The sequence below is a fragment of the Dactylosporangium sp. NPDC048998 genome, from assembly GCF_043197855.1.
GTDB lineage: Bacteria > Actinomycetota > Actinomycetes > Mycobacteriales > Micromonosporaceae > Dactylosporangium.
Genome location: NZ_JBICTV010000003.1, coordinates 563,898 through 617,734, shown reverse-complemented (window position 1 = coordinate 617,734; position 53,837 = coordinate 563,898). Strand labels below are relative to the sequence as shown.

General features: G+C 71.7%; 64 protein-coding genes, 1 tRNA gene, 1 other RNA gene and 1 pseudogene (2 of these 67 cut by a window edge). 28 read left to right on the top strand and 39 right to left on the bottom strand.

Features of this window, described 5'->3' with window-relative positions; genetic code table 11:
* From ACGFI8_RS10350 to ACGFI8_RS10340, 3 genes are all read left to right on the top strand, one after another.
* Positions 1-944: the 3' portion of a LacI family DNA-binding transcriptional regulator gene (locus tag ACGFI8_RS10350; RefSeq protein WP_392802676.1), read on the top strand. 106 nt of this gene lie to the left of the window's left edge; 944 of the gene's 1,050 nt are visible here — the last part of the coding sequence; its start codon lies beyond the left edge, outside the window; its stop codon occupies positions 942-944.
* Between the two features lie 179 nt (positions 945-1,123).
* On the top strand, positions 1,124-1,963 hold the full coding sequence (locus ACGFI8_RS10345; protein WP_392802673.1) for an NADP-dependent oxidoreductase: 840 nt from the start codon (positions 1,124-1,126) through the stop codon (positions 1,961-1,963).
* 201 nt (positions 1,964-2,164) lie between these two features.
* Positions 2,165-2,959 (top strand): carbohydrate-binding domain-containing protein, encoded by a 795-nt coding sequence (locus ACGFI8_RS10340; protein WP_392802670.1) that lies wholly within the window; start codon positions 2,165-2,167, stop codon positions 2,957-2,959.
* A gap of 140 nt (positions 2,960-3,099) precedes the next feature.
* On the opposite strand, the gene ACGFI8_RS10335 is transcribed toward ACGFI8_RS10340, so the two are convergent.
* Both ACGFI8_RS10335 and ACGFI8_RS10330 read right to left on the bottom strand, forming a co-directional pair.
* Positions 3,100-3,306 (bottom strand): RNA-binding S4 domain-containing protein, encoded by a 207-nt coding sequence (locus ACGFI8_RS10335; RefSeq protein ID WP_366224575.1) that lies wholly within the window; start codon positions 3,304-3,306, stop codon positions 3,100-3,102.
* Positions 3,303-3,653 (bottom strand): ankyrin repeat domain-containing protein, encoded by a 351-nt coding sequence (locus ACGFI8_RS10330; RefSeq protein WP_392802903.1) that lies wholly within the window; start codon positions 3,651-3,653, stop codon positions 3,303-3,305. Before ACGFI8_RS10330 ends, ACGFI8_RS10335 begins: the two co-directional genes overlap by 4 nt.
* Positions 3,654-4,065: 412 nt before the next feature.
* Between ACGFI8_RS10330 and ACGFI8_RS10325 the strand changes: the two genes are divergently transcribed.
* The 5 genes from ACGFI8_RS10325 to ACGFI8_RS10305 all read left to right on the top strand — a co-directional run bounded on the left by ACGFI8_RS10325 (position 4,066) and on the right by ACGFI8_RS10305 (position 7,603).
* Complete coding sequence (locus ACGFI8_RS10325; protein WP_392802667.1) at positions 4,066-4,878, top strand: M20/M25/M40 family metallo-hydrolase; 813 nt, start codon at positions 4,066-4,068, stop codon at positions 4,876-4,878.
* Between the two features lie 37 nt (positions 4,879-4,915).
* The gene (locus tag ACGFI8_RS10320; RefSeq protein ID WP_392802664.1) at positions 4,916-5,524 is read left to right on the top strand and encodes a response regulator; all 609 of its coding nucleotides are present in this window, start codon (positions 4,916-4,918) and stop codon (positions 5,522-5,524) included.
* Between the two features lie 88 nt (positions 5,525-5,612).
* Complete coding sequence (locus ACGFI8_RS10315; RefSeq protein WP_392802662.1) at positions 5,613-6,278, top strand: phosphotransferase; 666 nt, start codon at positions 5,613-5,615, stop codon at positions 6,276-6,278.
* Positions 6,279-6,358: 80 nt separating this feature from the next.
* Complete coding sequence (locus ACGFI8_RS10310) at positions 6,359-6,586, top strand: hypothetical protein (RefSeq protein ID WP_392802659.1); 228 nt, start codon at positions 6,359-6,361, stop codon at positions 6,584-6,586.
* 153 nt (positions 6,587-6,739) lie between these two features.
* Positions 6,740-7,603, top strand: coding sequence for a dioxygenase (locus ACGFI8_RS10305; RefSeq protein ID WP_392802657.1), 864 nt, complete (start codon positions 6,740-6,742; stop codon positions 7,601-7,603).
* On the opposite strand, the gene ACGFI8_RS10300 is transcribed toward ACGFI8_RS10305, so the two are convergent.
* The 3 genes from ACGFI8_RS10300 to ACGFI8_RS10290 all read right to left on the bottom strand — a co-directional run bounded on the left by ACGFI8_RS10300 (position 7,586) and on the right by ACGFI8_RS10290 (position 9,517).
* Positions 7,586-8,236 carry an MOSC domain-containing protein gene (locus tag ACGFI8_RS10300; protein WP_392802654.1) on the bottom strand — a complete coding sequence of 217 codons (651 nt, stop codon included), beginning with the start codon at positions 8,234-8,236 and terminating at the stop codon, positions 7,586-7,588. The two genes, ACGFI8_RS10305 and ACGFI8_RS10300, sit on opposite strands and share 18 nt — an antisense overlap.
* 161 nt (positions 8,237-8,397) lie before the next feature.
* Entirely contained in the window at positions 8,398-9,156 is a 759-nt protein-coding gene (locus ACGFI8_RS10295; RefSeq protein WP_392802651.1) for a hypothetical protein, read from the bottom strand.
* Positions 9,157-9,202: 46 nt separating this feature from the next.
* Positions 9,203-9,517: a hypothetical protein gene (locus ACGFI8_RS10290; protein WP_392802649.1), complete on the bottom strand. Its 315-nt coding sequence runs from the start codon at positions 9,515-9,517 to the stop codon at positions 9,203-9,205.
* A gap of 56 nt (positions 9,518-9,573) precedes the next feature.
* Between ACGFI8_RS10290 and ACGFI8_RS10285 the strand changes: the two genes are divergently transcribed.
* A complete protein-coding gene (locus ACGFI8_RS10285) occupies positions 9,574-10,152 on the top strand; it encodes a thymidine kinase (RefSeq protein WP_392802647.1) in 579 nt (192 codons plus the stop codon).
* Here ACGFI8_RS10285 and ACGFI8_RS10280 read toward each other — a convergent pair.
* Positions 10,149-10,463 (bottom strand): annotated as a pseudogene (locus ACGFI8_RS10280) (EAL domain-containing protein); the annotation flags it as partial. The gene ACGFI8_RS10285 and the pseudogene ACGFI8_RS10280 overlap by 4 nt on opposite strands.
* A 147-nt stretch (positions 10,464-10,610) precedes the next feature.
* Between ACGFI8_RS10280 and ACGFI8_RS10275 the strand changes: the two are divergent.
* The 3 genes from ACGFI8_RS10275 to ACGFI8_RS10265 are packed head-to-tail and all read left to right on the top strand — an operon-like array spanning position 10,611 to position 11,918.
* On the top strand, positions 10,611-10,904 hold the full coding sequence (locus tag ACGFI8_RS10275) for a metal-sensitive transcriptional regulator (RefSeq protein ID WP_350544782.1): 294 nt from the start codon (positions 10,611-10,613) through the stop codon (positions 10,902-10,904).
* Complete coding sequence (locus ACGFI8_RS10270; RefSeq protein ID WP_392802645.1) at positions 10,897-11,397, top strand: hypothetical protein; 501 nt, start codon at positions 10,897-10,899, stop codon at positions 11,395-11,397. The genes ACGFI8_RS10275 and ACGFI8_RS10270 overlap by 8 nt, the downstream gene beginning before the upstream one ends.
* Positions 11,398-11,441: 44 nt before the next feature.
* The gene (locus ACGFI8_RS10265) at positions 11,442-11,918 is read left to right on the top strand and encodes a macro domain-containing protein (RefSeq protein WP_392802643.1); all 477 of its coding nucleotides are present in this window, start codon (positions 11,442-11,444) and stop codon (positions 11,916-11,918) included.
* A gap of 117 nt (positions 11,919-12,035) precedes the next feature.
* Here the strand turns inward: ACGFI8_RS10265 and ACGFI8_RS10260 are convergent, their stop codons facing one another.
* Positions 12,036-12,704, bottom strand: a complete 669-nt coding sequence (locus ACGFI8_RS10260) for a hypothetical protein (protein ID WP_392802640.1) — start codon at positions 12,702-12,704, stop codon at positions 12,036-12,038.
* 114 nt (positions 12,705-12,818) lie between these two features.
* On the opposite strand from ACGFI8_RS10260, the gene ACGFI8_RS10255 reads away from it, so the two are divergent.
* Both ACGFI8_RS10255 and ACGFI8_RS10250 read left to right on the top strand, forming a co-directional pair.
* Complete coding sequence (locus ACGFI8_RS10255; RefSeq protein WP_392802637.1) at positions 12,819-13,397, top strand: SigE family RNA polymerase sigma factor; 579 nt, start codon at positions 12,819-12,821, stop codon at positions 13,395-13,397.
* Positions 13,390-14,205, top strand: a complete 816-nt coding sequence (locus ACGFI8_RS10250) for a hypothetical protein (RefSeq protein WP_392802634.1) — start codon at positions 13,390-13,392, stop codon at positions 14,203-14,205. Before ACGFI8_RS10255 ends, ACGFI8_RS10250 begins: the two co-directional genes overlap by 8 nt.
* A 204-nt stretch (positions 14,206-14,409) precedes the next feature.
* Here the strand turns inward: ACGFI8_RS10250 and ACGFI8_RS10245 are convergent, their stop codons facing one another.
* The 4 genes from ACGFI8_RS10245 to ACGFI8_RS10230 all read right to left on the bottom strand — a co-directional run bounded on the left by ACGFI8_RS10245 (position 14,410) and on the right by ACGFI8_RS10230 (position 17,143).
* Positions 14,410-15,312: a hypothetical protein gene (locus ACGFI8_RS10245; protein ID WP_392802632.1), complete on the bottom strand. Its 903-nt coding sequence runs from the start codon at positions 15,310-15,312 to the stop codon at positions 14,410-14,412.
* Positions 15,299-15,814: a SigE family RNA polymerase sigma factor gene (locus ACGFI8_RS10240; RefSeq protein ID WP_392802629.1), complete on the bottom strand. Its 516-nt coding sequence runs from the start codon at positions 15,812-15,814 to the stop codon at positions 15,299-15,301. Before ACGFI8_RS10240 ends, ACGFI8_RS10245 begins: the two co-directional genes overlap by 14 nt.
* Positions 15,815-16,442: 628 nt before the next feature.
* Positions 16,443-16,515: transfer RNA gene (locus ACGFI8_RS10235), tRNA-Ala, on the bottom strand.
* A gap of 73 nt (positions 16,516-16,588) precedes the next feature.
* A complete protein-coding gene (locus tag ACGFI8_RS10230) occupies positions 16,589-17,143 on the bottom strand; it encodes a YqgE/AlgH family protein (RefSeq protein ID WP_392802626.1) in 555 nt (184 codons plus the stop codon).
* Between the two features lie 289 nt (positions 17,144-17,432).
* Between ACGFI8_RS10230 and ACGFI8_RS10225 the strand changes: the two genes are divergently transcribed.
* Entirely contained in the window at positions 17,433-18,191 is a 759-nt protein-coding gene (locus ACGFI8_RS10225; protein WP_392802901.1) for an S-methyl-5'-thioadenosine phosphorylase, read from the top strand.
* Here the strand turns inward: ACGFI8_RS10225 and ACGFI8_RS10220 are convergent.
* From ACGFI8_RS10220 to ACGFI8_RS10205, 4 genes are all read right to left on the bottom strand, one after another.
* Positions 18,127-19,200, bottom strand: coding sequence for a sensor histidine kinase (locus tag ACGFI8_RS10220; RefSeq protein ID WP_392802623.1), 1,074 nt, complete (start codon positions 19,198-19,200; stop codon positions 18,127-18,129). The genes ACGFI8_RS10225 and ACGFI8_RS10220 overlap by 65 nt on opposite strands.
* On the bottom strand, positions 19,193-19,876 hold the full coding sequence (locus ACGFI8_RS10215) for a response regulator transcription factor (protein WP_392802621.1): 684 nt from the start codon (positions 19,874-19,876) through the stop codon (positions 19,193-19,195). Before ACGFI8_RS10215 ends, ACGFI8_RS10220 begins: the two co-directional genes overlap by 8 nt.
* Positions 19,877-19,938: 62 nt before the next feature.
* Positions 19,939-20,331, bottom strand: a complete 393-nt coding sequence (locus tag ACGFI8_RS10210; RefSeq protein WP_392802618.1) for a hypothetical protein — start codon at positions 20,329-20,331, stop codon at positions 19,939-19,941.
* A gap of 54 nt (positions 20,332-20,385) precedes the next feature.
* Positions 20,386-20,838 carry a MarR family winged helix-turn-helix transcriptional regulator gene (locus ACGFI8_RS10205; protein ID WP_392802616.1) on the bottom strand — a complete coding sequence of 151 codons (453 nt, stop codon included), beginning with the start codon at positions 20,836-20,838 and terminating at the stop codon, positions 20,386-20,388.
* Positions 20,839-20,901: 63 nt separating this feature from the next.
* Here ACGFI8_RS10205 and ACGFI8_RS10200 point away from each other — a divergent pair, with 63 nt between their 5' ends.
* On the top strand, positions 20,902-22,473 hold the full coding sequence (locus ACGFI8_RS10200; protein ID WP_392802613.1) for an MFS transporter: 1,572 nt from the start codon (positions 20,902-20,904) through the stop codon (positions 22,471-22,473).
* A 52-nt stretch (positions 22,474-22,525) separates the two neighbouring features.
* Here ACGFI8_RS10200 and ACGFI8_RS10195 read toward each other — a convergent pair whose 3' ends face one another.
* Entirely contained in the window at positions 22,526-23,509 is a 984-nt protein-coding gene (locus ACGFI8_RS10195; protein WP_392802611.1) for an aldo/keto reductase, read from the bottom strand.
* 53 nt (positions 23,510-23,562) lie between these two features.
* Entirely contained in the window at positions 23,563-24,177 is a 615-nt protein-coding gene (locus ACGFI8_RS10190) for a YdcF family protein (protein WP_392802608.1), read from the bottom strand.
* Positions 24,178-24,308: 131 nt separating this feature from the next.
* On the opposite strand from ACGFI8_RS10190, the gene ACGFI8_RS10185 reads away from it, so the two are divergent.
* A complete protein-coding gene (locus tag ACGFI8_RS10185) occupies positions 24,309-24,707 on the top strand; it encodes a nuclear transport factor 2 family protein (protein ID WP_392802605.1) in 399 nt (132 codons plus the stop codon).
* A 10-nt stretch (positions 24,708-24,717) separates the two neighbouring features.
* Here the strand turns inward: ACGFI8_RS10185 and ACGFI8_RS10180 are convergent, their stop codons facing one another.
* The 4 genes from ACGFI8_RS10180 to ACGFI8_RS10165 all read right to left on the bottom strand — a co-directional run bounded on the left by ACGFI8_RS10180 (position 24,718) and on the right by ACGFI8_RS10165 (position 28,536).
* The gene (locus ACGFI8_RS10180; RefSeq protein WP_392802603.1) at positions 24,718-25,818 is read right to left on the bottom strand and encodes a hypothetical protein; all 1,101 of its coding nucleotides are present in this window, start codon (positions 25,816-25,818) and stop codon (positions 24,718-24,720) included.
* Between the two features lie 87 nt (positions 25,819-25,905).
* Positions 25,906-26,421, bottom strand: coding sequence for a SigE family RNA polymerase sigma factor (locus ACGFI8_RS10175; protein ID WP_392802600.1), 516 nt, complete (start codon positions 26,419-26,421; stop codon positions 25,906-25,908).
* Between the two features lie 160 nt (positions 26,422-26,581).
* Entirely contained in the window at positions 26,582-27,823 is a 1,242-nt protein-coding gene (locus ACGFI8_RS10170; RefSeq protein ID WP_392802598.1) for a cytochrome P450, read from the bottom strand.
* 128 nt (positions 27,824-27,951) lie between these two features.
* The gene (locus tag ACGFI8_RS10165; RefSeq protein ID WP_392802596.1) at positions 27,952-28,536 is read right to left on the bottom strand and encodes a Uma2 family endonuclease; all 585 of its coding nucleotides are present in this window, start codon (positions 28,534-28,536) and stop codon (positions 27,952-27,954) included.
* Positions 28,537-28,747: 211 nt separating this feature from the next.
* Here ACGFI8_RS10165 and ACGFI8_RS10160 point away from each other — a divergent pair, with 211 nt between their 5' ends.
* Complete coding sequence (locus ACGFI8_RS10160) at positions 28,748-29,455, top strand: SDR family NAD(P)-dependent oxidoreductase (RefSeq protein ID WP_392802593.1); 708 nt, start codon at positions 28,748-28,750, stop codon at positions 29,453-29,455.
* A gap of 158 nt (positions 29,456-29,613) precedes the next feature.
* Positions 29,614-30,141, top strand: coding sequence for a Uma2 family endonuclease (locus tag ACGFI8_RS10155; RefSeq protein WP_392802590.1), 528 nt, complete (start codon positions 29,614-29,616; stop codon positions 30,139-30,141).
* A gap of 16 nt (positions 30,142-30,157) precedes the next feature.
* Here the strand turns inward: ACGFI8_RS10155 and ACGFI8_RS10150 are convergent, their stop codons facing one another.
* Complete coding sequence (locus tag ACGFI8_RS10150) at positions 30,158-31,312, bottom strand: hypothetical protein (RefSeq protein WP_392802587.1); 1,155 nt, start codon at positions 31,310-31,312, stop codon at positions 30,158-30,160.
* A gap of 249 nt (positions 31,313-31,561) precedes the next feature.
* On the opposite strand from ACGFI8_RS10150, the gene ACGFI8_RS10145 reads away from it, so the two are divergent.
* Complete coding sequence (locus ACGFI8_RS10145; RefSeq protein WP_392802584.1) at positions 31,562-32,356, top strand: hypothetical protein; 795 nt, start codon at positions 31,562-31,564, stop codon at positions 32,354-32,356.
* A gap of 15 nt (positions 32,357-32,371) precedes the next feature.
* Here the strand turns inward: ACGFI8_RS10145 and ACGFI8_RS10140 are convergent, their stop codons facing one another.
* Together ACGFI8_RS10140 and ACGFI8_RS10135 are read right to left on the bottom strand one after the other, a co-directional pair.
* Complete coding sequence (locus ACGFI8_RS10140) at positions 32,372-32,830, bottom strand: iron chaperone (RefSeq protein ID WP_392802582.1); 459 nt, start codon at positions 32,828-32,830, stop codon at positions 32,372-32,374.
* Between the two features lie 88 nt (positions 32,831-32,918).
* Complete coding sequence (locus tag ACGFI8_RS10135) at positions 32,919-33,374, bottom strand: carboxymuconolactone decarboxylase family protein (RefSeq protein WP_392802580.1); 456 nt, start codon at positions 33,372-33,374, stop codon at positions 32,919-32,921.
* A 164-nt stretch (positions 33,375-33,538) separates the two neighbouring features.
* Here ACGFI8_RS10135 and ACGFI8_RS10130 point away from each other — a divergent pair, with 164 nt between their 5' ends.
* Genes ACGFI8_RS10130 through ACGFI8_RS10120 form a run of 3 tightly spaced genes read left to right on the top strand, consistent with a single transcriptional unit; the run spans position 33,539 to position 36,449 of the window.
* Entirely contained in the window at positions 33,539-35,803 is a 2,265-nt protein-coding gene (locus ACGFI8_RS10130) for an ATP-binding protein (RefSeq protein ID WP_392802577.1), read from the top strand.
* Positions 35,804-35,829: 26 nt separating this feature from the next.
* Positions 35,830-36,081, top strand: coding sequence for a type II toxin-antitoxin system Phd/YefM family antitoxin (locus ACGFI8_RS10125; RefSeq protein WP_392802575.1), 252 nt, complete (start codon positions 35,830-35,832; stop codon positions 36,079-36,081).
* A complete protein-coding gene (locus ACGFI8_RS10120) occupies positions 36,078-36,449 on the top strand; it encodes a type II toxin-antitoxin system VapC family toxin (protein WP_392802572.1) in 372 nt (123 codons plus the stop codon). Before ACGFI8_RS10125 ends, ACGFI8_RS10120 begins: the two co-directional genes overlap by 4 nt.
* 38 nt (positions 36,450-36,487) lie before the next feature.
* Here the strand turns inward: ACGFI8_RS10120 and ACGFI8_RS10115 are convergent, their stop codons facing one another.
* Positions 36,488-36,859 (bottom strand): nuclear transport factor 2 family protein, encoded by a 372-nt coding sequence (locus ACGFI8_RS10115; protein ID WP_392802570.1) that lies wholly within the window; start codon positions 36,857-36,859, stop codon positions 36,488-36,490.
* Positions 36,860-37,125: 266 nt separating this feature from the next.
* On the opposite strand from ACGFI8_RS10115, the gene ACGFI8_RS10110 reads away from it, so the two are divergent.
* A complete protein-coding gene (locus tag ACGFI8_RS10110) occupies positions 37,126-37,368 on the top strand; it encodes a restriction endonuclease (protein ID WP_392802567.1) in 243 nt (80 codons plus the stop codon).
* Between the two features lie 15 nt (positions 37,369-37,383).
* Here the strand turns inward: ACGFI8_RS10110 and ACGFI8_RS10105 are convergent, their stop codons facing one another.
* From ACGFI8_RS10105 to ACGFI8_RS10055, 11 genes are all read right to left on the bottom strand, one after another.
* The gene (locus ACGFI8_RS10105) at positions 37,384-37,638 is read right to left on the bottom strand and encodes a hypothetical protein (RefSeq protein WP_392802564.1); all 255 of its coding nucleotides are present in this window, start codon (positions 37,636-37,638) and stop codon (positions 37,384-37,386) included.
* A 253-nt stretch (positions 37,639-37,891) separates the two neighbouring features.
* Positions 37,892-38,265, bottom strand: a transfer-messenger RNA (tmRNA) gene (gene ssrA / locus ACGFI8_RS10100).
* A gap of 68 nt (positions 38,266-38,333) precedes the next feature.
* On the bottom strand, positions 38,334-38,465 hold the full coding sequence (locus ACGFI8_RS10095; protein WP_392802561.1) for a hypothetical protein: 132 nt from the start codon (positions 38,463-38,465) through the stop codon (positions 38,334-38,336).
* Between the two features lie 488 nt (positions 38,466-38,953).
* Positions 38,954-39,433 carry an SsrA-binding protein SmpB gene (gene smpB, locus ACGFI8_RS10090; RefSeq protein WP_366224541.1) on the bottom strand — a complete coding sequence of 160 codons (480 nt, stop codon included), beginning with the start codon at positions 39,431-39,433 and terminating at the stop codon, positions 38,954-38,956.
* Between the two features lie 112 nt (positions 39,434-39,545).
* A complete protein-coding gene (locus ACGFI8_RS10085; RefSeq protein ID WP_392802559.1) occupies positions 39,546-40,109 on the bottom strand; it encodes a M23 family metallopeptidase in 564 nt (187 codons plus the stop codon).
* The gene (locus tag ACGFI8_RS10080; protein WP_392802556.1) at positions 40,075-40,776 is read right to left on the bottom strand and encodes a hypothetical protein; all 702 of its coding nucleotides are present in this window, start codon (positions 40,774-40,776) and stop codon (positions 40,075-40,077) included. Before ACGFI8_RS10080 ends, ACGFI8_RS10085 begins: the two co-directional genes overlap by 35 nt.
* Before the next feature lie 84 nt (positions 40,777-40,860).
* Positions 40,861-41,736 carry a permease-like cell division protein FtsX gene (ftsX, locus tag ACGFI8_RS10075; protein WP_392802554.1) on the bottom strand — a complete coding sequence of 292 codons (876 nt, stop codon included), beginning with the start codon at positions 41,734-41,736 and terminating at the stop codon, positions 40,861-40,863.
* A 67-nt stretch (positions 41,737-41,803) separates the two neighbouring features.
* Positions 41,804-42,484 carry a cell division ATP-binding protein FtsE gene (gene ftsE, locus ACGFI8_RS10070; RefSeq protein ID WP_190251422.1) on the bottom strand — a complete coding sequence of 227 codons (681 nt, stop codon included), beginning with the start codon at positions 42,482-42,484 and terminating at the stop codon, positions 41,804-41,806.
* Positions 42,485-42,684: 200 nt separating this feature from the next.
* Positions 42,685-43,803: a peptide chain release factor 2 gene (gene prfB / locus ACGFI8_RS10065; RefSeq protein WP_392802550.1), complete on the bottom strand. Its 1,119-nt coding sequence runs from the start codon at positions 43,801-43,803 to the stop codon at positions 42,685-42,687.
* 29 nt (positions 43,804-43,832) lie between these two features.
* The gene (locus tag ACGFI8_RS10060) at positions 43,833-44,348 is read right to left on the bottom strand and encodes a PadR family transcriptional regulator (RefSeq protein WP_392802548.1); all 516 of its coding nucleotides are present in this window, start codon (positions 44,346-44,348) and stop codon (positions 43,833-43,835) included.
* A 104-nt stretch (positions 44,349-44,452) separates the two neighbouring features.
* Positions 44,453-46,288, bottom strand: coding sequence for a protein kinase (locus ACGFI8_RS10055; RefSeq protein ID WP_392802545.1), 1,836 nt, complete (start codon positions 46,286-46,288; stop codon positions 44,453-44,455).
* A 109-nt stretch (positions 46,289-46,397) separates the two neighbouring features.
* Between ACGFI8_RS10055 and ACGFI8_RS10050 the strand changes: the two genes are divergently transcribed.
* A complete protein-coding gene (locus ACGFI8_RS10050; protein ID WP_392802542.1) occupies positions 46,398-48,053 on the top strand; it encodes a hypothetical protein in 1,656 nt (551 codons plus the stop codon).
* A 2-nt stretch (positions 48,054-48,055) separates the two neighbouring features.
* On the opposite strand, the gene pruA is transcribed toward ACGFI8_RS10050, so the two are convergent.
* Complete coding sequence (pruA, locus tag ACGFI8_RS10045) at positions 48,056-49,675, bottom strand: L-glutamate gamma-semialdehyde dehydrogenase (protein ID WP_392802539.1); 1,620 nt, start codon at positions 49,673-49,675, stop codon at positions 48,056-48,058.
* Between the two features lie 98 nt (positions 49,676-49,773).
* On the opposite strand from pruA, the gene ACGFI8_RS10040 reads away from it, so the two are divergent.
* Positions 49,774-50,643, top strand: coding sequence for a hypothetical protein (locus ACGFI8_RS10040; RefSeq protein WP_392802537.1), 870 nt, complete (start codon positions 49,774-49,776; stop codon positions 50,641-50,643).
* On the opposite strand, the gene ACGFI8_RS10035 is transcribed toward ACGFI8_RS10040, so the two are convergent.
* Positions 50,636-51,142, bottom strand: coding sequence for a DUF6912 family protein (locus ACGFI8_RS10035; RefSeq protein ID WP_392802534.1), 507 nt, complete (start codon positions 51,140-51,142; stop codon positions 50,636-50,638). The two genes, ACGFI8_RS10040 and ACGFI8_RS10035, sit on opposite strands and share 8 nt — an antisense overlap.
* Before the next feature lie 118 nt (positions 51,143-51,260).
* Here ACGFI8_RS10035 and ACGFI8_RS10030 point away from each other — a divergent pair, with 118 nt between their 5' ends.
* A complete protein-coding gene (locus tag ACGFI8_RS10030; RefSeq protein WP_392802531.1) occupies positions 51,261-51,497 on the top strand; it encodes a helix-turn-helix domain-containing protein in 237 nt (78 codons plus the stop codon).
* A gap of 178 nt (positions 51,498-51,675) precedes the next feature.
* The gene (locus tag ACGFI8_RS10025) at positions 51,676-52,287 is read left to right on the top strand and encodes an Rv3235 family protein (protein ID WP_392802528.1); all 612 of its coding nucleotides are present in this window, start codon (positions 51,676-51,678) and stop codon (positions 52,285-52,287) included.
* Between the two features lie 1,170 nt (positions 52,288-53,457).
* Here ACGFI8_RS10025 and secA read toward each other — a convergent pair.
* Positions 53,458-53,837, bottom strand: partial view of a preprotein translocase subunit SecA gene (gene secA, locus ACGFI8_RS10020; protein WP_392802525.1) — the 3' end only. Its footprint extends 2,542 nt past the window's final position; 380 of the gene's 2,922 nt are visible here — the last part of the coding sequence; its start codon lies beyond the right edge, outside the window; the stop codon is at positions 53,458-53,460.

The window sequence follows — 53,837 nt, the reverse complement described above, 5'->3', positions numbered from 1 at the left end:
TTTCCTCCGCCACCGCCTCCCGCGTGCTCAACGGCTCCGCCCGCGTGTCGCCGACCGCCCGCCAGCAGGTCCGCGACGCCGTCGACCGGCTCGGATACGTCCGCCAGCGCGCCGCCCGCGCCGTCGACCGCCGCCCCCGCTCGGTCGCCGCCGTGGTGTGCGAGCCGAACGCACGCCTCTTCGCCGATCCGTTCTACTCCCGCGTCCTGGCGGGTGCCAGTGCCGCGTTCGCCGAGCGTGACATGCCCATGCTGCTGGCCGCGGGCGAGCGACCGGCGTCGCTGCAGCGGTACCTCAGCAGCGGCCACATCGACGGCGTACTGCTGATCTACTGCCGCAGCAGCCACCCCCTCGTCGTCACGCTCCCCGCGCTCGGCGTCCCCGTGACGCTGATCGGCCGGCCGCTGCAGGGCAGCTCCCTGTCGTACGTGGACGCCGACAACCGCGGCGGCGCCCGCCAGGCGGTGGAGTACCTGGCCCGCACCGGCCGCCGGCGCATCGTCACGATCGCCGGCCCGCCGGACGTGTCCGCGGGCGTCGACCGGCTCGCCGGGTTCCGCGAGGGCCTCGAGCGCGCCGGCCTGGAGCCCGGGCCGATCGCGTACGGCGACTTCACGCGCCCGGCCGGGGTACACGCGATGACCAGGCTCTTGGACCACCGCCCCAACCTGGACGCGGTCTTCTGCGCGTCGGACCTCATGGCCGTCGGCGCGCTCCACGCGCTGCGCCAGTCCGGCCGGCGCGTCCCGGAGGACGTGGCCCTCGTCGGCTTCGACGACCTGCCGCTCGCGGCGTTCACCCAGCCGCCGCTCACCACCATCAAGCAGCCGGTCGAGGAGATCGGCGCGGCCGCGGCCCGCAAGCTGCTCGCGCTCATGAGCGGCGAGCCGTCGGACGAGCCGCCGGTGCTCCCCACCACGCTCGTCAAGCGGCAGAGCGCATAGAAAGCGCATAGGAAGCGCATCGGAAGCGCATCGGAAGGAGCGCATACGACGGTCGGCCCCGGCTGGGCTGCGGCCGGGGTGGCGCCCTGGCTCACCATCGCCGGGGTAGACCATCTCACCTCCCTCTACCTGGCCATATCCGCCTGCACGCGGCTCTCGGAGCCGCTAGACATGGAGGCGTGAAGGCCATCACGCTGACCGCCCAGGACGACGCCGGCGCCCTGTCCCTCCAGGACGTGCCCGACCCGCACCCGGCCGCGGACGAGGTCCTGATCGAGGTCCGCGCCGCAGGCGTGAACCCGGCCGACCTGTCCCGCACGGCCTCGCCCGTCGCCGGCCACGAGCTCGCCGGCGTCGTGGTGAGCCGCGGCCCGGAGGTGACCTCCTTCGTGGTCGGCGACGAGGTGTACGCCTACGCCGAGGGCGCCTACGCCGAGCGCGTCGCCGTCGCCGAGCGCGACGCCGCGCACAAGCCGGCCGGCCTGACGTTCGTCGAGGCCGCCGCGGTGCCCCAGGGTGCGGCGACCGCCCTGCAGGCGCTGCGGGCGGCCGGCACCGGCGAGGGCGACGTGGTCCTGGTCCACGGCGCCGCGAGCGGCGCCGGCCACTTCGCGGTGCAGATCGCCCGCGCGCTGGGCGCCGAGCGCGTGCTGGGCACCGCCGACCCCGCCGACCACGAATTCCTGCGCGAGCTGGGCGCCGAGCCGGTCACCGAGCTCACCGAGCCGGTCGACGTGTCGCTGGACCTGACCGGCGGCGACACGACCGCGGCCGCCCTGCGCGAGGTGCGCGACCCGGCCCGGGCCGTCTCGACGGTCAACCCGGCCATCACCGCGGCCGGCGGCCGGTACGTCACCCCGGAGCCCGCCGCCGCGGACCTGCGCTGGCTGGCCGACCTGGCCGACCGCGGCCTGCTGCGGGTGGCCCTGCACCGCGAGCTGCCGCTGGCCGAGGCCGCGGACGCCCACCGCCTGCTCCGCGCCGGCCACGTCCGCGGGAAGCTGGTTTTGACCCCATAAAACCCGATATTTCCTGACTCGGACCGCGTCACCTGCGGACCGTTCCTCCCGCGAGAGACCGGTCGACGCTAGCGCGTCTTCCTGCCAGGTCCGCGGTGCCAAGATCCGACAAGCCGCTTTTCCACTCCGTGGACATGGAAACCCGGAGCTGCGGAACACGGCACTGCCCGAACGTCGGCAACAGGCGGTAGGTTCACCGGCATGATCGACGGCCCCGCCGACTACACCGGACGGCGCCGGACCGGCACCCGTCGACAGCCACGGATCGCGTTCGCCGCGGTGCTCATCGTCGTCGCCGCCGTCGTCCTGGCCCTGCGAGCCCTGCCGGCCCGCGCGCCCGGGCACACCGAGGTGGATCTCGTCGACGGGCCCGTCGTGCCCGCCTTGTCGGCCCCATCCGGACAGCCGACGCGGCCGTCCGGGTCGCCGCAGGCTTCCGGCGGCGCGTCGGGAAGCGCATCCGAGAGCGCCCGGCCCGCCGCGAGCGGCACCCCGTCCGCGCCCCCGTCGCCGGTCCCCACCACCGCCACCGCGACCCCGACGGGCGGGCCGGCGTCGCCGTCGGCCGGGGCCGGCGGTACGACATCCGGGGCTCTGACGATCGAGGCGGAGGCGGCAGGCAACGGCCGGCCCGGGCAGATGACGGTCCGCGAGGTCGCCGCGGCCTCCGGCGGCCGGGCGGTCACCGGCGTCGGCAACGGCCGCTACCTGAGCTTCGTGGGCGTCGACGTTGCGCAACCGGGCGACTACCGGGTGACGATCGCGTACCTGTCCGCCGACGACCGGCGCTGCTCCATCGGCACGGGGCGCCGCCGGACCCAGGTGTCGTTCCCGGCGAGCGGCGGATTGGGCTCGGTCGCGACGGTGACGGTGACGGTGCAGCTGCAGGCGGGTCGGAACACAGTCGAGGCCGGGAACACCCCCGGCAGGTGGTGCCCCGACCTCGACCGCATCACCGTTGCACCCGCTGACCACCCCAGCACGGCAACGTCGTGAGCAACGCTTGGCGTGACCGTGCGCCGGTGGACCATCCAGGGAGGCTTCCGGCTTTCCGGCGCCGGTCACACTCAAAGCATGGGCCGCCGACCTGGGCAGCGGCGCAAACGGCGCTGTGAAGTTGCTGAGTACGGTGATCTTCAGGCGACCCGCAGGGTCTCGCCGAGCACCCGCACGACGTCGCCCCGGTGCAGCTGGCGGCCGCGGCGCGTGTCGACCTCGCCGTTGACGGTGACCTCGCCGTCGAGGATCAGCTCCTTGCTCTCGCCGCCGGACTCCATGACGTCGGCGAGCTTGAGGAACTGACCCAGCCGGATCATGTCGCCGCGGATCTCGACGTCCCTCATCGCGCCTCCTCCAGCAGGCTCAGCATCTCGGGCAGGTCGAAGAAGCGGGCCGTGTCGAGCGCGGACGGGCCGCCGGCGTCCGGGTCGGCGCCGGCGTCGAGCAAGGCGCCGACGGTCCGCGGGTTCTGCCGGAAGACCGCGGCGGCCAGCGCCGTCTGGCCCCGGTCGTTGGCCCGATCGGCCTCGGCGCCGCGGGCGAGCAGCGCGGCGACGGTCGCCGGATGGTCGTGGTACGCCGCCAGGATCAGCAGCGAGTCGCCCTTGTCGTTGGTCAGGTTCACGGGCACGCCGGCGTCGACGTAGCCGGCCAGTTCCTCGGTCGCGCCCGAGCGGGCCAGGTCGAACATGCGGTGCGCGAGGTCCAGCACGTCCTGGCCGGGCTCCTCGCGGGTCGGTTCACTCACATCGCGCAGCGTAGCTGCCGGCGCACCCGCACCTTGCCGTGTCGCCCGTTCACCCCGGCGCGACCGGGTTGCTTCCGAAAAAGCGTTGCCGCCGATCCGCAGCGCTGGCTAGGTTGGGCGTACACGGGAAAGGAGGTGGTCCAAAATTGTGTAGCAATGGGACTCGTGAGGTGACTATCCGCTAGTCGCCGTCCTCTGGACTCGCACTTCGTGCGACCGCCCGGATGGCGGCCGGCGAATACGAGACAGTTACCCAGCCCCCGAGGCTTTCCGGTGTAGTCCGACCGGTCCATGCGCATCCAGCGCGGAAACCTCGGGGGCTGTTCCATGTCTGGATCACCCTTACGCTGTGACGGTGATCTCACCGGAACGCCTGCGCACGCACGTCGAGGCGCTCACCGCGCACGGGCCACGGTTCGAGGACCTGGCCGGGGTGCCGGCCTGCCTGCGATACGTCACCGACGAGCTCGGCGCCATGGGCCTGGCGGTGCGCGTCGAGCGCTACGGCGGCGAGCTGCACCAGGTCAACCTCATCGCCGAGATCCAGGGCGGCACCTCCGACGACGCCGTGGAGCTGTGCGCCCACTGGGACTCGGTCGAGGAGAGCCCCGGCGCGGACGACAACGCGAGCGGGGTGGCCGGCGTGCTCGAGGCGGCCCGCGCGCTGCGCGACGCCGACCTGCCGGCCCGCACGATCCGGTTCTGCCTCTTCGGCGGCGAGGAGGACGGCTTCCTCGGCAGCGAGGCACACATGGCGCACATCACGCCGCGCACCGAGGCGATCGTGTTCGAGATGATCGGCTTCACCTCGGCCCGGCAGCACTTCCCCGACGAGCTGGCCGGGTTCGTCGACCCGCCGGAGCGCGGCGATTTCGTCGCGCTGGTCGCGGACGAGGCCTCGCAGGGCCTGCTGGCCCGCTTCGCCGGGCACCTCGAGGTCCCCGGCTTCCCGCTGGTGCTGCCCGACCTCGCCCAAGAGGCCGCGATGCGCAGCGACCACGTGCCGTACTGGGCCACCGGCCGGCGCGCGCTGCTGGTCACCGACACCGCGGACTACCGCAACCCGCACTACCATCGCCCCGGCGACACCGCGGACACGCTGAACTACGCCTTCGCCGCCGACGTCGTCGCCGCGGCCGTGCGCACGATCGTCGATCTCGCGCAGTGATGCGGGCCTCGCCCCGGCGCCGTGTCACCATGCTGGGGTGTCCATCCGACTGCTGATCGCCGACGACCAGGCGCTCGTGCGCGGCGCGCTCGCCGCGCTGCTCGACCTCGAGGCCGACCTGACCGTCGTGGCGGAGGTCGGCCGCGGGGACGAGGTCGTCGCGGCCGCCCGCGAGCACCGCCCGGACGTGGCGCTGCTGGACGTGGAGATGCCGGGCCTGGACGGCATCTCGGCCGCCGCCGCGCTACGCAAGGCCCTGCCGTCCTGCAGGGTGCTGATGGTGACCACGTTCGGGCGGCCGGGGTACCTCCGCCGGGCGATGGCCGCGGGCGCCTCCGGCTTCGTGGTCAAGGACACGCCGGCCCGGCAGCTCGCCGACGCGGTACGCCGGATCGCCGCCGGCCTGCGCGTCGTCGACCCGACGCTGGCCGCGGAGACCCTGGCCAGCGGCGACAGCCCCCTGACACCGCGCGAGGCCGACGTGCTGCGCGCCGCCCGCGAGGGCGGCACGGCCGCCGACGTGGCCGGCCAGCTCGGCCTGTCCGAGGGCACCGTGCGCAACCACCTGTCCGCCGCGATCGGCAAGACCGGCGCGCGCACCCGCGCCGAGGCCGTCCGCCTCGCCGAGGAGAACGGGTGGCTCTGAGATACACACGGCTTTCGGACACTGACGAGAACGGCTGGCTGTGGTCCTAAGGGCTGAAGGATTCCGCCCGGGGACGTAGAGTCGCGGCATGACCGCACTTCTCGCCAGCGGCCGGGACGCTGATGTATATGCGCTCGACGAGCGGCGGGTTCTGCGGCGATACCGCCGGGGCGGTGACGTGACGGCCGAGGCGGCGATCATGCGGTACGTCTCGGACCACGGCTACCCGGTGCCGCGCGTCTACGCGGCCGACGGCGCCGACCTGGTCCTGGAGCGCCTCGACGGCCCGACCATGCTGCAGGCCCTCCGCGACGGCACCATCGACCTGCACTCCGGCGCCACCGTGCTGGCCGACCTGCTCGAGCGGCTGCACAAGGTCCGCGTCCGCGCGGCGACCGATCCGGGCACCCGCATCCTGCACCTGGACCTGCACCCGGAAAACGTCGTCATGACCGAGGGCGGCCCGGTGGTCATCGACTGGCGCAACAGCATGGAGGGCCCGCCGGAGCTCGACGTGGCGATGACGGCCCTGATCATCGCCGGCGTGGCGGTGCTGCCCGGCCCCGGCCCGTTCGCCGATCAGGCCGAGCCGTTCCTGGATACGCTGCTGAGCTGCACCCGCGACAACCCGCTGTCGCAGCTGGAGGCGGCCGTGCACCGCCGCACGGCCGACCCCAACGTGACCGCCGAAGAGAAGGCCCACCTGCAGGAGGCCAAGCTCCTGGTCACCACCGCCGCCCGCATCCACTTCTGACCCCGGCCAGGGCCCATGCGGGGTGAATAACCCGCGCGGGGCGGCGTGACCCGGGGGTGTGCGGCGCCACGCTTTTGCTCATGGAAGAACTCTTCGTCCGTCAGGTGGACATCGGCGTGGCCGACATGGACATCTCCGTAGACGACCAGCTCACCACCACACGCGTCGTCGTGGAGCGCGCGACCGCCACCGACCGCCGTGGCGGCCCCGACCGCGAGCTCGTCCTCGTGTACGGCGCCGCCGAGACCCACGCCGTCGCCGAGGCACTCCAGCGCGCCGCCGATCTCGCGATGACCGACCCCAACTGAGACGACGGCATCCTCCCCTTCCCGCTTATCCGATATGTCCGGCACTCCGTGCCGGACATATCGGTTTTTTCGCTTATTCCCGACCGTCCCGAGTTCGCGTTTGACACACCCGGCCCTTGTTGAGCGCTCAACTAAAGCGCTACCGTGGAGTTCATGAGCGCACTGCCCCTTCTCGATCGACACCTCGCCGCCGCCGTGCCGGCCAGCCGCGAGCAGCGTGCCTGGACGCCCGAGGACGGGGCGCTGCCCAGCCTGTACATCAGCCACGGCGCCCCGCCGCTGCTGGAGGACGGCGAGTGGATGCGGCAGCTGCTCGACTGGGCGCTGGACCTGCCCAAGCCGAAGGCGATCCTCATCGTCAGCGCGCACTGGGAGTCGGCGCCGCTCAGCGTGTCGGCCACGCCGGCGGGCACGCCCCTGGTGTACGACTTCGGCGGCTTCAAGCCCGTGTTCTACACGCTGCAGTACGCCACGCCGGACGCCTCCGAGCTCGCCCGGCGGGTCGCCGCCGCGATGCCCGACTCGGAGCCGCTGCACGAGCACCGCGGCCGCGGGCTCGACCACGGCGCGTGGGTGCCGCTCATGGTGATGTACCCGCTGGGCGACGTCCCGGTGCTCCAGCTGAGCCTGCCCACGCACGACCCGGACCGCCTGCTCGAGCTGGGCCGCCGGCTCCGCCCGCTGCGCGCCGAGGGCGTGCTCGTCATCGGGTCCGGGTTCATGACGCACGGGCTGCCGTTCCTCACCCACGAGCACTGGGCGGGCGCGGGCAAGCCGCCCGGCTGGTCCGCCGACTTCGATGCCTGGGCCGCCGACGCGCTGGCCCGCGGCGACGTCGACACGCTGAGCCGGTTCGCCAGCCAGGCGCCGGGCATGCCGTTCGCGCACCCGACGGTCGAGCACTACACGCCGCTGTTCGTCACCCTCGGCGCCGCCGACCGGCCCGACGCGCCGGTGCGCTCGGTGATCGACGGCTACTTCATGGGCCTGTCGAAGCGCTCACTGCAGACGGCTTAGGACCGTCTCCCGGGTGCGGCCGGGCAGCGCCTCGGCCGCCAGCAGGCTCGGCAGCAGGTCCGGCTCGCCGGTCAACGCGCGGAAGGCCAGCCCGACCGTGACGTCGTGCGCCGGCGTGAAGACCACGCGCACCTCGTCGCCGGCGCGCACCTGGCCGGGCTGCACGACCCGCAGGTACGCCCCGGGCTCGGCCCGGTCGGTGAACCGCTTGACCCAGCCGCGCTCCCCCAGCCAGCCGGCGAACGTGCGGCAGGGGATGCGCGGCGCGCACACCTCGAGCACGGCCTCGTCGCCGATCAGCCAGCGCTCGCCGATGCGCGCGCCGGTGACGTCGAGGCCGGCCGTGGTGAGGTTTTCGCCGAAGACGCCGCCGGGCAGCTCGCGGCCGAGCTCGGCGGCCCACCGGTCGAGGTCCTCGCGGGCGTACGCGTACACGGCCTGGTCCGGCCCGCCGTGGAACCGCGTGTCGCAGACCCGGTCGCCCTCGACGCCGGTCGGCTCGGTGCCGCGCGGCCCGGGCACGGTGATCGCCACCGGCCCTTCGACGGGCCGCTTCCCGATGCTGGTCACGCCCATGTCGGAGTGCTCGGTCGGCTCGGGACGGCCGGCGTTCACGGAGAGCAGATAGGCCACGCCTGACAACCTATCCGGTCGTACTCCGCTCAGGCGTGAATGAGCGCCAGGTCCTCGCCGGCCCGGATGCCCGGCCCGCCGACGGTGCTCACCTGTCCCCCGGGCCCGGCGTGCACGACGCGCGCCCCGGCGAGGTACCCCAGGAGCAGCCCAACCCGCGGTCAGGAACGCGCCGGCGCGGTCAGAAACGACGGTGACGAGCGCTCCGGGGCCACCGCCGTGGCCTTGCGCAGCCGCAGCGCCGCGTCGAAGGCCTCGTCGTCCAGGCTCCGCTTCGCGGCGGCCGCCATGTCCGCGGCGTTCGCGGTCCGGCGCTCGATCTCCGACGCCTCCTGGTAAGCGTGGAACTTCCGGTCCCGGACGACCCGCCGCAGCGTCAGCTCCTGGGCGAACGGGTGCGCCGCCGGATCCCAGCCGTTGCGATGCATGAGCGCGTCGGCGAGGTTGGCGGCCGAGATCTCGCCGCGGTCGTAGGCGGCGTTGGCGATGCGCACCAGGTGGCGGCGGCGGATCTCCGGGTCGTCCTCGGTCATCGGGAACGCGTTGGCGCGGCGCAGGCGGTCGACCGACTGCTCGGCCTCCTCGTACGCGCGCCAGGCCGCCTCCTGGGTGCGCTGGGCGGCCTCCCACTCCGCGCGCCGGCGGTCGGCCATGACCGTCGCGCGCTCGGCGGCGACGGCGATCTCCGCGCTGTACCGCTGCAGCTCCTGGATCTCCTTCGCGCTGCGCTCGATCTTGGCCTGCCGCTCGCGGGCGGCCTCGGGATCGCGGATCGCCTTGCGCAGGCGACTCCACCAGGACGGGCCGCCGGAGCCGCGGCGGGAGATGGTGGTCAGGACCAGGAACGTGATGATGACGGCGGCGAGCAGGGCCAGCCAGATCGCCAGCGCTTGTTGCATGTCGTGGGAGAAGTTCTGCATGGGAGGGGCACCTCGGAGGAGCGAGACCGGTCGGGGAGGGGTCGTCTCACGCCTGGTGTGCGGGTGGGGCCCGGCCGGCCACGGCCCCGACGTGCCGGCCTGCGGGCAGGGACCGCGCGCCGGAGATCGCGGGCGCGACGGCGGCGGCGACCGGCGGGGCCTGCTCAGCGGCCGGCTCGTCCACAGTGGACCGCTCGGCTGAGGGGCCGGAGGCGGTGAAGGACAAGGGCGCGGGCGGGACCGGCTCCACCGTGGAGGGCAGGGCGGGCGTGAAGCCGGCGCCGAGGATGAGCGCGCAGATGGTCAGCGCGAGTCGTCGCACGCCACGCCGCAGGCGGCTCGGTGGCGTAGCGAGGTCCATGACTCAAACATGCCCGCTCCGGCCGGCGCTCGCAAGCCGAGGTAGCCTTTTGCGCCGTGGATCTGACCGTCATCCTCGGGCCGATGAAAAGCGGGAAGTCGCTCGAGCTCGTGAGCCTGCTGTCGCCGCTGCAGTACACCGACGCGCGGCACCGCGTGTTCCAGAGCGCCCGGCACGTGCGCGACGCCGGCGTGGTGTCGCGCAGCGGGGCAGCGCTCGCCACCGTGAAGGCCACGTCGCTGGCCTCGGCCCTCGACGAGGACCTCGACGTCGTCGGCATCGACGAGGTGCACATGTTCGCGCTGTCGGACATCGCCGTGGTGCGGCGGCTGCTGAACCGTGGCACGCGGGTCGTGGCCGCCGGGATCGACCTCGACCACCGGGGCGAGCTGTTCGCGCCGGTGCGCGCGCTGCTGGAGCTCGGGCCGGCGAGCGTGACCTACCGGCGCGCAGTGTGCGACCGGTGCCGTTCCTTCTCCGCGGTGTACACCCAGGTGCTCGAGCACGGCGAGCCGATGATCCGCGAGCTCGCGCCCTCGACCGCGCTGCCCGACGACGGGACGTACACGTACGAGGCCCGCTGCCGCACCTGCGTCGTCCTGCCGCAGCCCGTGCCCACGCAGCCGATCGCCTAGGCGACGGCCGACTCGAGCGCGAACTGCGGGTCGGCCACCGGGCGGCCGAAGTGGTACCCCTGCGCGAAGCGGTACCCGAGCCGGTAGAGCTCCCGCGCCTGCTCGGCGGTCTCCACGCCCTCGGCGATCGCGTCGAGGTTGAGCCCGTCGCTGACGTTGATGAGCGCCGTCGCGATGACCGCGTGCCGGCCCGCCATGGTGACGTTGTCGACGAAGGACTTGTCGACCTTGAGGATGTCGACCGGGCACGTCTGCAGCAGGCCCAGCGACGAGCGCCCGGTGCCGAAGTCGTCCAGCGCGATGCGTACGCCCGACCCGGTGCATCGCGTCGAGGGCCTCGATCGCGCTCAGCCACACTCCCACGCGAGGGTTATCGGCAGCCCGCGGTGCGCGGTTGAGGGGTGTTCCCCAGAGTTTATACCCCCAGGGGGTTCCGCGAAACCGGTATGCTGGTCGGCATGACTACCGCGACGCCGCGCGGGTACACCGCGACCAAGGACCAGCTCCAGAGCCGCCTGCGCCGCATCGAGGGCCAGGTCCGCGGCGTGGAGAAGATGGTCGACGAGGACCGGTACTGCATCGACGTGCTGACCCAGATCAGCGCGATCCAGGCGGCCCTGGACAAGGTCGCGCTCGGCCTGCTCGACGACCATGCCCGCCACTGCATGCACCACGGCGCCGAAGAGGGCAGGGGCGAGGAGATGGCGACGGAGATGATGGCCGCGGTCGGCCGGCTCCTGCGCCGTGGCTGACTACCTGTTCGTCCGGCAGACCGATGGGTTCACCTGCGGCCCGACCGTGGCGCTGGTGGCGTCGGCGGCGCTGGACCCCGCGTACGGCGCGACGGTCACCGACGCGGCCGCGGAGCAGCACCGCCTCCACGCCGCCGCCAACCGACTCTGGCCGCGCAAGCTGGGCACGACCCCGTGGGGCGTGGCGGCCGTGATCTCCGCGCACACGGAGGCGCTCGGCGTGAAGTACACCTGGCGGCTCTTCCGCAAGGACCTGGGCGCCGTGCTGGCCGCGGTGGAGTCCGGCTGGCCGGTGGCGATGCTCATCGGCAGCACGATCCCGCGCCACTGGGTGCTCATCGTCGGCCACGAGGACGGCGCGCTGCGGTGCTTCAACCCCTCCCGCGGCGAGGCGACCACGTTCACGGTCGCCGACGCCCAGACCCGCCACCTGGACACCTTGGGCTTCCCGCGCGCCTTCGCCGTGGTCCTCCCCGGCCGCACGCTGAACTGAGGTCTCCAACCTCAGGTCAGGCCCGCGTCGGTTAGGTTTTCCAGGTGGTACCGCTGACGGTCCTCCAGGGCGACGCGACCAGCCCGCAGGCGGCCGGTCCGAAGGTGATCGCGCACGTCTGCAACGACCTGGGCGGCTGGGGCAAGGGTTTCGTGGTGGCCGTGTCCCGCCGCTGGCCCGAGCCGGAGCGCGACTACCGGGCCTGGCACCGCGACCGCGCCCACAACGACTTCGGCCTCGGCGCGGTCCGGCTGATCCAGGTCCGCGAGGACCTCTGGGTCGCCAACATGATCGGCCAGCACGGTATGCGGACGGGTTCGAAGGGCCCACCGATCCGGTACGACGCGGTCGACCGCTGCCTGGCCACCCTCGCCGACCACGCCGAGCGCCTCGCCGCCTCCGTGCACATGCCCCGCATCGGCACCGGCCTGGCCGGCGGCCGCTGGGAGCGCATCGAGCCGCTGATCACCGCCCGGCTGTCCGCCCGGGACATCCCCGTGACCGTGTACCACCTCGAGTGATCGCAGCGAACACGTCACCCGTCGGTTGTTGCCGTTGATCCTCGGGCGGCGCATCAAGGCGATGACGCACGCCGAGGCGCAAGCGCTCGCCGGACCGGTACGACGAGCCGCTCTGGCTCAGACCGAGTGCCGGACGCCGTTGTCGAACGCCACGTCCCGCTCCCCCGGCAGCGCAGCCCGGACCGCGTCGGCGAACGCGAGCGCCTCACGCTCGTCGTGCAGCCGGACCAGGAGCAGCTCGCAGCCCGGTGTGCCCGCCAGCACCCGGATCCCGCCGGCCGTAACCATGGCGACGGGCTCCCGCGCCCCGACCGCGCGAATGCCCGGCCGCGTCCCGATCCCCACGAGCCTCCCGTCCAGCGCCCGCCGACCACGCGACAGCACGACGCGGTCACCGAGCCGAGCACCGGCGTGGTCGGCCGTGGCCTCGTCCAGGAGTACCTCCTCGGGCCCGACCGGCATCCGCCCGGCCCGCAGTTCGAAGCTGCGCAGCTCCGGATCCTCGGCCGCGGTCACGACCGTCGCCTGCCGCAGCGGGTCGTGGTGCACATCGACGGTCACCCCGTACAGCGTGTCGTCACACTCCGCCGACGCGACCTGCCGCAGCGAGGCGACCACCGCCACCGCGCCGGCGTCGAACCCGCCACTGAGCCGCACGTGCGCCCCGCCCGCCAGGTCAGCGAAGTGCAGCCCGGCCTCTTGTACGACGTCGTGCGCCGCCATGAGCAGCGCCCCGGCCAGCACGAACACCGTGCCCGCCGCCGTGACCTTCCCTCGCGCGTCCACCGCAGGATGGTATGCCGAGGGGCGCGCGGGAAGTGCCCGAAAATTCCATGCAACCTTCCACCCGGCCCGGCGTGTTGAAGGTGTTTCCACCAACTGGGGCAAGGGATGGCTTCGATGGTCGCGGCGGCACGGGGCTCCGCGGCCAACGAAGTCGATCTAGGCTGCATGGGTCTCGTTCCTGACCGGAGTACCGCACCGTTGGTCGTAGCCCCCGAATTCGCCGACTTCTACGCGGCGACGTTCCCCCAACTCCTGACGCAGCTCCACGCGTTCGTCGGCGACCGGGCCGAGGCGCAGGACCTTGTCCAGGAGGCGTACACGCGCGCCTTCGCGCGGTGGTCGGCGATCTCACGCTTTGAGGATCCGGTCGGATGGGTGCGCCGGGTCGCCTGGAACCTCGCGATCAGCCGCTGGCGGCGCGCCCGGCGGCTGCTGCATTGGCGCCGCGACCTCGCGCCGCCCGACGTTGAGGGCCCGGACGGGCTGTCGCTGGACCTCACCCGCGCGCTATCCAAGCTCCCGCCGATCTACCGGCAGGCGGTCATCCTGCATTATGTTGCGGACCTGCCGGTGCGCGACATCGCGACCTTCACCGGTGCCGCGGAGGGCACCGTGAAGGCCCGCCTGCACCGCGCCCGGACGATGCTGAACGAGCTGCTCAGCCTGGACGACGGGCGGTCGGGCAATGGCTGAGCGGGACCCGCTGCGGGAGCGCTTCGAGGCGTTCCGGGACCAGTCCGTGCGCGTCGCGCGCCCGCCCGGCCCGGAGTCGATCCCGGGCGTCCTGCGCCGCCGCAAGCGTCGGAGGCTGACCGCCGCGGCCGCGGCCGTCGCCGCGGTGCTCGCCCTGGCCGTGCTGCCGACGCTCGGCGACGCCCCGCGCCCGCCCGACCCGTTCGTCTCCGGCACCCCGACGCCGACCCTGACCAGCGAGCCGGCCCCGACCTCGGCACCACCCACCACCACCGGCTCACCGGGCATGCAGGCCGGCGGACCGGCCGGCAGCGCCACCGCCAAGCCGTCGAAGTGCGCGACACCCCCGGACGGCGCCGCGTACGGCGATCCCTCCGTGTACGGCAACGAAGTACTCAACGGCGTCCCCTATTCGATCCGGCCGTCCGACTACTTCGACCAGTGCCCGGCCTACCGCCTGCGCTTCGTCGAGGCCCGCTACGTGTGGGACCGCAACCGCCAGCTCATCGTCCTGGCCTCCACCACCGAGCACTACCTGACCAAGGCGTCGCCGACCGTCCCGGCCCCCAAAATCAACGAGATATGGGGCCCGTGCGGCGAGGGCTACGTGGCCCTGCAAACCACGAAGCCGATCCCGGCCACCGTCCCCAACTCGGTCCAGGACACCCCGAGCGCCTACCTGAACCTGCTGCAAAAACACGCCTACGCAGCCTTCAGCTTCTGGCACTTCCCAACCTCAGCCGAGGAGCGCAACAACAGCAACTGCGGCCCACCCACCGCCACCCCGTCAACCTCCCCAACCCCGTAGCGCTCCGGCGGGCGGCGAAGCCCCCGCCTGGAGCGAGCGAAGACATCCCACGGCTCGCCCTCCGCCAAGCCCCGGCCACCATCGACCGGCACGTCGAGGACGCCCGCAGCCCCGGTCCGACGAGGACCGGGGCTGCCGCCTTCGTCTCAGGCGATCTGGCGGGGAGCGTTGCCGCACCGTTACGAAACGATGGGTGAGGCGACGTCAGCCGGTCGGGGAGCCGCCCGTGCGCTCGATCGGCCGGTCCCGGTGCGTGAAGCCGGTCGGCGGCCGGAGGTCCAGCGGCGCCAGGTTCTCCGGCGTGCGGGGCAGCCACTCGTAGTCGATCGTCGCCGAGCGCCCGCCCTTGGCGCTGGTCACGCGGTACGGCAGGTAGGTCTCCGCGTCGACCCAGAGGTCCTGCGAGGCGCGCAGTTCCGCCGGCAGGCCGGTGGCCTGGATGTGGTACGTGTCATGCCCGGCGACCCGCTCCCGCCCGACCAACCTGAGGCTGCTGGCGTCGAGCAGCGCGCGGATCTGCTGCGGGTCCTGGTACGGGTCACCCTTGAGCGCGTCGGCGGGCAGCCCCGTCGGCGGCGTCGACCTGTACGTCCACCATGCCTTCTCGCGGTAGTCGATGACGAGTACGTCCTGTGCCTGGGTAATCGGTCCGGAGGTGATGACCGAGCTCATCGGACCGGCCGGCCCGGTGCTGTCCGCGCGGCTGCGCTGCGTCGCGACGTCGATGCGGAACTCGTCCCTGACGTCGGTGCTCACGACGAACCGGCCGACCAGCACGTAGTCGCCAGCCCTGGCCAGCGCGGCGTCGGACTGTGCGGTCACGTACGCCACGTCGCGCAGCTGGACGTCACCCTGGCCGCCCGGCGTGCCCTGGACGTTCTGCGTGGGCGGGGCGTGCTGGCCGCTCTCGCCGCCGGTGCCGGTCAGCACGCCGACAACCGCGACGGCGGCGACGAGCGGCAGCGCGATCCCGGCGCGGGTGGCCAGCGCCTGGCGCGTATGCCTGCGGCGCACCGTGTCGGCCAGGTCGGGCGCGGCCTCGATCCCGGTCACCGCGTCGGACATGCGTCCGCGCAGCAGGCCGGTGAACTGGTCATCGGTGAGCATATGGTGCCTCCTCGGGTTGATCGGCCAGCAGCTCGCGCAGCCGGGCCAGGGCGCGGGACGCGTACGACTTGACGGTCCCGGTGGTACAGCCGAGCAGTTCTGCGGTCTGTTCGACGGAGAGATCCTCGAAGTACCGCAGGACGACGACCTGGCGCTGACGGACCGGCAGCTCGGCGAGCGCCCACACCACGGCGTCCCGGTCGGCGACCCGGTCGAGCCCGGCGTCGGCGCCGCACAGCAGGTCGGGATCGGGCGGCAGCGGAGCCTCGGACGGACGGCGGAACAGCGTCCGCCGCCGGTCGTGGGACAGGTTGACGAGGATCCTGCGTACGTAGGCGTCCGGTGCCCGCCGGGCGACTGCCCACCGCCGGGCGGCCCGCAGCAGCGCGGTCTGCAGCAGATCCTCGGCGTGGCCACGGTCGCCGGTCAGCAGGTAGGCGGTCCGTAGCAGCGCCGTCGACCTCGCGTTGACGAAGTCAGTGAAGCTGGCATCGACTCTCACACCGTTCAGAACTCCGCCGACGGCGATCCGGTTGGCATTTCGGCAGCAGCCGCCCGACCGCGCTGCCCGAACGGTACTTCGGAGCTGAGTCGGAAATCAGCCGCATCGAGAGCCGCCCCGACATGCTGCTGTCCACACTCGCCAGCTACCTCGCCGCGGCCGGTGACCGTCCACGCGTGGTCGTCACCGTCGCCGGCCACGACGTCGAGATCGACCTCACGCCGCTGATCAGGCACTGAGCACCGGACAGACGCGGACGCATCATCCGCCGCATTTCGCCGACCGGACGCACCAGTCCCACCCGCCGCGTTTCCCGGCCGGCAGGCCCCGCCGGAGGCAAAGACCGCAACTACCCGCGAAGAAGGCAGGGAGGCGCCCCAGCGCCGACCGGTGTCTGACGGGAGCAACGGCCGCAACCCCGACGAACCGGAGCAAAAAAATGGCCGAAGCCAACCGCCGAGCGAAGCGAAGGCACAACCGTAAGCGGCAGGCGAAGGGTAACCACCGACACGGGGGTGCGGGTGGCGAAGCCCCCGCCCGGAGCGAGCGAAGCGAGCGCGAGGAATCCACGAATCGCGAAAGCGAAAAAGGCGCTCCCGCCTTTGAGCAGGGAGCGCCGATCGATGAGTGGAGCCGAGGGGACTCGAACCCCTGACCCCCACACTGCCAGTGTGGTGCGCTACCAGCTGCGCCACGGCCCCATCTGGTTTGTGCCGCTCTCGCGGGCACTCACGGAATAGTACACACCTCGCGGAGTGGGGTCACATCGGGTGGCTAGTTCTGGGTGGGATCGGACGGGTAGTGGGCGACGGCGGCCATGAGGCCGCCCTGGCGGCGTAGGACCATCTGCCACAGGTCGTCGGGGCGGGGGGCGAAGGCGTCGCTCGGGAGGGCGTCGAAGACGAACCATGAGCCGCCCTCGATTTCGCGTTCCAGTTGGCCGGGGGACCAGCCGGCGTAGCCGGCGAAGACGCGGACGCCCAGGACGCCGGCTACCAGGAGGTCGGGGTCGCCGGAGAGGTCCACGGTGCCCACGGCGCCGGAGACGCGGTTGAAGCCCGCCAAATCGTCCACGCCGGGGCGGGTGCGGGCCAGGCAGATCGCCGCCTCGGGCTGCACCGGGCCGCCCTCGAACACTACCGGCGGCTCACCCGCGAGCGCGCCCCAGCCGCCGAGCACGTCGGCCACCTGGACCTCGGTCGCGCGGTTGAGCACGACGCCGAGCGCGCCGCCCTCCTCGTGCGCCACCACCAGGACCACGGTGCGCTCGAAGTTCGGGTCGCGGAGCGCGGGCGTCGCCACCAGCAGCCGCCCGGTCAACGACTCCATCGCCCTCCCTCGCCGCTTTCTGGACGCACCCCTGCCGTTGCCCGACGATCCGGGCCGCGGTGAGCCGCGGCCGGTTGGGGGCTGACCGGACGACTGTCCCCCCATCCCACCGAGATCCCCGTGCATGGACATCAGCCCCACCAGCAAACATCACCGACCGGGCGGCCGACGATCGGGCGCGCCGGATGGATCTTCGCGAAGCGGGGTGCGAGGGTCATGTCTCGCACCATAGCCTGACCCGCGCGTCCCGGTTAGGGTCTGTTCCGTGACCTCACTCGCGGACGTCGCCGTGATCGGCGGCTCGGGGCTTTACGCGCTGCTCGACGACGCCGAGGAACACGTGGTCGACACGCCGTATGGCCCACCGTCTGACCCGATCACGATCGCCTCGGTGCAGGGGCGGCGCACGGCGTTTCTGCCGCGGCACGGGCGCGACCATCGGCACCCGCCGCACCGGATTCCCTATCGGGCGAACCTGTGGGCGCTCAAGGAGCTGGGCGTGGCGCAGGTGCTGGCGCCGTGCGCGGTGGGCGGGCTGCGGCCGGAGCTCGGGCCGGGCACGTTCGTGGTGCCCGACCAGCTGATCGACCGGACGTCGGGGCGGGTCCAGACGTTTTACGACGACGGGGCCGTGCACGTGAACTTCGCCGACCCGTACTGCGCGACCGGGCGGGCGGTGGTGAAGAAGGTGGCCGCCGAGCACGGCATCGAGGCGGGCGACGGCACGATGGTGGTGGTCGAGGGGCCGCGCTTCTCCACGCGGGCGGAGTCGCGCTGGTACACCGCCATGGGCGGCGCGGTGGTGAACATGACCGGCCACCCGGAGGCGGTGCTCGCCCGTGAGCTGGCGCTCTGCTACACGTCGATCGCGCTGGTCACGGACCTCGACGCGGGGGTGGAGGGGGACCACGGCGTCACCCAGGAGGAGGTGTTCCGGGTCTTCGCCGAGAACACCGAATGGCTGCGGCGGGTGCTGCTCGACGTCATCCCGCGGTTGCCGGAACGACCTGATGACCCGTGCCGGCACGCCCTGGACGGTCTGCGGTAGGCAGCCGCACCACGAAGCGGCAGCCCTCGCCGACGTTGTCGACGGCCACGGCGCCCTGGTGGGCCTCGACGAGGCCGCGCACGATGGCGAGGCCGAGTCCTCCGCCCGCATCCTTCGCGGGTGTACGCGCGGGTGCCCCCCGAAACGCCACGTCGAACACCCGCGGAAGGTCGGCCTCCGGGATGCCGCCGCACGTGTCGCTGACGGCCAGCCAGCCGCCCCCGGCGTCCTGGCCGCCGGTGACCGTGACGGTGCCGTCGGGCGGGGTGTAGCGGATGGCGTTGCGGATGAGGTTGTTCACGACCCTGGACAGCTCGGGGACGGATCCGCGGACGACGGGCCAGCCGGCGGTACCCCCGGAAGGCTCCGCAACGATCCGGATGTTCCCGGCGGCGGCCAGCGGCGTCGCCGAGGCGATGGCGTCGGATATGACGTCGCCGAGCGGGACGTCGGACAGCGACAGCCGCAGCGCGCCGGCGTTGATCCGGGACAGCTCGAACAGGTCGTCGACGAGCGCGGCCATGCGGTCGGTCTCGGCGCTGATGCGGCGGTGGTAGTCGGCGACGGTCTCCGGGTCGGACACGACGCCGTCGTCGAGCGCCTCGGCCATGGCTCGCAGGCCGGCGAGCGGGGTACGCAGGTCGTGCGAGACCCAGGCGACGAGCTCGCGGCGGCGGGCCTCGGCCTCGCGCTCCCGCTCGCGCGCCTCGGCGGCCCACATGCTGGCCCGGGCGAGGCGCCGGCCGGACCAGAGCCCCACGGCGAGCGAGACGGTGGCCGCCGTGCCCACGACGATGAGCAGCACGTGCAGGTCGTGGTCGGAGATGAACATCTGCATCGCCGCGCCGAGGATGCCGGTCAGCACGCTCAGCACGGTGACGAGCAGGATCACCCCGATGTGCGCGGTGACGGAGCGGCCGCGCAGCGCCCGGAGCACGCCGAGGCCGGCGACGGCGACGGCGAGCGAGCCGCCGAGCGCCATCAGGAAGGTGTAAAGGACGTCACGCATACTCGTACCGGTATCCGACGCCCCAGACGGTGAGGATGCGCCGGGGTTCGGCGGGGTCGTCCTCGACCTTCTCCCGCAGCCGTCGCATGTGGACGGTGACGGTGGACTGGTCGCCGAACGTCCAGCCCCACACCTGCTCCAGCAGCTCGGCGCGGCGCAGCACCCGCCCGGGGTTGCGCATCAGGAACACGAGCAGGTCGAACTCGCGCACGGTGAGCGCCAGCTCCCGGCCGCGCAGGGTCACCACCCGCCGCGCGACGTCGACCCGCAGGTCGCCGTCGACCAGCTCGCCGGCCTGCGGCTGCGGGGGCGCGCTGCGGCGCAGGACGGACTGCACGCGCAGGACCAGCTCCCGGGGTGAGAAGGGCTTGGTGACGTAGTCGTCGGCGCCGATCTCCAGGCCCAGCACGCGGTCGGACTCCTCGCCGAGGGCGGTGAGCATGATGATCGGCAGGGCCGGGTCCTGGGTGCGCAGCCGCCGGCAGACCTCCAGCCCGTCGATGCCGGGCAGCATGAGGTCGAGCACCACCAGGTCGGGGCGTTCGAGGCGGTAGGCGTCCAGCGCCGCCTGGCCGTCGCCGGCGAGCCGGACGCTGAAGTCCTCCCGCTCCAGGTATCGCCGGACGACGTCACTGACGGTCGGATCGTCGTCCACGACGAGCACGCGCTGCCCCATCGTTCGAGCGTAGAGCGCGCACCGCGGCGGACCCCGCGCCGCGGGTGGCCGTAAGCGAACCGTCAGGTCTCGCCGCCGAGGTCGGTCCCGTAGGCCTCGTACAGCAGGTCGGCACCGCGCTGGCGGTGCTGCCACACCTCGCGGATGAGCAGGTCGGCGTGCTGGCGGACCCACTCGTGCGAGTGCGGTTCTGCCAGCCGGCCCTCCAGCTCGTCCAGCGCGGTCGAGACCGAGCGGTGGTCGCCGACGAGATCGTCGAGGTACGGCGCCAGGCGCGGCGCGTCGTGGATCACGCCCGCGTAGAGGCCCGACGGGCCCTCCGTCACCTCGACGTGTTCGGCGAAAGCCGCCTTGAGCTGTGCCACCGCGCGGCTCACCTCGGGCCGCCACGCCGGGTCGCCGACCGGCGTCTGGATGGCGTGTTGCATGCGTTGAATACCGCCGAGCAGTTCCATGCCGCACCTCCTGCCCCCATCCATGATGTGACGTGGGACACATCCGTGTCCAGCTCAGAGCGTGGGGATCTCCTCCCCGTCCGCGGCGGCGGCCTCGGTCATCCGGACCAGCCAGGCGTTGACGACGGCGAGCTCCTCGGGGGTGAACCCGGCCGCGAGGCGGGCCTCGACGGCCCGGACGGTCGGCATCGCCTCGCCGAGCCGGGCGCGGCCGGCCCCGGTCAGGAAGATCTGCTGCGAGCGCCGGTCGGTGGGGTGCGGGCGGCGCTCCACCAGGCCGGCCCGCTCGAGCCCACCGAGCATCTCGTTGGCCGACTGGCGGGCGGTGGAGACCTTGCGCGCCACGTCCGCCACGGAGAGCCCGGGCACCTCGTCCAGCATCAGCAGCGACGCGAACTGCGCGACCGACAGATCGTGCTGGACCAGCGCCTCGGCCACGACCCCGCGCAGGGCGAGCCAGGCGTGCCGGACGAGGAAGGTCGAGCAGGCGTCCGAAGCGGCGTTCACCCGACCATTGTGCGCCGGTGGCACTATTGACAGGTACCTGACATTCCTGCCAGTGTGGCGAGCATGACCGTCAGGGACCTGTCAATCAGCGTATCCCGGCAGCGCCGAGTGCTGTCGGTCCTCGTGTTCGCCGCGGTACTCATCTGGATCGACACCACCATCCTGGGCATCGCCCTGGAGCGCATCGCGGACCCGCGCACCGGCCTCGGCGCGACGCCGGGCGAGCTGCAATGGGCCGTCGGCTCGTACGCTCTGCTCTTCGCCACCGCGCTCTTCGCCGCCGGCGCGCTCGGCGACCGCTACGGCCACCGCACGATCCTCGTGCTCGGCCTGCTCTGCTTCGGCGCCGCGTCGGTCTGGGCCGCCGAAAGCCAACATCTGACGGGCAACGCCACGGGCCTGATCCTGGCCCGCGGCCTGATGGGCCTGGGCGGCGCGATGATGATGCCGACCTCGATGGCGATCATCGGCGCGACCTTCCCGCCCGAGCGCCGGGCCGGGGCGATCGCCGCGTGGTCGGCCTCCAGCGGCGTCGGCGTGGCGCTCGGCCCCCTGCTCGGCGGCGTGCTCGTGGACCACTTCTGGTGGGGCTCGGTCTTCCTGGTGAACCTGCCCGTCGTCGCGCTGGCGCTGATCGGGATCGCGGTCGCGGTACCGAATCCGAAGCTGGCGCAGCGGCGGCGCCCGGACCCGGTCGGGCTGGTGCTGTCCACGGCCGGGCTCGCGCTCCTCGCGTACGGGCTCATCGAGGCCGGCCAGGATACCGACTGGGCCCGCTGGCGGGTGTGGGGCCCGATCGCGCTCGGCCTCGTGCTGCTCGCGCTGTTCACCGTCTTCGAGTGGCGCTCCCCCGAGCCGTCGTTCGACCCGCGACTGTTCCGCAACGGCCGGTTCAGCGCCGGCAACCTCGCCCTGGCCGCGCTCTTCTTCGGCATCACCGGCCAGATGTTCTACGGCAACTTCTACCTGCAGGGCGCCCGCGGCATGAGCGCGCTGGACACCGGCCTGGCCTTCCTGCCCGGCGCGCTCGGCGTCGCCGCCGGCTCCCCACTGGGCGCCCGGCTGGCCCGGCGCTTCGGCGTCGGCCTGGTCAGCGGCGTGGGCCTGCTCGTCGTCGCGGCCGCGTTCCTTACCAACCTGGCCTTCGACATCGACACGCCGCTGGTCTTCTTCTGCACCGTCGGGTTCGTCAGCGGTACCGCGATGGGCCTCGCGATCGCGCCCACCGTGGCCGCCGTCATCGCGGTCCTGCCACTGGACCGGATGGGCGCCGGATCGGCGGTGAACAACACCGTCCGGCAGGTCGGCAGCGTGCTCGGCATCGCGCTGCTCGGCACGGTCCTCACCACCACCTACCGGGACCGCATCGAGCCGTCGCTGGCGAACCTGCCGGCCGCGGCCCGCGACGCCGCCTCGCCGTCCGCGGAACACACCCGCGCGGTCGCCGACGCGCTGCACCGCCCGGACCTCGCCGACGCGGCCAACCGCGCGTTCATCGCGGCCATGCACGTGACCGCGGCGTCCGCGGCGGTCGTCGCCTTCCTGGGTGCGGTACTGCTGATGCTCGCCTTCCGCACCCGGCGCGCCCGGGCGGCCACCCAGCGCCCCGAACCGGCGCTCGCCGGCCGCCCCTGACCCGCCCGCCATGCAACCGCGGATCATGAACGGCCGGCGAGTCAGGCAGGCCTCACCCCCGGCCCATCAACCTCTCGACCTCGGCCAGCTCGGCCGGCGTCAGCGGGCCGTGGGCCAGCGCGCCGGCGTTCTCCTCGACCTGGGCGACCGTGCGGCAGCCCGGGATCGGAACGGTCCGCGCGTCGTACGCCCACAGCCACGTCAGCGCGCCCTGCGCCAGCGTGCGCCCGCCCGAGGTCAGCACGTCGCGGATGCCCTCGACGCGGGCCAGGAACTCGGGCGAGGGGCGGCCGTCGGTGAAGTACGTCAGCCACTCCGGGCTCAGCCCGCGCACGTCGTCGCGGGGCAGCTCCGAGGTCGCCGTGTAGCGCCCGCCGAGCAGCCCCATCGCGAGCGGCCCGCGCACGATCACGCCGAGGTCGTGGTGCTCGGCGACGGGCAGCACCCCGAACGAGCCCCGCAGTACCGAGAGGTCGGCCTGGATCGTGGCGCAGTGCGGGCCCGCGGCCGCGAACGCGTCGGCGCGCTCGGGATGGTCGGTGCTCCAGCCGTACGCCCGGATGAGCCCCTGTGCGACCAGGTCCTCCAGCACCGGCACGAGCTCGAGCGCGGCCGGGATCGGCAGGTCGTTGATGTGCAACTGGTAGAGGTCGATGTGGTCGGTGCCCAGCCGGCGCAGCGACTCGCGCACCGCCCGGCCGACGCCGGCCGGCGAGCCGTCGTCCGGGCCGACCTGGCGGGTGCGCTCGTCGAAGGTCCCGCCGAACTTCGTGGCGATCACGGCCTCGTCCCGGCGGCCGGCCAGCGCGCGGGCGAGGACCTGCTCGCTGCGGCCGGCGCCGTAGACGTTGGCGGTGTCGAAGAACGTGACGCCGAGGTCGAGCGCGCGGCGCACGGCCCGGATCGACTCCTCGTCGTCGACCTCGCCCCAGCCGAGCGGCTGCTCGCCGGCCCAGAACGGGCCGCCGATCGCCCAGCAACCCATGCCGAGCCCGCTGACCTCGATGCCACTGCGCCCCAGGAATCGCGTTTTCATGCGGTCGACACTGCCACCTGGAGCGCGCTCCAGGTCAACAGGTCAACCACGGGTCAACAGTTCGTCTGCACGAACTCCGCTTTTCCGGATGCGGCCCATTGATACGGAATTTGCCGAAACCAGTAGAGCGGCGGTAGATGCGAGGTGGCCACGTACACCTGACCGGGGAAACAGCGGGTGACGCGCAACCGCGCGCGCCATGCGTGGTCGGCGGTCGTCACGAGAACGACCGAATGCCAGCCGTACTGCCGCGCGAGCCGCCCGATCGCCCGCGCCTCGCCGCGGGTCGTGTTCGGGTCGGGGTGGAAACACAGCACGGTGACGCCGGGCTCGGCCGGCAGGCAGCGGCCCGAGTCGGCGTCGGACTGCACCGTGGACTGCACGAGATAGTCGGCGCGGTGCGCCTTGGCCAGCTCGATCGCGAGCCGGTCCCGGTCGTCGTCGCCCGGCCCGCCCAGCTCGACGATCGCGTCGACGTGCGCCGGGACGACGGGCAGGCGCGGCCACACGAAGTAGCGCGCCGTCAATCCAAGAAACCCGATGAGCGTGATCGCCACGGCGATCAAAATGCGATTCCGCCACCTCCGGCTCATGCGCCGCAGCATTTCAGCCGCAGTTGAAGAAAGCGTGGACGCCGAATCGGGAAGTCGCCCGATTTCTGCGGACATGAGGTACGTGCGACAATGCGCTGGCAGCCATTTACCAGCGCATTCTCGGCGTTTTCTCAGGCGTGATCTGCGTCACTCGCGGTGCAGCACCTCACGCAGCCACGGCGCGAAACCGGGCGGGTCCAGCACAAATGCGATGTGCCCACCGGGAAACGGCACCGGCTCGCGAGATCGTCACCTCCTACGCCGCCGCCCTGGAGAACGGCGACGCGGCGGCACTCGTCGCGCTCCTCACCGAGGACGTCACCTGGTCGATGCCTCCACTTCCGCACTGGTACCGCGGGCTGCCGGCCGTCACCGACTTCGCGCTCCGGCTGCCGCTGAGCGTTTGCGGCAGCTGGCGTCATCTGGTCGCGGCGGCGAACGCGCAGCCCGCCGTGGCCAGCTACCTGCGCGCCGGCGAGACCGGCGCGCACGAGGCGTGGTCGCTCGACGTGCTGACGTTGCGCGACGGCCGGATCGCGGAGATCACCTCGTTCATCGATCCGGCCGTCTTCGCGCGCTTCGGCCTCCCGCCGCGCCTGCCGTGAACGCCCGCGCCTACCGCGAACAGGTCCATACGACCGGGACCGCGTCCGGGCCGGGCACGTAGCCCGCGACCGTGACGCCGTCGTCGCTGATCGCCGACACGACGACGCCATGGCCCCCGCCGGGCGGCCGCTTCACCGTCTCCCCGCCGGGCGGCAGCAGCTTCACCGTCTCTCCGCCGGCCACGAGCCTGCCGTCGCCGGCCGTCCAGCCCTGCCGGTTGACCGCCTCGATGACGGCGTCGCCCGTGATCGCGCCGGTCGCGGCGTTCAGCAGCAGCCCGCCGCCGGCGATCCAGATGGTCACCCAGCCGCCGCGGATCGACATCGCCCTGGAGCCGCCGTTGGTGGGGTTCTGGGTGACGTCGCCGCCGGTGACGGCGGCCTTTACCAGCTCAAGCGTGCCGTCCGGCCGCCACAGCGCCGCGGTGCCGCTGCCGCCCGTCTCGCTCACGCTGCCCACGATCGTGCCGTCCTCGTCGATGCCCATGGCCCGGCCCTGCCACCCGGCTCCGGGCAGCGCCAGCATCGTCGGCTTGTCGTTGGGCGAGCGCCACATCGCCGGCCGGTTGCCCACCACGCCGGCGATCATGCCGCGCTCGTTGACGGCGTTCGCCTCCGCGACGCCGCCGCTGAGCCGGGTCACCTTGCCGCCGGCGTACACCCAGGCGGCGGGCTTGTCGTCGCCGCTCGGGAAGCTCGTGCCGACCGCGAGGCCGGTCGACGTGGCGTCACGCAGCTCCTGGTCATCGCCGGACATGGGCACCGGGACGGGCCGGCGATCGATCCAGATCACGGCCTGCGGCTTACCGTTGGGATAGGTGCGCCCGAGGATGTACTTCCCGGTGGGGTCCGCGCCGGTGACGACCCCCTTGGGCGACCCTGACGCCGTCGTCAACTGCTGTGCGGTACAAGCGAGGGATTTCGGCTTTTCGGTTTTTTCCGATGCGGCCAGCTGGGCCGGCGTGACCGTGTTGTCCGCGCCGACCCGCGGGCCGAGGCCCGCGAACGCCCATCCGGCGGCCAGGACCACGATCACGGCCGCTCCCGCGCCGGCCACTCCCATCGCCCGCACCCGGCGGCCGTGCCGCTCCCCGTCGGCGACCGCTCGCATTACATCCACTGTGGACCTCCCTGGTTCCCCGTTGTCAAGGGCGCGGAACACCGCCGCGCCGAACCGCTCTTCGGCGTCCATTGCGGATCAGCCCTCCAATCTGACGTTGACCGTGTCCCCGAGCAGGCGCCGCAGCGTCGCCAGCCCTCGGGCGGATTGACTCTTGACGGTGCCGGCCGAGCAGTCGAGCGCCGCGGCGACGTCCTCGACCGACATGTCGCACAGGAAGCGGAGGATCAGCACGGCCCGCTGCCGCGGCGGCACCCGCTCGAGCGCCGCCCGCACCGTCACCGCGTCGGTGACCCGCTCGTCGAGGCGGACCCCGGGGTCGCCCCGGTCCGGCAGGTCGGCCACGAGCGCGGTCCGTGCCCAGGGCCGGCGCTTCTCGTCGACGTACGCCCGCACGAGCATGGTCCGCACGTACTGGTCGAGGTGCTCGACCTCGCTGATCCGCCGCCACCGCACGTAGAGCCGGGTGATCGTCTGCTGGACGAGGTCATCGGCCCGATGCCCGTCCCCGCACAGCACGTAGGCCAGCTTGTGAAGCCCGGGCAGGCGCCCGTTCACATACTCGACGTATTGCCGCTGTCTCTCGGTACGCACCGGTTGGCATCCCTTCCGCCCTGCGTCCCGACTTCAACGGCTCGCCACCCGCTCCAGGTTGCATGCACCTCGAACGGCAGCACGAGTCCGTGCGCCAGGTCCTTGCCGCGGGGCGGTCCCGTCCGCGACAGCGGGGTCTGATGCCAGCCGACAGCGGCCGCTAGGAGATCGTGACCGGGATCTCCTGGTAGCCGTGAAAGGTCATCAGGTCGAGGGTCCGCGGCGGACCGGCCAGCGACAGCCGCGGGAATCGGCGCAGCACCATCGGCAACGCGAGCTGGATCTCCAGGCGGCTGAGCGCGGCGCCCAGGCAGTAGTGCGGTCCGACCGAGAACGACATCGGATGGTTGTCCGGCCGGCTGGGGTCGAAGACATCCGGATCCGCGAACCGCCGCGGATCCCGATTCGCCGCCCCGAGCAGGACGAGCGCCTCGCCGCCGGCCGGCACCGGTACCCCCATGATCTCGGTGTCCGCCGCCGCCCACCGGACCCCGAACTGGACCGGCGTCTTGAACCGGAGAATCTCCTCCACGTATGCGGGCGCCAGCTCCGGCCGGTTCGTCAGCTCGGCGTGGGCCTCGGGCCGATCGAGCAGCAGGATGAGCCCGTTGCCGATCGAATGGACGCTGGTGAGGAACCCGGCGTTGTATAGCCCGATCAGGTTGGAAACCAGTTCGGCGTCGCTGAATTCGGCCTCCCCGGACGCCTGGGCCTGGAGGAGTGCACTGGTGAGGTCGTCCCGCGGCGCGGCTCGGCGCGCCGCGATGAGGTCGGCGAAGTACGCGGTCAGCTCGCCCGCCGCCGCGTCGCCCGCCTGCAGGTATCGCCAGTTCTGCGGGCCAGGCTCCAGGACCAGGGAGAACGGTTCCGACCGGGCCGGGAACCACGCCCGGTCCTCCTCCGGTACGCCGACCAGCTCGCCGATGACGTCGCTCGGGAGCGGATAGGCGAACAGCGCCATGAAGTCGACCGGCCTTCCGCCGGCCCCCATTTCCTCGAGGTGGTCGAGGCGGCGATCGATGAGCCGGACGATCGCGGGCTCCAGCCTCGCCATCCGCCGCGCCGTGAATGCCTGCGCCAACGGCCGGCGCAACCGGGCGTGCTCCGGCGGGTTGAGAAAGAAGACCGTCTGCTGCAGCACCTGCAACGACGGCCGGCGCCGCCACAGCGGCTCCGGGCGGCGGTCCAGCTGATCCAGGTACGCGGCGTCCAACATGCGGAATGTCGAGTCGCGCATCAGCCGTTCGATCGCCTCGTACCCGTGCACGACGACCGAGTACCGGTCAACGGCGGGGTCGAGCGGGCTGGCCTGGCCGAGGCGGTGCAGATCGGCGTAGAAGGGATACGGGTCTCGCCGGCCTTCGGCCGAGAACAGATCCTTCAGGGCGATAACGGTCTGCATCGGGCCACGCCTCCCTAAGGCGTCCGGAAACACACCAAGCGTCCGGCCGATGATAGTCCAGCAAGTGAGAGACGTCGATGATTCCTCGCGATCCGCTTTGATGATCGCCTATCTATAGATCAGCTCGGCTAAGCCGTCCGCGACACCCGGCGCAGCAAAGAACTGGTGTCGAGGGCAACCACGAACGGCTCCCGCACGGTCATCACCGCACCCGCTTCGGCTACCGCATGCTCGACGTACTGGGAGCCGTCGAGTCGCAACATTCGCAACGTCACCGAAGCCGGCGGCTCCTGCTCGACGAGCAGGTACCAACCGATGCCGGCGGCGGCGTACAACTGCGGCTTGACCAGGCGGTCCGCGCCCGCATTGCCCGGCGAGACGACCTCGACGACCAGCAAAACGTCGGACGCATCGATCACGAGACCGTCGTCATCGGTGTCCGCCACGACAATGTCGGGAATCAGGATGCGGTCGGTCTGCAGACGAACGTTCACGGCTTCGAGCACAAGCAGGCCGGCCGCCGAGGCCGCGTCATCGAGCACCCTCGCCAACTGCAGGGACAGGCGCTGGTGTCGCTTGCTCGGCGCCGGGCTCACCAACAAGCTCCCATCCAGCAGCTCGATCCGATCCGCCGTCTCACCGAGCGCAAGGTACCCATCCTCGTCCCACGGCCCCTCATGCTCAAACACGGCAACGGCTATCAGCTCACTCACCTCCCGACGGCTGCGCCACAAGCCTGCCATGCTGACCGGCCACCGGCGACGCGCACGCCTGAAGACTCACCGTGGGAGTGTAGAGCATAAGGCCATGTGGCCAAATCCCTCGATGGAGGGTACGACACCATGCCCGCGATTGGTACATGACCGCGATACGGGGCAGACGACGCAGGTTGCGCACGCCCTCATCCACGCGAAGGAAGGCACCATGACTCCCCACAAAGTCGCCGTCATCACCGGTGCGTCCCAGGGCATCGGCGCGGCGCTCGTGAGCGCGTACCGCAAGCTCGGCTACGCGGTCGTCGCGAACTCTCGCTCCATCACGCCATCCGATGACCCCATGCTCCTGACCGTCGCGGGCGACATCGCCGACCCGGCCGTCGGCGCCCGCATCATCGAGCAGGGCCTGGCCGCGTTCGGCCGCATCGACACGCTGATCAACAACGCCGGCGTTTTCCTGGCCAAGCCGTTCACCGACTACACCGAGGCGGACTACGACCTCATGACCGGCGTGAACCTGCGCGGGTTCTTCGAGATCTCGAAGCGGGCCGTCGCCGCGATGCTCACCCAGGGCGGCGGGCACATCGTCAACATCTCGACCAGCCTGGTCGACCACGCCCGTTCGAGCGAGCCGTCCGCACTGACATCGCTGACCAAGGGCGGCCTCAACGCGGTCACCAAGTCCCTGGCGATCGAGTACGCCGCTCGTGGCATCAGGGTCAACGCCGTCTCGCCCGGCGTCATCCGTACGCCGATGCACCCGCCCGAGACCTACGAGGCCCTCGCCCGCCTGCACCCGCTGGGCCGGATGGGCGAGATCAGCGACATCGTCGACGCGATCACCTACCTGGAGAACGCCCCCTTCGTCACCGGCGAAATCCTGCACGTCGACGGCGGCCAGAGCGCCGGCCACTGAGTCCGTCCGCCCCCAGGCTCACAAGCCACGAGCTGATAGTGGCCATGTGGCCCTATTATGGATGCATGCTTGCGCGCCGGACCAGGGCTCAACACGCCAACGATGACCTGGCCGCCGGTACCATGAGGCGATCGAGACTGCAGGAGGGCAGGCACGACATGACAGTCGCATCGAACCTGCCCGACCGGCCGCTGACCCTGGACGACGTCACTCGCCTCGCCGAAGCCGACAGCAACCACCGGTTCGAGTTGAGTGAGGGGAATCTGGTCGTCATGCCGCCGGGCACCTGGCGCCACCAGGAAATCAGCATGCTTATGAGCGCCTGGTTGCTGACTCATGGCTACCGCGGTCGCGTCAACGTCGCACCGGGTGTGCGCACCGCGACCGACAACCTGAACGGCCGCATCCCGGACCTGGTCGTCACCAATGGGCCGGTCGCGGACGACACCGTCTGGCTGGACCCGGCAAGGGTCGCCTTGGCGGTCGAGATCGTGTCAAAAGGCTCCGAGCGGATGGACCGCTGGCTCAAGCCCGTCGAATACGCCGCGGCCGGCATCGCGCTATTCTGGCGCGTAGAGCCCGACGACACCGTGAACCAGTTCCGCCTCGACGGCGATCGGTACGTCGAATACGGCTCGGTTTCCCTGGACGATCTTCTCGCCGGAGACGTGCCCAGCCTGGCCTGATCCCACCAGTCGCAGATCAGCCGATTGCTGCGTGCAGCACCCGGGCCTGCGTGCCGTCGTCGACACCGGCCAGCAGTTCACTGTCGCGCAGCGCGACCGCGAGATGGTGCTGCCGGCCGCAGGACAGTTCGGCCGGCGCGGGTACCGGCCGCCAGTCGATCCCGTCGGTGGTCAGCCAGAGGCGATAGCTGGTGCCGTCGCAGACCACCGCGACCGCGCGGCCGTCGCCGACCGCCAGGCCGGCAACCCGGGCCACCTCGGTGCCGCTCGTCGAGCCGAACGGTCGCGCCGGCTGCCAGCCGCCAGAGCGGCCGCGGAGCCAGGAGGCGAAGCGCCCTTGGCGTACCCCCACCGCGAGCGCCCCGTCCGGCCAGCCCGCGATCCGCTCGACCGCCGTGTCCCCCGCCGCATCCGGGAGCACCTCACGCTGCCAGGCCACGCCGTCCGTCGACCGCCACACCAGGGGTTCGCGGGCGGCGCCGGGCGAGTTGTGGCGCTGCAGTGCGCCGGCGAGCAGCCACGTGCCGTCGGCCAGCGCGGCAGCCGCGCTCGCCTCGGTCATCGCGTCGGCGTCCGAGGAGAGCGCCGGGTCGCCGTCGACAAGAGCGAACTGGCCGCCGTCCGACGACTGCCACACCACCGCGCCGGCCCGGCCGTTCGCGCCGATGCGGTTGCCGGCCAGCACGAAGCCGCGCGTACCGGCGGCAACGGCGTTGACCCCGATCGCGGCGTTGCCGCCGAACAGCTCGAACCGAGCGGGCACCTCCCGCAGCGGGCCGTCCGGCAGCATCGCCACCCAACTGCTCGTGCGCGGGTTGGCGTGCACCCCGCCGGCGGTGGCGCCGAGCGCGACGAGCCGGCCACCGGCGCACCCGGCGGAGTACAGCAGATTCTGCGGCCCGTACACCGACACAGGCTCCACCCGCAGCGCCTGCCACGACCTGCCGTCCGCACTGCGGAACAATCCCGGGGCGGTCACGTCCGGTCCGGTGCGGGTGCCGCCCACCGCGTACCAGGAGTCGCCGCAGCTCACCACGTCGGTCACGGCGAGGCCCGGTGCGATGTCCGGCGCGGCCTGCCAGCGCACGGAGACCGCCGACGGCGACGGCCGAGGGGCCGGCCCGTCACAGCCGGACAGGGTCAGCGCCAGCGCCAGCCCCCCGGCGGTCATGGCGGCCGCTTCCGTACCAGTACGCCACGAGCCCATCGGATCCACCTCCCGGTCCATTCTCAACGTCAAGGATCTGAAGCCGGCCATCCCCCGCTTCTGGCGCGTAGAGCCCGACGACACCGTGATCCAGTTCCGCCTCGACGGCGATCGGTACGCATACGCAGCGCGAGGAGCCACACAAGGCCGACGCGGGCCACGAGGCCCGTTGCATCCCAGTCTCTGATGATGTATCGGCCGCGGTGTACGGTGATGCACGCCGATGGCAGTCGCGTTCACGAGGAGGCCGAGCACGCTGTGGACCACCGCGTCTGGTTCGTCCTCGGAGTACTCCTCGGCAATGGTGTCGGGTGTCTGCTGGCCGTCTTCTGCCTGGTCCGGATGACCGACCAGCGACGGACGGTGCGCAATCGCCTTCTGCTGGTCCTGATCGGGTCGTGGGCGCTGGTCGAGACCGCGCGCGACGACATGCTCTTCGTGGCCGCCACCGCCATCCACATGAGTGATTATCAGGTCCATTTCTTCCTGGCCCCGAGCATGGCACTGACCGCGGTCGCCGTCCTGTTCACGATGGCCGTCTTCTGGTTGGCCGCCGCGCGCCCTCGACCGCTGTGGACGGTCGGGGGCGGGACGGCGGTCGGTCTGTTGTTGGCCGCGACAAGCCTGCAGGCGGCATTTTCCGGCCGCACCGGATCGGCCATGTCGATCGATATTGTCAATGCCGCAGTGATTGCCGCTGGACTCGGCGCGATGACCGGGATCGCGGTGCGGCTGGGAACCGGGGCCACCAGCCGACCGGCAATCGCGACTGCCGTCACGCTGCTGGCGATCTGTCTGACGATTGCGCAGTACCTGATTGCCGGAGAGGTGACGACCGATCCGTCCATCGCGGTCGACAGCGACGCAGGGATCGATCCGATCCAGTTGGCCGTGTTCACCGCAGTGGCCTTCGGAGTCCGGGCCATCGTGCTCACCTTCATGAGCATGATCGACGAGAGCCGCCCAGAGCCCTTGGTGGACCACGTCGACGCCCGCAGCAGCCGGTAGCCGGCCGCCCGGTCCTCAGCTCACCGCCTGCTTCACGAGCGCGCCGATCCTCGCCTCGTCCTCGGCGGTCAGCGCGGTCAGCGCGAACGAGGTCGGCCACATGGCACCCCCGTCGAGGTTCGCCTCGTCACTGAAGCCGAGTGTCGCGTACCGCGTCTTGAACTTCGCCGCGCTCTGGAAGAAGCAGACCACCTTGCCATCACGGGCGTACGCGGGCATCCCGTACCACAGCTTCGACGTCAGGACCGGCGCGTTGGCCTTGATCACGGCGTGCAGCCGCTCGGCGATCACGCGGTCGGACTCCGACATTTCGGCGATCTTCGCGAGCACGTCGCTCTCCGTGTCGGCCTTGGCGCCCCGCCGAGGGCTGGTCTTCAGCTCCTTGGCGCGCTCCTTCATCGCGCTGCGCTCCTCGTCGGTGAAACCGTCGTACTTCTCGCCGTTCGTGGTGGTGGTCTTCGTCCTGGTCGACATGACAACGTTCCGTTCTGTGACGTGTGGTTTCGGGGAACTGGCTTGCTTCAGCGTGGATCGATCTCGTTGGCCTTGATCAGAACCAAGGTCACCACTTGCCCGCCTGCTGGCGGGTCGGCGCGTTGAGCCGGTTGAAGGCGTTGGCGACCGCGATATTGAGCAGCAGCGCGGCCAGCTCCTTCTGGTCGAAGTGCTTCGCGGCCACGTCCCACACCTGATCCGGCACCGGATCGGGCCGGTCGGCGAGCCGGGTCACGGCCTCGGTCAGGGCCAGCGCGGCGCGCTCCTCATCGCTGAACCAGGGCGTCTCCCGCCAAGCGGCGACGGCGTGCAATTGGTCGGCGGTCGCGCCGTGCTGGCGGGCCTGGTGGGCGCCCCCAGCCACACACGGCCCGCAGCCGTTGATCTGGCTGGTCCGCAGGTGGGTCAGCGCCAGCAGCTTGCCGTCCACCCCGGCGCCCGCGATGGCTCTGGTGACGGCCATCAGGGCCTCCATCGCCTCGGGGATCAGAACCGCCGGATTCGGCATGCGCTCGGTCGACATCGATTCTCCTTCGTCGTCGGTGTTGCTGACAGGAGTCATCCGACCATCGGCGCGCCGTGGCCCGCGCGGTCCGTGGGACACCGTGGGACACGGAGAACCCGGCTCAACAGCGCAAACGCATCGCCGATCCGTTTGCGTGAAGCGGGACGGGTACGGTGTCGCACGTGTCCAGCCCCCAGGAACGACTGGTGGCTCAGCTCGCCCAGATCAAGGAGCTGAGCGGGCTCAGCCTGCGCGCCCTCGCCCGCCAAGCGGGTCTGAGCAGTTCGTCGCTGTCCCGGTACCTGACCGGTCGGCTCGTGCCGCCGTGGGAGGCGGTCGTGGCGCTGTGCCGGGCCGTGGGCCGCGACCCCCGGCCACTGCGCGCGGTGTGGGCCGAGGCGACCAAGGCCGGCGCGGCGCCCGCCCCGCGCCGCAACGACCTGCCGGCCGACCTGTTCGACTTCACCGGCCGGGAGGCGGAGTCCGCGCTGGTCGAAGAGCTGCTGCGCACCACCGGCGCGGTCGCGATCGACGGCATGGCGGGCGTGGGCAAGACCAGCCTGGCCGTGCACGTGGCCCATAGGGTCGGCCCGACGTATCCGGACGGCGGGCTCTACCTCGACCTGCACGGCTTCACTCCCGGCCAGGAGCCGCTGGAGCCGCAGGCCGCGCTGGGCCGGCTGCTGGGCGCGTTGGACGTCACGCACCCCCCGGACAACGCCGCCGAACGCGCGGCGCTCTGGCGGTCGGAGCTGTCTCGCCGGCGGGCACTCGTCGTGCTCGACAACGCGGTCGACGCGGAGCAGGTGCGCCCGCTGCTCCCCGGCGCGGGGAAGTCTGCGGTCCTGGTCACTAGCCGCCAACGGCTGGTCAGCCTGGACGGGGTGCCGCCGGTGTCCCTGGAGCCACTGGCCAACAACGACGCGGCACACCTGTTCGGCCGGGCGGCCGGGCTTGCGCTCACCGAAGAGGAAGCGGTCAGCCAGGTGCTGCGGCAGTGCGGCGGGCTCCCGCTGGCGCTCCGGATGGCGGGCGCGCGGCTTCGCCACCGCCCAGGCTGGACGGTGGCGGTGCTGGCCGAGCGGCTGCGCGACACTGCCGGCCGCTTCGACTCCGTGTTCGGCATGTCGCTGCAGCAACTCGACGCTGTTCAGCGCCGCGTGTTCCGGCTGCTGGGCGTGCTGCCGGGCGCCGACTTCGACGCGGCAGCGGCGGGCGCGCTCGCCGACATGCCGTCCGACCGGTTGGGAGCGGTACTGGAGGAACTGGTCGACGCCCACCTGCTCCAGGAGATCTCGCCCGGGCGGTACCGGATGCACGACCTGATCCGGCAGTACGCGGCGGACATCGCCGCCGACGAGGAACCGCAGGCCGAAGCCGCCCTGCGCCGAGTCCTGAGCCACTATCTGGCGCAGGCGGTTGCCCACGATCGGACGCTGCCCTCGCCGCACCGCAGGGAACCCTCGCCGGGCGATCCAGCGAAGGCCATGGCCTGGTTCGATCTTGAGTACGTCAACCTGGTCGCCTGTTTCGACGCCGCCGTGCGGCTCGGCATGGACGAGGTGGTGGCCGAACTGCCGCAGGCCATGCGGGTCTGGTTCTTCCGGCACCGCGGAACCGACGACCAGGCACGCCTCCTCGAAGCCGCCGCGGCCGCCGCTGGACGTCTCGGCCACGACCAGCAGCGGGCTTCGCTGCTGGCAGACCTCGGCTTCGCCCGTGCCGCCGCCGGACGCCTCGCCGAGGCGCTCTCCGCCTACGAACTGGCCGAGCGGTCCGGGCCCGACGACAACGACCTCGCCGCCGGTCTGGCGCTGCGCATCGGCTTCGTGCACCGGGATCTCGGCGACCTCCAAGCGGCACAGGCACACTTCCGGCGTGCACGCGAGCTGTTCGAGAAGATCGGACACCGCGCCGGGCAGTCCCAGGCGCTGGCCTTCGACGGATGGGTGACCCTTCATCTCGGGCGACACAGCGAAGCCGTCGAACTCGCCCGGTCTGCCGTCGCCCTGGCCGACGGCCCGGCCCAGATCACCGGGCTCGTCACCCTCGGTGTCGCACTGGCATCGGACGACCCGACGGAGTCTCTGCGAACACTGCACGACGCATTGCGGCTGTCCGAGCAAAACAACCTTCAACACAACCTGGCGCTGTGCCACAACTATCTCGGTGTCGCGCTGCGGATCATGGGTTCACCCGAGCAAGCGCTCGAACACCACCGGCGCGCCTTCGAGCTGCTGGAACCCCTGGCCGAGGTACAGCTGGAGATCGACTTTCTGCACACCTACGCCGAGACATGCCGCGCGGCGGGTCGCAATGACGACGCGCTGGCGCTGCTCGACCGGACCATCGAGTTCGCGCGGAAGCTGGGCCGGCCGCACGACGAGAACCTCGCCCGTACGGCGCGGGAAGCCATCGTGGAGAGCGCGCAGCCGCCCACCTATTAGCTAAGCTGTTAGCTAAGGAGGTCGCAGTGTCCGAAGCAGCCGCATTCAACATCCACGACGCCAAGACCAACCTTTCGCGGATCATCGACCGCGTGGAGCACGGCGAGGAGATCATCATCAGCCGGGCCGGCACACCGGTAGCAAAGGTCATCCCCTTGAACCGCCGAGTCAACCGCGCGGGCCGCGGCTCGCTCGCCGGCCGTCTGGCCATGGCCGACGACTGGGACTCGTCCGACGTCAACGACGCGATTGCCCGTGACTTCGGCCTGACGTCGTGAGCCTTCTCCTCGATACGCACGTCGTCCTGTGGTGGCTCGCCGACGATCCAACCCTGCCCGACGCCATCAAGGACCAGCTCGACCACGAGCCGGACGTCTACCTGAGCTCGGCAACCGTCTGGGAAGTGGCAATCAAACAAGCCCTCGGCAAGCTCCAGCCGGCCGACCTACCCGAGCGCGTCCGCGACGCCGGCTTTCGACCCTTGCCGATCACCGCCGAACACGCCATCGTCGCAGGCCGTCTGCCTCTCCTGCACCGCGATCCCTTCGACCGGATGCTCGTCGCCCAGGCCCAGGTCGAAGGCCTGACACTGGCCACCCGCGATCCCGAAATCCAGAAGTACGATGTCAGCATCCTTCCGCTCTAAGGTCTGTTTCATACCTCGGTGGGTGCAACGGTCGCCTACTAGAGCGGAGTCTCCTGATAGGTCGCCTCGCGCCAGTGAGCGTCCTGGCGCAGCCAGACCTCGCCGACGAGCACATCGCGGGGCACGGGCTTGCCTGCGTAGGTGCCATCGAGCGTGCTGTGGAAGCTGACGAGCGCTTCGTCCGGGCCGAGCGGCGTCGTGGTCAGGTCGTCCGTCAGGTAGCCCCGGAAAGCGTAGTCGTTCAAGTGGTCGAGCAGCTGTGCGCGCCCGTCGAAGCGGGCATAGGACATGATCGAGACATGGTTGTCGGTGACGAGAGCTGCGACCTTGTCCCGGTTTTGTTCGATGAACGCGGTTCGCAGCTCGGCCACGGCAGCGGCCAACTCGCGATGCAAACGGTCCCCCTGCACGTTCGTACCCCCTTACTGCGGCCGGGCAAGCCCGCGTCTCCTGGCATCCCGAAGTCGCGACCATCGGGACATAACGGGAATGGTTCTACCCACCAGGGCGCCGGGTAACACGGTCAAACATGTTGACCACAGCTGGGGAGCGAACGAAGCGAGCGCGAAGGATCCTCCACCGCCAACGGCGAACGCCCGGGGCGTTTCAACAGTGGAGGTAGTGACGGCCTACTTGAACCGGCCGAGAACTTGAACACACGCTGGCCGCGTCTCCCGTGGTCACACAGCTTCATGGCGTAATGACGACACATGGAGCTGATCAAGGCCTCCTCGTCGCGTGGGGCGGGCCAACAAAGCCCGCCCGCAGCGCCCTCAAGAACCAGCACCTGCGTGTCCGAGTGCGGGAGGCGCCCGATGTAGTGGATGCCACGCTGCGCACCTACGACCGACTGCCGGAGGCCGTAAGGGCTCGGCCGCCTCTGCGTCGCGCATGGATGCCCGGGGACGCCGGCCTCTGACAGGCAGCGACGAACTCAAAACACTCCGGCGGCCACATCGATCTCGATGGGGCCGCCGGAGTCGATCTCCACTGGAGGTAACGGTGGCTTACTTGAACCTTCCATCGACGCAACGCCCGGTGCCGCTGAGGCGCAAGTGATCTCCTCGCAGACCGGACCCGTTACTGTCGCATATCGAAAGGCAAACCATCGCGGATCGGAACCGTCGTCGAGAGCGGCCCAGTCGGTTCCGTCAAGGATTCTGCGCAGGTCGGAGATCTCCTCAGCCACTCCGACATCATGCCCCCGACCGACACGTTTCCGGCTCTGCGGATCGACTTCCGGAGTCCCTACGAGACGAGCGGCGTCAGACCGGCAGGTGCCCACCTTGGGCGAGACATCTTCAACACGCTGGACCACCTGACAGAACACCGTGTGTGAACGGTGGAGCGAAGCTCCCCACTGGGGAGCACGGCGGAGACGGGCGCGGGGAATACGACGCCGCCAACGGCGAACGCCCCCTGCGTGAGCAGGGGGCGTTCAACAGTGGAGGTGCCGGGAATCGAACCCGGGTCCTTCGTCGCTTTGTTAGGGCTTCTCCGAGCGCAGCTCGCTGTGCCTCTACTCGGCCCTACCAATCACGCGAGCGAGTTGGTATGACGGGCCCAGTCACGATTGATCTCGCCGCACGAGCCCCGTGACAGGACTCGGTTGGCCAGCCTTCTAGCTGATGCCGGTTACTGGGCCGAAGGCACTCCCAGACCGACAGAACTTCACCCTGGCTTAGGCAGCGAGAGCGAGTTCGGAGCGCTTGTAGTTGGCGCTTATAACTTTCCGACGACTGATTCACGAGACAACGTCGGCTTCCTCGGCTCGCTTCCCCTATCGCCACAAACAAAGTCGAAACCAGTCACCCCCGCGCGGGTGGTGTTGGCTGCCGCACCCCTCGTGCGACCGATCAAGCGTAACGCCTCCCCGCCACAGTTTCATCCCGGTATCCCGGAACACTTCTGGCCGTCGATCGTGCAGGTGAAGGGCTCGTTGCGGACGCCGAGGCCCTCGACCTCGAAGCGCAGGGTCGCCGAGCCACCCGGCTTGACGGTTCGGGTCGCGTCCACCGGGGTGAAGTTCAGGCGTACGCCGGTGCGGGTCGGAGGCGGGATCGACCGGCGGGCGCGGGGCCACCTTCGCCACGCCGGTCGCGTGGGCGTTCAGGACGGCGGCGGCGAAGCCGGGCACCGGCGTGGTCGGGCGTGGGCCGGCGGTGGAGCGGATGTGCGAGCTCAGGCCGGGGGCCGAGCGGCTCGGCGCGTTGGGCTGGCGGGGCAGGCGGTTGAACGGCCCGCCGTCGTTGCGCCGCGGCGTGGCCGGCGGCTCCGGCGGCGGTGTGGCGGCCTCCGGCTGCTCGGCCGCTCGCGCGGCGACCTTCGCCAGGGTGGCCGCCAGCGGGCCTTCAAACAGGGAGGTGTGCGTCATGAGCAGTACCCTCCGCCGCATGGTCCCCTGCCGGCCCAGGAAACCGCTCTGCGTAAGCGTGAGGCGGCTACCCTCGCCGCGCTCGGCGAGGGTCACCGCGACGACCGTGTGCAGACGCGTGAGAGCGCGTCTACTCAGCGTTGCCCTTGCCGCGGCGGCCCATAACGCGAGCGATCTCCCGGTCGGCGTCGCGTTTCGCCAGGGTCTGGCGCTTGTCGTACGCCTTCTTGCCCCGCGCCAGCGCCAGCTCGACCTTCGCCCACCCGTCCGCGAAGTACACCGACAGCGGCACCAGGGTCAGGCCGCTCTCGCGCACCTTCACCCCGATACGCTCGATTTCCTGCCGCTTCAGCAGCAGTTTCCGGATCCGCCGGGGTGGGTGGTTGGTCCAGGTGCCCATCGTGTACTCGGGGATGTGCATCGCGTGGAGGAAGACCTCGCCGTCGGAGATCTGCCCGAACGCGTCCACGAGCGAGCACCGCCCGGCCCGCAGGGACTTGACCTCGGTCCCGGTCAGCGCGATGCCGGCCTCGAACGTGTCAAGAATCTCGTAGTCGTGGCGCGCCTTCCGGTTGGACGCGACCAGCTTGCGTCCCTTTTCGCGCGGCATCGACCCCTCCTGAGTTTCTCGACCGGACTGAAGAGTATCGCGCCGGGCAAGACCATTTACAGCACCGCCGAACGACGCACCTGGGCAGGCGCCGAGCGAGCCGACGGCGGGATCAGCAGAGGCAGGCGGGGAGCCAATCCAGGGGCTGGACCGGGGTGCCGTTGAGGCGGACCTCGAAGTGCGGGTGGTACCCGGTCGAGGCGCCCGTGGTGCCCACGCGGCCGATCAGTTCGCCGCGCCGCACCCGCTCGCCGACGCGCACCAGGATCGCGGACTGGTGGGCGTAGCACGTCGCCAGGCCCTTGCCCTGGTACAGGCCGTGCGAGAGGCACGTGTAGTTGCCGTTGCCGCCCGACGGGCCGGCCCAGACCACGACGCCGTCGGCGGCGGCGACGATCGGCTGGCCGCCGCCGGCGGCCACGTCGATGCCCGCGTGCAGTTGATAGACCTTGTACACCGGGTCGAACCGCATCCCGAAGTTGCTCGACTTCCAGCCGTGCACCGGCATCACGAAGAACGCGCCCTCCTTCGGGCCGACGGCGGTGGTGACGGGCGCCTTGGCCGCGGTACCGCCGCTGGAGCTCTTGGCCCTTCTGGCCTCGGCGGCGGCCTCGGCGCGCAACTGCTCCGCGACCCTGTCGCTATCGATCTTGAGTTGCTGGTATCTGGCGAGCACGGCGCCGCGCTCGGCGTTGGCGGTCGCCTCGGCCTGCGCGCTCCGCTCGAGCAGGGCCTGCACGTCGGCCGCCGCCTGCTCGGCGCCCGCCTGCGCGGCCCGCGAGTCGGCCAGGGTGCGGGAAGCCTCGTCGGCGGCCTGCCGCGCGCCGCTGCGCGAGCACGGCGGCGTTGCTGCGCTGCTTCGCGGCCATCCGGGCGACCGTGAGCTCGTCGACGGCCGGCTGGTTCTCCCGGGCCACGTGGTCGAGGTACTCGATGCGCACGGCCAGGTCGTTGGGGCCGCCCGAGTCGAGGACCGAGTTGAACATGGCGAAGCCGCTGCCCTTGTACGCCGCGGCCACGAACACGGACACGTCACGGCGCGCCTGGTCGACCCGGCCCTGGGCGGCCGCGTACTCGTCCTCGGCCGCCCGCACCGCGGCGTCGGCGTCGGCGCGGTCCCGCTCGGCCTGGCGGGCAGCCGCGTCGGCGGCGATGACCCGGCCCTTGGCGTCGGCCAGCTCGGCCTGCGCGCCCGGCAGCGCGGCGGCGGCCCGGTCGTGGTCCGCGGCGGCCTGCTGCGCCTTCCCGGTGGCCGCCTCGAGCGTGGCCTGGGTCTCCTGCAGCTGCCGGTAGAGCCGGGCGCAAGAAAAAGCACGTAAGTCCGGAATTTCGGTTAAATGCACCTATCGTGGCGGCCGACCGGAAACGACGGAGGGCGGACCCCCATGTCCGGGGATCCGCCCTCGCGGGTCGGGAACGGCGCTACGTCAGACGCGCACGTAGAAGCGCAGCGTGACCCAGGCCGTGACGGCGCTGACCAGGCCGCCGGCGCCGCACAGGACGGGCAGCATCAGCCAGACGTTGTTCCAGTCGACCGGCAGCAGGACCTGTGTCAGGGCCTTCAGCGAGCCGTCGATGAAGAATATCTTCGCGGCCACCAGGGCGCCGAAGGCCAGGATCGCGCCGATCAGGCCGGCGAAGACCGCCTCCAGCACGAACGGCATCTGGATGAACCAGTTCGAGGCGCCGACGAGCTTCATGACGGCGACCTCGCGGCGTTTGCTGTAGGCGGCGACCTGGATCGTGTTGGCCACCAGGAGCAGCGCCGCCGCGCCCTGGACCACCGCGACCGTCAGGGCCAGCGTCTGCAGCGCCCCCAACAGGTCGAAGACCCGTTTCAGCAGCTGCTTCTGGTCGATGATGTCGCTGACGCCGTCCTGGGTGCGGAACTGGTCGCTGAATTCCTGGACCTTGTTCGGGTCCTTGAGCTTGATCCGGAACGACTCGGGCAGCGAATTCGGCTTGGTCGCGCTGACCAGGTCGGGAGCGTCCTTGAACTGCTCCTTGAAGCGGTCCCAGGCCTCCTCCTTGGTCTCGTGCTTGTACGACTGGACCAGGGCGTCGGACTTCAGAGCGCTCTCGACGTTGGTGCGCTGCTCGTCCGAGACGTCGCCCTTGAGGAAGACGGACACCTCTACGCGCTGGTAGAAGAAGTCTTCCATCTTGCCGACCTGGAAGAAGAGCAGCAGGCTCGCGCCCAGCATGGTCAGCGACACCGTCATCGTGATGATCATCGCGATCGTCATCGTGACGTTGCGCCAAAGTCCGGTCAGGACTTCGGACAGGACGTATCTCACGCGCATCGGGTGGGGGTTCCTTCCCAGCGGACCCAGCAGGAGGACAGGGGGCGGTGCGGATTACGGCCGGAGGTCAGCCGTAGACACCGCGGGGCTGGTCCCGCACGATTCGGCCACTTTCGATCTCGACGACCCGGCGTCGCATCTGGTTCACGATGTTGGAGTCGTGCGTCACCATCACGACGGTGGTGCCGGTGCGGTTGATCCGGTCCAGCAGCCGCATGATCTCGATCGACGTGTCCGGGTCGAGGTTTCCGGTCGGCTCATCGGCCAGCAGGATCAGCGGGCGGTTGACGAACGCCCGGGCCACCGCGACGCGCTGCTGCTCGCCGCCGGAGAGCTCGTGGGGGTAGCGGTGCTCCTTGCCGCCGAGGCCGACGAGCTCGAGCACCTCGGGGACGACGCGTCGAGCGACGCCCTTCGACTTGCCGATCACCTCGAGGGCGAACGCGACGTTCTCGTACGCCGTGCGGTTCGGCAGCAGACGGAAGTCCTGGAACACGCAGCCGATCTGCCGGCGGAACGCGGGGATGCGCCACGAGCGCATCGAGGTCACGTCGCGCTCGTTCACGACGACCTTGCCCCGGTTTGGGGTCACCTCATGCAGCAGCAGCTTGATGATCGTGGACTTGCCTGAGCCGGAGGGACCGATGAAGAAGACGAACTCGCCCTTCTCGATGTTGACGGAAACATCGTCAAGGGAGGGGCGAGACGCCTTCGGATACGTCTTCGTCACGTGGTCAAGCCGAATCACGGAACGTGAGTCTACGCGGTGTGACAAGTGGGCCAAGTACACGTGGTGCGTCGCGCGCGATTTGCCGGTAATGCGGACCCAAAGAGGGGACGCGAACCGCAGGGCAGCGCGCGATTCCACGGCCAAGTGTGACGTACGTCTCATTTTTGACCGCGGATTTCGCAATTACGTTACGTGATTGATGCACTCCAAAGCGAGCATCACGCGGCCGGGTCGAACTCCCGCTGCTTGCGCCACCGGATTCCCGCGTCGATGAACGCGTCGAGGTCGCCGTCGAAGACCGCGACCGGGTTGCCCGTCTCGTGCTCGGTCCGCAGGTCCTTGACCATCTGGTAGGGGTGCAGCACGTACGAGCGCATCTGGTCGCCCCAGGACCCCGCCACATCGCCGCGCAGCGCGTCCATCTTCGCCGCCTCCTCGGCCCGCTTCACGGCCAGCAGCTTGGCCTTCAGCACGCCCATGGCGGTCGCCTTGTTCTGGATCTGGGAGCGCTCGTTCTGGCAGGACACCACGATGCCGGTCGGGATGTGGGTCAGCCGCACCGCCGAGTCGGTCGTGTTGACGCCCTGGCCGCCGGGGCCGCTGGAGCGGTAGACGTCGACGCGCAGCTCGTCGTCGGGGATCTCCACCTCGTCGGTCTGCTCGACGACGGGCACGACCTCCAGCGCGGCGAACGAGGTCTGACGCCGGCCCTGGTTGTCGAACGGGCTGATGCGGACCAGCCGGTGAGTGCCGGACTCGACCGACAGGGTCCCGTAGGCATACGGCGCCTTCACCGCGAACGTGGCGGACTTGATGCCCGCCTCCTCGGCGTAGGAGGTGTCGTAGACGTCGGTGACGTAACCGTGGCGCTCTGCCCACCGCAGGTACATCCGCAGGAGCATGTCGGCGAAGTCGGCCGCGTCGACGCCGCCGGCGCCGGCGCGGATCGTCACCAGGGCCTCCCGGGCGTCGTACTCCCCGGACAGCAGCGTGCGGACCTCGAGCTCCTCGATCGCCTTGCTCAGGCCGGCGATCTCGTCGCCGACCTCACTCAGCGAGCCGGAGTCGCCCTCCGCCTCGGCGAGCTCGAGCAGCACCTGGGCGTCGTCGAGCCGCCGCCGCAGCCGCTCGAGCTTCGTGATCTCGCCCTGGACGTAAGACAGGCGGGAGGTCACCTTCTGCGCGGCGGCCTGATCGTCCCACAAATTGGGAGCCGACGCCTGCTCCTCGAGATCGGCCTTCTCCTTGCGCAGGCGATCGAGGTCGAGCACCGCCTCGATGTTGCGCAGGGTGCCGTCGAGGTTCTTGAGAGATTCGGCGTGGTCCAGAGCAGTCACGCCTCAAGACTACGCCGGGTCGCGGACGGCTATTTGCCCGGCGCGCTCTTGAGCCACGTCAGCGCGGCCTTGTGGTATCCGACCGCGAACTCCAGCGACGCGGAGAAGAAATCGTCGCCCGACTTCTTGGCCTCTTTGGCCATCTCGCGCGCCTCGGTGAGCGCCGTGTTGTGGAACTCGGCCGCCTGGGCATAGACCTCTTGCAGCTGGGCCGCCGACTGCTGCGCGCCGAATGCGACGCGCAGGGCCACCGGATTGCGCAGCGACTCGCGGCCGGCGGGCTCGGAAAGCCACCTGGCGAACGCGCGCTTGCCCGCCGGTGTGATCGCATACGGCTGGCTGGAGCGCGCGCCGGGCTTGCCGAGCTTGACGTAACCGGCGTCGGCCAGCGCGGGGAGCTCACGGTAGACCTGGCTGCGCGTCATCGACCAGTACGGCCCGAGCCGGCGCTGCGCGGCCGCCATCAACTGGCCGCCCGTCATCGGTCCCTCGTGCAGCAGGCCCAGCAGGGCCGCCGCGGTCGCGTTGACTCCAGAATCCGCCATGACCCTACGCTGTCATCTTTCGACGGCGCAGTCCAGGATTTCACGAAATCCACTGTGAACTGTCGCGCTGCGACTGTCGAGTTAGGACGGCTGCCACCCGGCCGTCACCGGAACGACGGAAACGTGGGGAACGCCGGCATCGACGGGAACGACGGCATCGGGTCACCGATTCCGGGCAGGCCGGTCTTGGACGGCGTCGGTCCCGTGGTCGGCTTCTTCGTCGGCGGCTTCTCACCCTCTCCCGGCGGGGCAGGCTCCCCCGGCGCCGAGGCGGACGCGCCCGGCGTGGCGCTCGCCTCCGGGACGGCCCCCGCGGACGCCGAGGCGGACGGCGCCGGCGTGGTGACGTTGACCTTCCTGTCGCCGCCGGCCTTCCCGCCGCCGCCGGACAGCAGCAGCCCGCCCACCGCGAGCACCAGGATCAGCAGCAGGCCGCCGCCGGCCGCGACCAGCAGTCGCCGCTGCCGGCGCGCCGGATCGGGGGCCGGGCCCTCGGCCGGCGCGTCGTAGTCCCCGGCGAACGGCTCGCCCGGGAACTCGCTCGGGAACTCGGCGGCCGGCCGGATCGGGTCGATCGGGGCCACCAGCGCGGTCGGGGGCTCCGGCGGCGCCGAGGCCGCCACCACCCGGGTAACCGGCTCGTCGTCGGCGGTCGGCGCCGGGGCGTCGAGGCGCAGGGCTGTGGGCGGCTCGTCCGGGGAACTCGTCCGCTGCGGCGGAATGATCATGTCTCCCGGAGGCTCCTCGCCCGGCAGCGGATCGGCCCAGAGCGGCTCGCCCGCCGCCAGGGCGTCGGCCGCCGGGTCCACGGCGGCAGCCGGCGCCGGGACAACCGGCGGATCGGGAACAACCGGCGAGTCCGACGTATCCGGAATATTCGGAATATCGGATGAGTCCGGAATCACCTGCGTGGGCAGGTCGGCGACCCCGTGCGGCTCCGTCGGCAGCTCCCCGATCGGCACCGCCATCATCAGCGCCGCCGACGCGGCGGCCGGCGAGGTGGGCGCGGTCGGCAGCGGCACCCAGTCCACCCGCCGGACGGGCGCTTGCACCGGCGCGGTCTGCTCGGCCGAGCGCTGCCAGAACGTGACCGCCTCCGCGGGCAGCCGGGGCAGCGGCTCGAAGCCGTCGAGCGCCCCCTCGGCGACGCGCAGCCGGCCGACGATCGACGCCGCTGACGGCCGCATCCGCGGGTCGATCTCCATGCACGCCTCGATCACCGGCCAGAGCGCGGCCGGCATGCCGGGCGGCGGCACCGGCACGCAGTCGGCGTGGCGGCGCAGGACCTCGTTGGGCGAGCCGCCGCGATACGGGCTGCGGCCGCCGATGAGCTCGAAGAGCACCACGCCGAGGGCGTAGACGTCGGCGGCCGGGCTCGGCGGGCCACCGGCGACGACCTCCGGCGCGACGTACTCCGGGGTGGCGTGCGTCGGCCCGGCGGGCCGGTCGAGGCGCCGCGCCACGCCGAAGTCGGCCAGCCGCACCGGCCCGCCGTCGGTCGGCACGAGCAGGTTGCCCGGCTTGACGTCGCCGTGGACGATCCCGTTGGCGTGCACGTACGCGAGCGCGTCGGCGACCTGCGCGACCACCTCGGCGGCGACCGCGGGCGGCAGCGGGCCGTCGGCGCGCAGCCTGCGGCGCAGGTCGGGGCCGGCGACCAGCTCCATGGCGATCGCCAGCACGTTCTTGTCGGTGACCAGGTTCTTGACCTGGATCACGGACGGGTGTTCGAGGCCGGCCAGGAGCTCTGCCTCGCCGAGGAAACCGTCCTTGAGCTCGGGCACCTCGGCGGCCTCGGGTCGTAGCACCTTGACCGCGACCCACTCGTTCGCCTCGGTGTCGTACGCCCGCCAGACCGCCCCGATGGCGCCGCGGGCCACCTCCGACTCGAGCCGGTAGCGGTTGCCGAGAACCGTCTTCGCGCCGGTGACCGTCTTCATCGCCCGTCCCTCCCCCTCCCCGCCGACGGTAGGCGAGCACCGCCATGGCGTGCCGCCCCGCACAGCCCGTTGGCACAAAGACGGGAGTCGAGCTATAAGGTCACCTGTCGTGACGAGAGGCGCGCTGGTCCGCTGGCTGCAGGGTCTCGAGGCTCACGAGCTCGGCGAGGTGCTGCGCCGCCGTCCCGACGCGCTGACCGCGCCCTCGCCCGGTGACCTTCCCCAGCTCGCCGCGCGCCTGTCCGCCCGCGCCGCCGTGGCCGAGGTGGTGGCGACGCTGCCGCTGCCCGCGCTGCAGGTCGTCGAGGCGCTGGCGCGGCTGGGCGAGCCGCCGTTCCCGCGCGCCCGGCTGGCCGAGGCGCTGGGCCGAGACCCGGACGACCCGGAGTTCGACGCCACGCTGCGGGTGCTGAGCCAGCGTGCGCTGGTCTGGCCGGCCGGCGACGAACTGTGGACCTTGTCGTACTTACTGCTCGACGCCGCCGCGCGCAACCCGCAGGAGGAGCCGTTCGAGCCCGTGCCGCCGGCGCCCGCGCTCGTCCCCGCCGACCGGACCGCGATCCGCGCCGCCGCGGCCGCGTCCGCCGCCGCCCTGCTGGAGCACGCGGCCGCGCTGCTGGAGGAGGCGGCCGAGCGCCCGCTGGCGCGGCAGCGCAACGGCGGGGTCGCGGCCCGCGGGCGCGTCCGGCTGGCCGGCCCGCTCGGCCTGGGCGAGGCCCTCGTCGCGCATTTTGCCGATGTCGTACTGCAGGCAGGACTCCTCGGCCCGGACGGCGCCCACCTGCAGCCGACGACGGCGTACCCGGACTGGCTCGGCGCCCCGCCCGCCGAGCGCCTCGCCCGCCTGCTGTCCGGCTGGTGGGCGCCTGGTCTGGGTCGATCAGCACGAAGCCTCACCGAGCCGGACTGGGCGAGGCCCGCGCTGCGCCGGGTGGTAGTGCGCGTCCTGCACGACCTGCCGCCGGACACCGCCGTGGCCGGCGCGGACTCGCTCGCGCCGCTGGTGCGCTGGACCGCCCCGCTGGCCGCGCGGGAGGTCGCCGACCTGCCGGCGGTGGTCGAGGGGGTGCTGGCCGAGGCGACGCTGCTCGGCGTGTGCGCGCTGGCCGCCGCGGACACGTTCGCGGTCAGCCCGCTCGGGCGCGCGCTGGCCGACGGGCGGCCGATTGCCGAGGTCGCCCGGACGCTGCTGCCGGAGCCGCCACCCCCGGACCCGCTCCGGGTGCGCCCGATCGGCAGCGTCGTGACCAGCGACGACCCGGAGCTGCTCGACGAGGTGGCCGCCGCGCTCGGGCTGGAGCGCTTCGCGCCGACGGTCGCCGGCTCCCGGGAGTCGGCCGCGGACGCGCTCGCCGCGCTGCGGGCGGCGGGCTACCGGCCGGTCGGCGAAACGCCCCGGGTGACGCCGCGGCGCCCGCCCGCACCGGTCAGCGCGCGGCCGGCCCGGCCCAAGCCGGCCGTGGATCCCGGGGAGCTGGCGCGGCGGCTCGCCGTACCGATGCAGCGAAATGCCTCACCGCTGGAGCAGATCCGGCATCGGGCGCCCCAGTTGCGCCCCGAACAGGCGCAGCTGCTCGCCGACGCGGTCGAGCACGGCACGCCGATCTGGATCCGGTACGTCGACGCGAACGGGCGCGCCTCCGAGCGGGTGATCGAGAACGCCGAGCTCGCCGGGTCGGTGATCGAGGCCTGGTGCCGGCTGCGCCGCGACGATCGTGCCTTCACGCTCGACAAGATCGTCGCGGTCGCCCGGCCGCGCGAATAGGCTCAGCCCATGTGCGGGTAGCGGTGGTCGGTCGGCGGTACGAACGTCTCCTTGATCGTCCGCGGCGACGTCCAGCGCAGCAGGTTGTGCCAGGAGCCGGCCTTGTCGTTGGTGCCCGACGCGCGGGCGCCGCCGAAGGGCTGCTGGCCGACCACGGCGCCGGTCGGCTTGTCGTTGATGTAGAAGTTGCCGGCCGCGAAGCGCAGCGTGTGCGCGGCGCGCTCGATGGCCGCCCGGTCGGTGGCGAAGATCGAGCCGGTCAGCGCGTAGGGCGCGACCGACTCGGCCTGCTCGACGACCGCGTCGAAGTCGCCGTCGGCGAAGACGTGCACGGCGAGGATCGGCCCGAAGTACTCCGTCGTGAACACCTCGTGGCCGGGGTCGGTGCACTCCACGATCGTCGGGCGCACGAAGAATCCCTCGGAGTCGTCGGTGGTGCCCCCGGCGACGACCGTGCAGGACGGCGAGTTCTTGATCCGGTCCAGCGCCGCGGCGTGCCGGTCGAACGCGCGGCGGTCGATGACCGCGCCGCCGAAGTTCGTGAAGTCGGTGACGTCGCCGTACGTCAGCGAGTCGGCGGTGGCGGTCAACTCGTCCTTGATCCGCGCCCAGAGGCTCGCCGGCACGTAGGCCCGCGAGGCGGCCGAGCACTTCTGCCCCTGATACTCGAACGCGCCCCGGATCAGGGCCGTGCCCAGCGCCGCCGAGTCGGCCGACGGGTGCGCGATCACGAAGTCCTTGCCGCCGGTCTCGCCCACGACCCGCGGGTAGGAGCGGTACACGTTCTCGGCGACGGCACGGTTGAGCGTGCGGAACACCGCGGTCGAGCCGGTGAAGTGGATGCCGGCCAGGTCGGGGTCGGCGAGCGCGACCTCGGAGACGGCCAGCCCGTCGCCGGTGACCAGGTTGATCACGCCGGGCGGCAGGCCGGCGGCCTCGAACAGCCGCATCGTGTAGTGCGCCGCCAGCTGCTGCGTCGGCGAGGGCTTCCACAGCACCGTGTTGCCCATCAGGGCCGGGGCCGTGGGCAGGTTGCCGGCGATCGCGGTGAAGTTGAACGGGGTGATCGCGTAGACGAAGCCCTCCAGCGGGCGGTGGTCGAAGCGGTTCCACACCCCCGGCGACGAGAACGGCTGGTCCTCGAGGATCTTCTGCCCGAAGTACACGTTGAAACGCAGGAAGTCGATGAGCTCGCAGGCCGAATCGATCTCCGCCTGGACGGCGGTCTTCGACTGGCCGAGCATGGTCGCGCCGTTGAGCGTGTCCCGCCAGGGGCCGCTGAGCAGGTCGGCGGCGCGCAGGAACACCGCGGCGCGCTCCGTGTAGGGCAGGTCGCGCCAGGCGGGTGCGGCCTGCTTGGCCGCGTCGACCGCCAGGGCGGCGTCGTCGGTGGTGGCGTTGTGTGTGACGCCCAGCACATGGCGGTGGCGGTGCGGCTGGACCACGTCGATCGGCGCGCCGGAGGCCATGCGCCGCTCGCCGTCGATCGTCATGGTCAGGTCGTGCCGCTCGGCGGCCAGCTCGGCGAGGCGGCGCTGCAGGCTTGCCCGTTCCGGGGTTCCGGGGGCATATCCGCGCACGGGCTCGTTGTTGGGCACCGGCACGTCGAACAAGGCATCCATGAGGGTTCTCCCACGTCGTCTCGGCAGCGTTGGCGAGGTTTTCTCCATCCTCGCACGGGCGGCGGGGCGGCCCTGCGGCTCGCGTACGCTGCTTCCTCGTGGGTGCGAAGCGTGCTGAGGTGGTCGAGCCGACCGTGGATACCTGGCGCCCAGGGCGCGCCGTGTTCGTGGCCGGGTTCGCGCTCGTGCTGCTGTTCCTGACGCTCTTCTCGGCGTACGGGCACGTGCCCGGCGCCGCGGTCGCCGCGCTGGTCCTGCCGGGCGTGCTGGCCCCGACCCTGATCGCCGGGGGCGCGGTCGGCGTGCTGGCCGTCGGCCGGTTCGCGGCCGAGGCGGGGGTGCGCGGGCGGCTGCTGCACGGGGGCCTCGGCGGCCTGCCGGTCGGGCTGCTCGCGATGGGCGGGATGATCGCCGCGTACCACAAGGGGCCGTCGATCGCCTACGTCGCGGCCACTGTGGCGGTCGCCGGCGTGCTCGGTGGCCTGGTCGCCGCGGTGCGCCCGATCAGCGCGGTCGCGGCGGGCGCGGCGGCCGGCGTGGTGGCCTCCGGCATCGGGCTGCTCGTGGCGTACTTCCAGAACGACCTCGTCAACCTGTTCGGCAACCAGGAGACCGTCGGCAGCATGGCCGACGCCTCCTACCGGCTCCAGATGACCACGTCGATCGTCAGCGGCGTCGCCGCCGGCGTCATGGCCTTCCTCTACCTGCGCCGCACCGGCCTCGCGCTGCCGTGGCCCACATACCCGCTGGCCGGCGCGCTGCCGGGGCTGCTCACGCTCGGCGCGGCGCTGGTCGGGTGGATCGGCGGGCTGCCGCTGTCGCACGCGGTCGCGAAGGAGAGCGAGTTCGACGCCGCGATCATCGCCAGCCGGCTGCCGGAACAGGTCAACCACGGGCTGATCCTGGTCTTCGCGGGCGCGTTCGTGGCGATGATCCTGGTCGGCCGGACGCTGAAGCGCGCTAGCTGACGAGCTGGTCGAGCTCGGACGGGTCATACCACTCCAGCTCGTGGTCCTCCGCCCCGTCGACCGTGAACTGGGCGTCGGGGTCGCCCGCCTCCGCCTCCTCGACCACGTCCGCGGCCGCGGCGACGTCGGCCTCGGCCGCCTGGCCGTCGACGTGGATCGCCGCGACGACTCGCAGTGCGATCCGGCCGGAGAGCTCGACCATGCTCGAGCCGAGCTCCAGGCCGTTCATCTTCAGGGCCGTCCCCGGCAGATCGATCGAGACCACCACTCGGCGGCGGGGCGCCTTGGCGTCGTGGCGCAGCAGCCGCAGGGCGCTCTGCGCGGCGCGGGTGAAGGCGACGTACTCCAACTCCTCCTCGTCGCCCTCCGCATACCACTCGCGCAGCGCCGGCGTGACCGCGTGCGCCTCGACCGGCGGCGGCAGCTCACCGGTCTCGCGCAGCACGGCGAGCTGGGCCAGGGTGGCGGGCAGGTACACGCGTGTGAGGTCCGTCGTCACGCTCCCTGTACTACACCCTCGCCCGCGTTTCGACACGCATGCCGCGCGTGTCGGGGGCATTCGGCGCGCCCGGGCTCCGTCGTAACCGGTAGGAAGCGAACGATGGCAAACTGAGGGGATGGAGCCGCGATTCCTGCTCATGGCGGACGTCGCCGAGCAGTTGAACGTGTCGACCTCGCAGGTGTACCACATGGTGCGCAGCGGGGAGCTGCCCGCGATCAAGGTCGGCGGCCGCGGCCAGTGGCGAATCGAGCGGAGCAAGCTCGAGGAGTACATCGAGCGCAAGTACGCCGAGACGGCGGAGTGGGTGCGCAGCAACCCGCTGGTCGAGCGGGACGATCCGGACTTCTCCTGATTTTTCCGGTTTCTCCGGCGGGCTAGCGGCGTGCCACCGCCCGCACGAAACGACCTATGGTCCCAACCGGACATAGGCCAACGTAAGCAAACCCAAGATTCTTGACGCCTCCGCACGCCCTCGATACAACGGAGTAGGAGGCAATCGAAAGCAAACGCAAGGATCGGGGGACAATTCCATGACGGTGATCGTCGAGCAACGTCCACGCCGCGGCGCCCGGGCCCGCACCCGCCGGGCCCCGTCCGACCCAGCGGTCGTGCTGCGCATGCCCCCGCCCCTGGACCCGCCGCCCGAGCCGCCAAGCGAGCCGGTCACCGAGTCGGCGCTCGACATGGACCAGCTGCCGCTCGAGTGGCCGGGCGCCCCACCCCTGTCCCGCGCACCCCAGCCGCGTCGCCCCCGCCCGGCGCCCACGCTCCCGGGCCCGCGCTCGGGCGCCTACGCCGCAGCCCAGCGGTTCGTCGGCCTGTGCGTCGAGATCCTCAACGGCTACCGCCCGGCAAGCCAGCTCCGCCCGATGAGCCACCCGCAGCGCTTCGCCGACATCAGCGACCAGATCCTGCGCCGCACCGTCCGCGTCCGCATGACCCCCGGCCAGGCCGCCCGCCATGGCCACCTGGTCCGCGCCCGCCGGCTGCTCCTGTCCGAGCCACTCGCCGGCGTCGCCGAGGCCGCGGTCGTCCTGGAGCACGGCGACGCCACGTGGGCGATGGCGATCCGCCTCGAGCGCACCACGCGCCCCGGCGTCGGCGTACTCGGCTGGATGTGCACCGTGGTCCAGGTCCTGTAGCCCCACGACAAGGCGGCGGCCGTCCCGGTCACGGGGCGGGACGGCCCACCCGCCCGGCCCCGGTCACGGGACGGTCCCGCCGCTCCGACCCGGTTCACAGGGCAGGACGGTTCGACCGCCTGTCCCGATCACGGGGCGGACGGCCCTGCCGCTCCGACCGGCGGCCACGGGGCAGGACAGTCCGGCCGCCCGTTCCCGATCACGGGGACGGGACGGCGGGACCGCCTGGTCCCGGACACGGGGCACGGCAACCGCCGCCGCGGCAGCTGCTTCCGCCGCTCGCGCTCGGGGAGGGACGGCGCGAGCAGCGGTCCCCGGAGGTTCGGCGTCCCGGATTCGGTGGGCCGGGAACCACCTCCACGGCGGCCATCGCGCCCTCACGTGCCGGGGCGCGATGGCCGCCACCCACCACACGTTGCCCCCGGTGCGCTCGGTCGCGACGAAGCCAGCGGGCGCACTGGGCACCACCCACCGCCACAGCGCGGCCGCCGCGGTCTGTTAGGGGCCCAGACCGCGGCGGCCGCCCCTCCACCGCCTCGTCTCTTCGGGCGCCTTGCGTCCGGGCAGGCCTCCGCCCCAGCGCCGCCCAGGGCCACAGGACGCCGACCGGACGCGCGGCGCGGCCCCGCGTGGGGGCAGCCCCGCGTGGGGGCAGCCCCGCGTGGGGGGGATGTGGGCTGACGCGGGATGCCGGCCGCGGCCCTGGACTCGATCGCGGTCTTCTCCCGGACGGCGATCGAGCGCCGCGCCGCCCCGATCTACGACCGCAGCCTGTCCGGCAAGACGTTCCGCCTGGCCGAGCTTCCTGACGGTGAACGAGTCCGGCCTGATCACCGAGATCCGCCGGATGTACGACCTCGACGCCGCGGAGCGCCTGATGCCCGACCCGCTGCTGGGGACTGTGTAAAAATGGCTGTGATCGCAGCCATCTTTTACACGTGATCTTGCGCCATGCCGGACGGCCGGCACGGCAACGGCGACTGCCCTCTCCCGTCCCGCGGCCTATTTTCGACTCCGTGATCACGCAAGCCCGCGCGCCGCGGTTGTCTGGCGCATGGTCACGGGGGCTTGCTCATTGGCCGGTGGGAACTGGCGCGAAATGTCCAGAATCGATGCAAGCAAAAGGGCGGGCGCCTTCATCGGTGCCCGCCCCTTCGCGTTGGTCTGGCGTCAGGCGGGGCCGCCCGGGGCGCCGTGGCAGCGCTTGTACTTCTTGCCTGAGCCGCACGGGCACGGGGCGTTGCGGGACGGGCCGTTGCCGGCCACGGCCTGGCCCGGGGAGGGCTTGCGGGCGCCCGTGTTCGGGGCCGGGGGCCCCGAGCGGCGCGCGGTGCCGGAGGACGGACGCTGGCCCGCCGTCGAGCCGTTTGCGCCGTTGCTGCCGAGGCCCAGGGCCGGCGCCTGCTCCTGCTCGATCACCACGCCGGCCTCGCCGGCGGCGCCGTCGATGGCAGGGGCGGAGTACTGCAGCGCGCGGGGCATCCGGTTGCCGCCGAGGCCCTTGGCGCGGATCTCCACGTGTGGCTCGGGCAGCGGCACGGCCGGGATGC

Coding starts and splice junctions, on each gene's coding strand:
- ACGFI8_RS10245 (WP_392802632.1), bottom strand. CDS start 15,312: ATGCTCACCGATGACCAGTTCACCGGCCTGCTGCGCGGACGCATGTCC.
- ACGFI8_RS10135 (WP_392802580.1), bottom strand. CDS start 33,374: ATGTCGACCGAGCGCATGCCGAATCCGGCGGTTCTGATCCCCGAGGCG.
- ACGFI8_RS10155 (WP_392802590.1), top strand. CDS start 29,614: ATGACAGTCGCATCGAACCTGCCCGACCGGCCGCTGACCCTGGACGAC.
- smpB (WP_366224541.1), bottom strand. CDS start 39,433: ATGCCGCGCGAAAAGGGACGCAAGCTGGTCGCGTCCAACCGGAAGGCG.
- ACGFI8_RS10220 (WP_392802623.1), bottom strand. CDS start 19,200: ATGCGTGACGTCCTTTACACCTTCCTGATGGCGCTCGGCGGCTCGCTC.
- ACGFI8_RS10340 (WP_392802670.1), top strand. CDS start 2,165: ATGATCGACGGCCCCGCCGACTACACCGGACGGCGCCGGACCGGCACC.
- ACGFI8_RS10275 (WP_350544782.1), top strand. CDS start 10,611: ATGACTACCGCGACGCCGCGCGGGTACACCGCGACCAAGGACCAGCTC.
- ACGFI8_RS10060 (WP_392802548.1), bottom strand. CDS start 44,348: ATGGCGGATTCTGGAGTCAACGCGACCGCGGCGGCCCTGCTGGGCCTG.
- ACGFI8_RS10330 (WP_392802903.1), bottom strand. CDS start 3,653: ATGTTCGACCTGGCCCGCTCGGGCGCGACCGAGGAACTGGCCGGCTAC.
- ACGFI8_RS10230 (WP_392802626.1), bottom strand. CDS start 17,143: ATGGAGTCGTTGACCGGGCGGCTGCTGGTGGCGACGCCCGCGCTCCGC.
- ACGFI8_RS10160 (WP_392802593.1), top strand. CDS start 28,748: ATGACTCCCCACAAAGTCGCCGTCATCACCGGTGCGTCCCAGGGCATC.
- ACGFI8_RS10170 (WP_392802598.1), bottom strand. CDS start 27,823: ATGCAGACCGTTATCGCCCTGAAGGATCTGTTCTCGGCCGAAGGCCGG.
- ACGFI8_RS10180 (WP_392802603.1), bottom strand. CDS start 25,818: ATGCGAGCGGTCGCCGACGGGGAGCGGCACGGCCGCCGGGTGCGGGCG.
- ACGFI8_RS10305 (WP_392802657.1), top strand. CDS start 6,740: ATGAGCGCACTGCCCCTTCTCGATCGACACCTCGCCGCCGCCGTGCCG.
- ACGFI8_RS10215 (WP_392802621.1), bottom strand. CDS start 19,876: ATGGGGCAGCGCGTGCTCGTCGTGGACGACGATCCGACCGTCAGTGAC.
- ACGFI8_RS10250 (WP_392802634.1), top strand. CDS start 13,390: ATGGCTGAGCGGGACCCGCTGCGGGAGCGCTTCGAGGCGTTCCGGGAC.
- ACGFI8_RS10055 (WP_392802545.1), bottom strand. CDS start 46,288: ATGAAGACGGTCACCGGCGCGAAGACGGTTCTCGGCAACCGCTACCGG.
- ACGFI8_RS10185 (WP_392802605.1), top strand. CDS start 24,309: ATGCGATGTGCCCACCGGGAAACGGCACCGGCTCGCGAGATCGTCACC.
- ACGFI8_RS10140 (WP_392802582.1), bottom strand. CDS start 32,830: ATGTCGACCAGGACGAAGACCACCACCACGAACGGCGAGAAGTACGAC.
- ACGFI8_RS10150 (WP_392802587.1), bottom strand. CDS start 31,312: ATGACCGCCGGGGGGCTGGCGCTGGCGCTGACCCTGTCCGGCTGTGAC.
- ACGFI8_RS10210 (WP_392802618.1), bottom strand. CDS start 20,331: ATGGAACTGCTCGGCGGTATTCAACGCATGCAACACGCCATCCAGACG.
- ACGFI8_RS10295 (WP_392802651.1), bottom strand. CDS start 9,156: ATGCAGAACTTCTCCCACGACATGCAACAAGCGCTGGCGATCTGGCTG.
- ftsX (WP_392802554.1), bottom strand. CDS start 41,736: ATGCGCGTGAGATACGTCCTGTCCGAAGTCCTGACCGGACTTTGGCGC.
- pruA (WP_392802539.1), bottom strand. CDS start 49,675: ATGGATGCCTTGTTCGACGTGCCGGTGCCCAACAACGAGCCCGTGCGC.
- ACGFI8_RS10190 (WP_392802608.1), bottom strand. CDS start 24,177: ATGTCCGCAGAAATCGGGCGACTTCCCGATTCGGCGTCCACGCTTTCT.
- ACGFI8_RS10335 (WP_366224575.1), bottom strand. CDS start 3,306: ATGAGGGACGTCGAGATCCGCGGCGACATGATCCGGCTGGGTCAGTTC.
- ACGFI8_RS10195 (WP_392802611.1), bottom strand. CDS start 23,509: ATGAAAACGCGATTCCTGGGGCGCAGTGGCATCGAGGTCAGCGGGCTC.
- ACGFI8_RS10315 (WP_392802662.1), top strand. CDS start 5,613: ATGACCGCACTTCTCGCCAGCGGCCGGGACGCTGATGTATATGCGCTC.
- ACGFI8_RS10030 (WP_392802531.1), top strand. CDS start 51,261: ATGGAGCCGCGATTCCTGCTCATGGCGGACGTCGCCGAGCAGTTGAAC.
- ACGFI8_RS10025 (WP_392802528.1), top strand. CDS start 51,676: ATGACGGTGATCGTCGAGCAACGTCCACGCCGCGGCGCCCGGGCCCGC.
- ACGFI8_RS10145 (WP_392802584.1), top strand. CDS start 31,562: ATGCACGCCGATGGCAGTCGCGTTCACGAGGAGGCCGAGCACGCTGTG.
- ACGFI8_RS10200 (WP_392802613.1), top strand. CDS start 20,902: ATGACCGTCAGGGACCTGTCAATCAGCGTATCCCGGCAGCGCCGAGTG.
- ACGFI8_RS10310 (WP_392802659.1), top strand. CDS start 6,359: ATGGAAGAACTCTTCGTCCGTCAGGTGGACATCGGCGTGGCCGACATG.
- ACGFI8_RS10290 (WP_392802649.1), bottom strand. CDS start 9,517: ATGGACCTCGCTACGCCACCGAGCCGCCTGCGGCGTGGCGTGCGACGA.
- ACGFI8_RS10255 (WP_392802637.1), top strand. CDS start 12,819: ATGGTCGCGGCGGCACGGGGCTCCGCGGCCAACGAAGTCGATCTAGGC.